We start from the raw sequence: 56115 nt of genomic DNA, 5'->3' as shown, positions 1-56115 counted from the left end.
TGTCCTCCTCCGGCTCCCAGATGTCGGCACGGCCGCCGCCGAAACCGAAGGTCTTGAAGCCCATGGTCTCCATCGCGACGTTGCCCGTCAGGATCATCAGGTCGGCCCAGGACAGCTGGTTGCCGTATTTCTGCTTGATCGGCCACAGCAGGCGCCGCGCCTTGTCGAGGTTGCCGTTGTCAGGCCAGGAGTTCAGGGGCGCGAACCGCTGGTTGCCGGTGGTCGATCCACCACGGCCGTCCGCGGTCCGGTAGGTGCCGGCGGAGTGCCAGGCCATGCGCACGAAGAACGGGCCATAGTGACCGTAGTCGGCGGGCCACCAATCCTGGCTGTCGGTCATCAGTTCGGCGAGGTCGGCCTTGACCGCTGCCAGGTCGAGTTTCTTGAACTCTTCGGCATAGTTGAAGTCGGGGCCCAGCGGGTTCAGCGTGTCGGGGTTCTGGTGCAGCATCTTGAGGCTGAGCTGGTTCGGCCACCAGTCGCGGTTGCTGCGCACCCGGTTGGATGAATTGAGGGTGACGCCGTGGATGACCGGGCATTTGCCCGCGCTGCTGTCGGTTCCGTCCATGATACTCTCCCGTATTGCGTGGCTGTGTCGAGGATGATGCAAGGTGATGGCGACCGTGTATCAGGTCCTGTCGATTGGTTTAAGTTGCATTTAGATATACTTTCGATAATTTGAAATTATGAACAATCTCACCCTCAAGCAGATGCGCTACTTCGAGGCGCTTGCGCGGCACGGCCATTTCGGACGGGCCGCCGAAGCTTCGGCGATTTCTCAACCGGCCCTGTCCGTTCAGATCCGCGAGATGGAGGCGGGCCTTGGCACCAAGCTGTTCGAGCGTGGCCCTCGGCATGTCCGGCTGACCGGCTTCGGAGAAGAGGTCCGCATCCGGATCCGCGACATCCTGCGCGCAGTCGACGAACTGGGTGATCTGGCACGGGGGTCGGGGGGCGGTTTGTCGGGGCGGCTGCGCCTCGGGGTCATCCCCACCGTCGCGCCCTATCTTCTGCCGCGCCTCGTGTCCGCGCTGGCCGGGGCGTATCCGGGTCTGGACCTCGATATCCGCGAGACGGTCACGCCCCGCCTGCTGGAGGAACTGGCCGATGGGCGCCTCGATACGGCGATCGTCGCCCTGCCGGTGTCGGAGCCGACGGTAACCGAGGTGACGCTGTTCGACGAATCCTTCGTCCTCGTCCGTCCGGAGTCCGAGGCCGATGCGCCGATGCCCGATCCCGATCAACTTGCCACGATGCGCCTGTTGCTGCTGGAGGAAGGGCATTGCTTCCGCGATCAGGCGCTGTCGTTCTGTTCCATGGGCGACAGCGGGTCCGTGGCCCGGACACGCCACGGATTGGATGGCTCTGCCTTGTCGACCCTCGTTCAGATGGTGGGCGCCGGTCTGGGCGTGACGCTAATCCCGGACATGGCCGTCTCGGTCGAGACGCGGTCCGCGCCGGTCGCCGTATGCCGGTTCCCCGATCCACAACCATCCCGGCGGGTCGGCATGATCTGGCGCAATTCCACACCGCTCGCGCCCCAGTTGCAGGAGATGGCGGATGTAATCCGGCGCGATGTGGGGGGGCGTCTTGCGACCGGGGCCGCCGCCTGACGGCCCGTCGGGGCCTTTCGTGGTTAACGGGCGGGCGCGATACTGCGCAGGGTCGCTGGTGCGCGGATCAGTTTCCGGGCGATTGCGGGCTTGCGGTTCCTCGGCCCTGATGGATGATTGTGCGTGTGCCCTGACACTGGTTCAGACTGGTCCCGATGGCACGAAACCGTTTTTCCACAGCCCGCGTTGCCGGTCCGGCGCGCCGAGAGAGGTGTTTCGATGACCGCTGTGCCGTGCTCCTTTCCGGCCTCTGCAAGGAGTGGCCCATGACCCGGCCCGGATTGACCGAATTCCTGCGTCAGAACTGGCCTGTCGTGGCGGTGCTGGTGCTGTCCCTCGTGGTAACGGTCTGGTTCAGCGCGCGGTTCATCCTAGACGTGATCTATTTCAACGACCCGGCGCACCGCGATGTGGCGCTGCAGGGGTGGATGACGCCGCGCTACATCACGCTGTCCTACGATCTGCCGCGCGGGGTCGTGTTGCAGGTTCTCGGCATGGACGAAGGCAGCGACAAGGGCCGCCATCTTGCGGATATCGCCGCCGAAAAGGGTGTTTCGCTGGAGGAACTGACCCGCCGTGTGCGGCAGGCGGCCGACGCCCACCGTGCGGGCGGTCGATGACCGAGGCGATCCTTGCCGCCGTGCCGCACTACGGCATCTTCCTCGTGTTTGCGGTGGTCTTTCTTGCCTGTCTGGCCGTACCGCTGCCATCGTCCCTTCTGGTCCTGACGGCGGGCAGCTTCGCCGCCTCCGGCGACCTTGCCTTGATACAGGTTCTGGCCGTGGCTTTCGGCGCCTTCGTTCTGGGCGATCAGGTGGCCTATCAACTGGGCCGCTGGGTCGGGGGCGATCTGCTGGCGCGGATGCGCCGCGTCCGCCGCATGGCCCCGTTGGTAGAGCGGAGTGAACGTCTGCTGCATCGGCGCGGGGCGATCGCGGTTCTGCTCAGCCATACGATCTTCAGCCCGACCTGCCCCTATGTCAGCTATCTGTGCGGGGCAGGGGGCCTTGCGCGGTTGACCTTTACCCTGTTCGGAACCATCGGCGCGGCGATTTGGGCGGTGGCCTATGTCGCGCTGGGGCATGTCTTTGCGGCGCAATTGGCGCAGGTCGCCACCATCGTCAGCAACGGTCTGGGCGTCATTCTTGCCATCTCGGTCGCTCTGGTCTGCGTCTGGTGGCTGCGCAGCCGGTGGCGGCACCGCAGCGCACCGCCCCTGTCATAGACGGGCCCCCGCCCATCACGGACAAGAGGCCCGAACTTCAAACGTGACCCGCCCGGGCAGAGCTAGATCGCAAGACGAAAGCGGCATCTGACGTCCAGCAGCTCCAATTCCGCTTCGGCAAGATCGAGACCGACCAGTTCCGTCAGCAGGTCATCTACCGGGTCCCCCAGCAGCGCGACGCTGCGGTCGAGGTTCGAGAATGTCCGGCCGAGCAGATCCCCCACCAGGCCGGGCAGGATTTCGGATGACGCGCCCAGGATCAGGTTTCGAATGTCTTCGCGCAGGGATGCGGTAAGGCCCGAGGTCGTGGGGCCGAATGTCTTGCCCTGCCTGTCCCTGAGGTCGGCATGGCTGAACGTCATGGTTCGGGTCACACGATCATAGCGAAAGCCATGTTCGTCCATGTCGTCCGATACGGCCCACAGCGTCATTCCAAGTGCCCGAGCTTCGACAGTCACCTGCAGAAGGTCGGCCTGAACGGGGGAAAACACCGCAACCGTCTGATCACGGTCCGTGCTGCAGGGGGCGCCTTGATCGGACAGGCGGGCCGACGCATTAGCGACATCGATCGTCAGATCGACTTCGACCAGACCCGCCAGTTCGACGCCATTCACATGGAGCCGAATTTGCGACGTGCGCGCGATTGCATCAGGATCGCCGGGCACGGCGCCCAGGACGATCTGCCTCGGATCGGAGACCTGCAGCAGGATCTCGGCCCCTGCCAGAGGCCCGAGATCCAGATCGACTTTCAGATCCACCACGCGCTTTGCAAGGAGTTCAGCCGATCCCAGAACGATATCCGCAACATTCAGGTCGACGTCCTGCACAGGCGATCCGATCGTCGTCTGTCGCAGGCCTTCGTCCAGATAGATCAGATCACCAAGGCGGATCGCCTCGTCCAGAAAGGGCGCAACCCGTCCCATGGCCGTTCCGATGATCGTTCCGGCGTCGATCTGCGCATCCAGCACGTCACCGTAGGTTGTCGATCCGGGTTGAAGAATATTCGCATTCACGGCGACGACATCCAGAAATGCCAACCCCTTCAGGCGCAGGCCATGCCCGGAACACAGGACATCCAGCCCGCCACCGAGGATGGGGCGCAACATGTCGCGGAACAGATCCAGGCTGAGCAGACAGTTGGACAGGGCAAAACTGACGCGCGGTTCCAGCACGGCCGTTGCCCGGCGTGCGATCGTCAGCTTTTCCTGATCGACGAACGCATCGAGGACGAAGAATTGCGGACGCGAAGTCGCCGTGACCTGTACGGCGTTCATCGCGTTCAGATGCCCCTGGTTGTCACCGGGTGAAAATCGATGGTCAGCATCCAGCTGACCAAAGACGATCCGGTCATCGGACAGCGGTATTTGGGCGAAGGGCCATGTTCCCTGAATGGCGTGGGTTGCACTTGCGGCCGCGCGAGAGGCTTCGGCAGTGTCAAATCGACGGATTGCCGTCAGGGCGGCATGATCCGCCCGGGATTGGACATGACGTTTTTGGGCATTCAGGCTGGTCAGATCAATTGCGACCCCGAGGGCGATTATGAACGCGGGCAGCATGATCGCGGTAAAGACGCTGAGCCCACCGCCTTCGTCGGACGCCCATTTTCGAAAGACCGCTGCTGGATCCGGCCCAATCACAGCAGCATCTCCGCGGACCCGGCCAAGCTGGAGATGGAGAATCCGGCCAATGCGCCAAGACGGTGCGGCAAGGTGCCGGACATGTCGTAACGGACCGCAACCGCGAAGGATTCGACACCAGTTCCCGACTGGCAGGTGATATCGATCACGCGCGATTGGGAAAGAAGGTGCAGTTCATTGATGAGATGGGGAAGGATATCTGCCTTCAGGGAATTGCAGACCGCGTCTTCCGCGAAGTTCCGGTCCACGTAGGTAAGGGACAGCCGCGTCATGTCGGACGCAAGTTGCTGCACATCGCTCAATGTCGAAAAATAAAGACATGTCGCTGCAATCAATACGCATGTCAGAAGAAACACTGGCAGGAGTATCACGAATTCGACCGTGATATTGCCGCTTTCGTTGGTGGTGAAGGTCTTGATCCGTGTCGGTATGTTCTTTCCGGTAATCATTTATTTCGCTCCAAAGTAATCTTCGATACCTTCCTGTCGCGGTGCATTTGATGATAAAGTGAAAGAAGGCATTTTGCCGACGGAATGCGGGCATATTGCGGAAGGCGTCTGTTTCGGAATGGGGCGCAGATCACCGGTTTCGGCCATCTTTTGATATCGATTTCCGGCACGGCGGCCTTAATCGCCGCCCATGCGGGCGCCTGCCTGCTGCGCCGGTCACGCGCTGTCGCAACGGGTTTCCCGGAAACGCATGGTCCCGAAGAAAACAGCAGCATCGGGGCCCGACCGATCCTGCCCTGACAGTCGGACATGTGGTCCGGGCCATTGTCGAACGTCGCTACAAGGGGGAGAGCTCCGGCAGTTGCGCTTCATCCTGCGAAGACGCCAAGGCCCCGCGCGCGCAACCGTTGATCATCACGCAAGCGAAACCCGAAGCGCGCGACCGAGTCGCTGGGCGGCGTCTATGGCCGCATCGCCGTGCAGTGGCCAAGCCTGGGTCAGGCCCTCGATGATCACCAGCAGGTCGGTCTCGGCCGCGGCAAGGCCGGTTGCCGCAGAGGCTTTGGTCGCGACCTCTGCCTTGTGGCGTTCAAGAAGCCGGTGCAAGGGATCGCTGCCGGGATCGGCCGCCACGGCGGCGTGAAACAGACAGCCGTGCGACGTCTCGGTCGCCATCCAGATGCCAACCCGCGCAAGGATGGTGTCGGTCGCCTCCTCGGCGTCATCAGGCAGGCCGTCGAAGACATGCGACAGATAGCGCTGATGCCGGTTCTCCAGCGCCGCCAGAACCATGTCGGCACGAGAGGGGGCGTATTTGTACAGCGTGCGCAGGCTGACGCCTGCGGCGTCCCTCAGGTCCTCGACCGAGGGTTCGGCGAAACCGCGGGCGGCGAAGGCACGTTCCAGCCCGGCGGAGATCTTGCTCATCATGTCTGCCATAGTTGACGATGTAGAGTGACCCCTCTACCCGTACAAGTAGAGCGAGCATTCTACACGGGAGCCTTCTTCGATGATCTTGCCTGAAATGATGAAAGCCATCGTCCTGACCGGGCACGGGGGGCTCGACAAGCTGGAATGGCGCGAGGATGTGCCGCTCCCCCGGCCGGCCGCCGGCGAGGTCGTGATCCGCGTCGGGGCCTCTTCGGTGAACAACACGGACGTAAACACCCGCACCGGCTGGTATTCCAAATCCGTGCGCGGCGACACCAACGCGGCGGCGGCCGAAGGGTATGGCGGCACCTCGGATGCCGATGGCGCATGGTCCGGGGCGCTGTCCTTCCCGCGCATTCAGGGTGCCGATTGCTGTGGCAGGATCGTCGCGGTCGGTGAGGGGGTGCACCCTGTTCGCATCGGCGAACGGGTTCTGGTGCGTCCCATGTATCGTCCTGGTGGGGCAGCGGAAGATACCCTCGTGACCTTCGGCTCCGAGCGGGATGGTGCCTTTGCAGAATACACGATCATCGAATCCGATCATGCCCTGAAGATCGACAGCGCGCTTTCGGATATCGACCTCGCGTCCTTTCCATGCGCGTTCTCGACCGCCGAGGGTATGATTCAGCGTGCCATGTTGGGCGCGGAGCGGGTGCTGATCACCGGTGCTTCGGGCGGCGTCGGGTCTGCTGCCGTGCAGCTTGCCAAACGTCGTGGTGCGCATGTCACCGCGGTCACCAGCCCCGCGAAGGCGGAGGCGCTGCGGGCGCTTGGGGTCGATGTTGCGATCGATCGCGACGAACCGGTCCCCGAGGATGCCTTTGACGTCGTGCTCGACCTCGTCGGCGGGCCGCGTTGGCCCGTGCTGCTGGATGCACTGGTGCCGAAGGGCCGCTACGTGACCTCGGGCGCAATCGCCGGGCCGATCGTGGAGCTGGACCTGCGCACCCTGTACCTTAAGGACCTGACACTGGTCGGAAGCACACGACAGGATCCGCAGGTCTTCGCCGACCTCGTGGGCTACATCGAAGCGGGTGAGATCCGTCCGGTCGTCGCCGAATGCTATCCGCTACACGAATTGCGCGCCGCTCAGGAAGCGTTTCTCGAAAAGTCTCATGTCGGCAAGATCGGGATCGCGATTCCCGACTGATGTCACCCGTAACCGCCCTTCCACGGCGGACCGGGGTCGACACCGTGGAAGGGACAGGACGAGCGGGCAGACATTTCTGGTGACCCCGGCAGGATTCGAACCTGCAACCTGCCCCTTAGGAGGGGGCTGCTCTATCCAGTTGAGCCACGGAGCCAGCCGGCGAAGTATATCGCGTGGTTCGCATGTGAACCAGCGGCAAAGTACCGTCCGATGCGGTCGTCTCCGCCGGGCGCGGCTGATGCGACTTGCCGGGGAGGCACGGTCTTGCAGGGGGCGGGGTTTCTTGGGTGCCGGTGCGGGGGTGAGCGTCCTATCGCCTCATCAGTCAATCTGGGGTGACGGGGCGGGCGACATCTTGCGTTCCCGGGGATATATGCGAACCTTCAAACCTGCTGATCATCGGATTATCATGCGCGACAAGAACAACCGCCCCCTGACCCTGCGTGACGTCTCCGAAGCATCGGGGGTCAGTGAGATGACCGTCAGCCGGGTTCTGCGCAACCGTGGCGACGTCAGCGCCCGAACGCGGGAACGCGTTCTCGAGGCGGCGCGGATGCTGGGCTATGTTCCCAACAAGATCGCGGGGGCCCTTGCCTCCAACCGCGTCAACCTTGTCGCGGTGATCGTGCCCAGCCTGTCGAACCTCGTGTTTCCGGAAATGCTGGCCGGTGTGTCCGAGGTTCTGGACGCCACCGATCTGCAACCTGTCGTTGGGGCCACGAACTACGACCCCGAGAAGGAAGAAAAGACCCTTTTCGAAATGCTGTCGTGGCGGCCGTCCGGCGTGATCATCGCCGGGCTGGAGCATACCGATGCCAGCCGTGCGATGCTGGCCAATTGCGGCGTTCCGGTTATCGAGGTCATGGATGTCGACGGAGAGCCCGTCGATGCCGCCGTCGGGATCAGCCACTGGCGCGCCGGGTATCAGGTCGGCACGGAAATCGCGGCACGCGGGTACCGCCGTGTCGGCGTTCTGGGCACCAAGATGGATGGCGACCATCGTGCGCGCAAACGCATCGAGGGGTTGGAGCGCGCCTTGTCCGAGGCGGGCATACCGATCGTCGAGCAGATGGCCTATTCCGGCTGGTCCGGGTTCGCCAAGGGGCGCGAGATGACGACCGACATGCTGGCCCGTGTCCCCGACGTCGACTTCCTGTTCTATACGAATGACCTGACCGGGGCAGGGGGCCTCCTCTATTGCCTGGAGCAGGGGCTGGACGTCGGGGGCGGGTTGGGTCTTGCCGGGTTCAATGCCTTCAGCCTGCTTGATGGTCTGCCGCGCAGTCTGGCCACGGTCGACAGCCGTCGACGCGAGGCGGGGCAGATGGCAGCACGGATCATTACCGGTGAACTGATGTTCGATGGGGACGACCGGCGCATCGAACTGGCCCCGACGTTCCTGCCGGGGGACACGATGCGCCCGCGACCGCAGGGCGCCGACGGTTAGGACAGCCCCCGACGGGCGGGCCGCTGAGCCTCAGCCTCCGGTCGGGGCGCGTCTCTCCGCTGAAGGGGGCGCAGGACCTTCTGCCACACGGCGCGGCCTTGTCAGTCCCGCGCGATGGAACGGGACCTGCACCGGGTCGACCTCGGCCGGATGTCCAGTTTGTTCCCGCAGACAGCCCTTGTTTCGACATGATGTCCCGCGAACCGTAGGACAATCCGAGCCAGAGATCAGATTTGATGAACAAGCCCGCCGCAAAAACCTTCAACTTTCAGCACACCCGCAAGGAGGGTGTGTTTCGCACGTGGTTTCGCGGCGAGCATACCAACTTCAATCCCGATTTCGAGAAGATGGCCGAACAGGACGCCGCGCTTGAATGGGTGACGCAGGGGTGGGCGCCCAAGGCACGCATTGTCACGCCCGACACGCGCATCACCGCCTTCGGGTCGTGTTTCGCGGCCAATATCTCCAACTGGCTGGCGGGGCGGAACTACAACATCCTGACGCGGGACCAGGGGTCGAACGCCTATGTCGTGAAGTGCGGCGAGGGGATGGTGAACAGCTACGTCATCCGGCAGCAGTTCGAATGGGCCTTCGAGGGCAAGAAGTTCGAACAGGACCTCTGGCACGGCTATTCCGCCGAAAGCTATGGCTACGACGAGGAGGTGCGACGTCAGACCCTCGACATCTTTTCCAACACCGACCTGTTCATCCTGACCTTCGGTTTGTCCGAGGTCTGGTACGACGAGGTGACGGGCGGCGTGTTCTGGCGGTCCATCCCGCAGGACGCCTACGATCCGTCGCGCCACAAGTTCCGCGTGACCACGGTCGAGGAAAACAAGGACAACATCCGCGCGATCTATGACCTGATCCGCAAGCATCGCCCCGATGCCAAGATCATCACGACCCTGTCGCCCGTGCCCCTGATTGCTACGTTCCGGCCCGTGTCCTGCATTTCCGCCAATTCCGTCAGCAAGGCGGTGCTGCGCGTCGCTTTGGACGAATTGATGCGAGAGTTGGGGGATGAGGGATACCTGCATTACTGGCCGTCCTACGAGATCGTGACGGACGTGTTCCATTCGCCCTTCAAGCAGGATCGCCGGCACCTGCCGCGCGCGGTCCTCGACTTCATCATGATGCTGTTCGAACAGGTCTGGTGCGAGAAACAGCCGACGGATGCCGAGATGTTGCGCCATTGGATTGCCGCGCTGTCGGCGGCGGGCCTCGTCTCCGACCGACTGGAGGCCGTGGTCCGCGACGACAGCCTTGCGGCGTTGAAGCGCGTCATGGCCAAGCGCAAGATCGCCCGCCACCCGGAGGCCGAGACCGCGATCCGGGCGCAACTGGACCGTCTGGAGGCTCTGTTGAGCGGATGAAAGCTGTTCCCGACAATTGCAAAACCATCCTGTCGATGCTGCCGCGCGGGGCGCGCGGGTGTGAAATCGGAGTGCACGAGGGGCGATGGACCCGAGCGATTGCCGAGATCTGCGACCCCGCGTCCCTGACGTTGATCGACCCGTGGACCGAAGATCCCGAACAGGCAGCCCGTCCGCATTCGTACCGCGCGCCACAGGAAGACCGCGATGCACAGGCCGCCAACGTGGCGAAGGATTTTGCGGATGCCACCATCCTGCGGCATCCGTCTGGCCGGGTCCTTCCGCATCTGTCGGCGGGTGTGTTCGACTGGATGTTTCTTGACGGCAACAAGCATTACGATGTCCTGCTCGGCGATCTGGAACAGGCCACACGCGTCGTTCGCCCCGGCGGCATCATCTGCGGGGGCGGCTGGTTCTGGGGCTCCGATCTCGGCTTTCCCGTGCGCGCGGCGGTCACGGATCTGATCGGTCGGCTGCCGGGGGCCGCCGTCACGCAAAAGGGTCAATTCTGGGCAATTCAGCTGCCGGAGGCGGTTTCTCTGGCGCCGCGTCCGACACAGGAACGGTTCCTCATCATTTCGACGATGAAGAACGAAGCCCCCTTCATTCTGGAATGGCTTGCCCATCATCGGGCCATCGGTTTCACGGATTTCCTGATCTACACGAACGACTGCGACGACACGACCGATCCCCTGCTGGACCGTTTGCAGGACCGCGGGCTGCTGACCCATCAGGTCAATACCGTGCTGAAACGCGGGCCCCACAAGTCGGCCCTGAAATGGGCCCGCGACCATGTTCTGCGCCACAAGGCGACCTGGACCCTGATCGCCGATGTCGACGAATTCATCAACATACGGTCAGGTGACGGCAGCATTCAGGACCTCGTCCGCGATCTGGGCCCCGACACCGATGTCGTCAGCTTTCCGTGGAAGGTTTTCGGCAACGGCGGGGTCGATACGTTCAGGGATGTCCCGCTGACACGGCAGTTCACCCGTTGCGAGCCGGTACCCCGGCGCGGCGGTCGGACCATGCGTGACGTCAAGACGATGTTCCGCAAGCCCGAAGCCATGTACCATCTGGGCCTGCATCGGCCCCGTGTGCGCGACGACTGGCAGGACCGCATCGTCTGGCGCAGCCCCACCGGAGAGGATATCTCCGCGGAAATGAACAAGGGTCAGCGTTGGACGATGCGGTGGGATGGATGCCAGGACGCGGCGTACATGCACCATTACCCCCTGCGCTCGCTCGAATCCTATATCCTCAAGAAGAACCGGGGCCGCGCCAATCACGTGGGCGAGGATCTGGGCGTCGAGTACTGGGACAAGTGGAACATGGATGGCGGTCGCGACGGCTCGCTCGTCGATGGCGTTCCGGGGTTCGCCGAGGCGCTGGCCGATCTGCGTGCGGATCGCCGGACACGACAGTTGCACAAACAGGGCGTCGCCTGGCACCGCGCCCAATTCGAAACCCTGTTGGAGGACCCGCGATACCGGGCCCTCTGGGATCGGCTGAAGGCACGCGACGGGCGTGGTATGACGGCCGCCTGAGAAGGAATACCAAAATGGCTGGAAAACGCGACGAAACCCGCCGGCGGATGCTGGAGGCTTTGCCCAAGAACGGAGTCGGGGCCGAAGTCGGCGTCTGGGAAGGCCGCTTCAGCGAGGTGATCCTGGAGGTCTGCTCGCCTACGGCTTTGCACCTGATCGATCCGTGGGAATACGATCCGCGCTTCAACAATACCGGTTTCGGTCGCAAGAAGAACGCAGAGCGCATGCCGCAGATGCACGAGATGGTTGCCGAGAAGTTCGCGGGCGACGCCCGCGTTCATCTGCATCGCGCCATGTCCGGGGATGCCTTGGCGTCGATGGAGGATGCCTCCCTCGACTGGATCTACATCGACGGCAACCACAATGAGCCTTTCGTCGGAAACGACCTTGCGCTTGCCACCAGAAAGGTGCGGCCCGGCGGGGTTATTGCGGGGGATGACTACCACTGGAGCGACGGTACGGGCACGCCCGTAAAGGATGCCGTGAAACGCTGCGTTGACGGCTTGGGGAATCGCGCGACCCTCGAAATCATGGGCCAGCAATTCTTAATAAAGCTGAAAGGCTAGGCGCGAATTGATGCCGTTTTTCGCATCAATTTCCATGAATGCATAATTTTTTTGCGTGATGCGGTGCTAGTTGGGTCATTATCATGCCCAATTCGCCTGTCAAAAGTTACCGACCAGCTGTAGCGCGAGACGTTGTTGAGTTTCGGCGAGCCTTGTTCGGGTTTCGTCTTTTTTTTGGGTAACGCGCAACGGTATCGGGTCAGATCACACGTGGTCTGGCCCGTTCCCAGGCTGCATGACCCGCCGTGCGACAAAGCTATGCACGGCTGCTTTTTCCCGGCCTCGTGGTGAGGTTGGAAAAAGTTGCACCCGGCAGGATCTCTCCTGCCGGGTGCATTTCTTCAGAACTCGTGACGGATCACTCGTCGTCCTGGCTCTCGGCGTCGATGCGGGCGAAAATGTCGGCGCCGTAGGCCGCGTTCGCATCCACGACGGTCGCGCCGTTCAGGCCGCGCAGGTCGTTGTTCGAATCGTAGTCGGCGTTGAAGTGGGTGAAGGCCTCGCCCACCGCACCGCTGCGGGTGGAGACGGTGACGCCGTCGAACTCGGCCGCGCCGATGGTGACCTGTTCGTTATTCGAATCGATGTCCTGATTGAAGTGCGCGGCGGCGGCGGCGGCACCGGCGCCAACCTGGGCGGATGCGGCACCGGTCAGGGCGGCGGAGGCGATCAGGGCGGAGATGAGGAGCGTTTTCATGGGTCTTGTCCTTTGTGTGCGGCGCCGCGCGGTCTGGCGGCTGGCCTTGTGGGTTCGATGCGGCGGGGCGGTGTGCCCTGCTGATGAACAGGAGATGTCACTTCGGGCGCTGCGCTTCAATGAATGAAGCCGTGATGCGTTCGGGATAAGCGCGCGTATATGCACACCACACCCGCCACCCCGCACCGCGCTCACATCCCCGCGACGCCACCTCACGCGGGCGTGAAAGCGGGCGATGATCTGTAACGAATGCCGTATGAGTGGGTCGGCATTGCTTCGCAAACCTGCAACTTGGCCCTGACCGCCCATGCGAGCGGTAAAACCGAAACGAGCGACCCCGGGCGGATCAGCTTCAGCATTCTGGCAGATTGACTGCCAAACCACCTTGCGACGTCTCTTTGTACTTGTCGGACATGTCGCGCCCGGTCTGCCGCATGGCTTCGATGCAATTGTCCAGGGGCATGAAATGCGTGCCGTCCCCGCGCAGCGACAGGGACGCCGCCGATACGGCCTTGATCGCACCCAGGCCGTTGCGTTCGATGCAGGGCACCTGCACGAGGCCACCGGCGGGGTCGCAGGTCATCCCGAGGTGGTGTTCCAAAGCGATCTCGGCCGCGTTCTCGACCTGCGCATTCGTGCCGCCGAGCGCCGCGCAGAAGCCGGCCGCGGCCATGGCCGAGGCGGACCCGACCTCGCCCTGACACCCGACCTCTGCGCCCGAGATCGAGGCGTTGTGCTTGATCAGACCACCGACCGCCGCCGCCGTCAGAAGGAACCGGCGGATGCCGTCGGACGTCGCCCCGACGCAATGATCGCGGTAATAGCGGATCACGGAGGGCACCACGCCAGCAGCCCCGTTCGTCGGCGACGTCACGACCTTGCCTCCGCCCGCGTTCTCTTCGTTCACGGCCATGGCATAGACCGACAACCAGTCGTTCACGACATGGGGCTGGGCGAGGTTCTTTCCGGACTCGGACAACAGTTGTTGGTGGATCGCCCGGGCGCGCCGACGCACGGACAGGCCGCCGGGCAGAATACCCTCCTGCAGCAGGCCGCGGTCGATACACCCGTCCATCGCCGCCCATATGCCGTCGATGCGTGCCCCGAGCTCTGCCTCGGGGGTCAGAGCGCATTCGTTGCGCCATTTCATCTCGGCGATCGTCAGGCCGGCGGCATCGCCCATCGACAGCATCTCTGCCGCCGTTCCGAAAGGATAGGGGAAGCCCTCCGCGGCCTTGGCGGCATGCAGGTCGGGCGGGGACGACAATTCGCGGGCAGTCACGACGAACCCGCCCCCGATCGAATAGTAGGTTTCCTCCATCCGCAGGTTTCCGGCCGCATCGAAGGCGCGCAGGACCATGCCGTTGGCATGGCCCGGCAGGATGGCGTCATAATCGAAGACCACGTCCTGTCGCGGGTCGAACGCCATCTCGGGCAGGTCGGCGACGTGGACCACGCGGTCTTTGGTCAGGCGGGTCAGGGCGGCCTCGGCGGCATCGATGTCGACGGTGGCCGGGTGGTACCCCAGCAGGCCGAGGCAGACGGCCCTGTCCGTGGCGTGCCCCTTGCCGGTGAAGGCCAGCGATCCATGCAATGTGGCGACAAGACGCGCGGGCGGTCCGGCGCCGGGCTCTGCCTCTGCGCCGCCGCGCAGCGCGTCGAGAAACCGTGCGGCCGCAATCATCGGGCCCATCGTATGGGAAGACGACGGCCCGATGCCCGGCTTGAAGATGTCGAAGATGCTCAGAAACATGGGCCGCCCTGTCCTATCGGTGGAGCGCGGCTTCGCGCGCCTGCGCATTCGCGGGGTAGTACTTCCAACGCTGATGCAGCCAGTGCCATTGCGACGGATGTTGCCTCACCCACGACCCGAGGCGCTGATTGAACTCCGTCATCATCGACAGCGGGTCCGTCGGGACGATCGGGGCCTCGATCACCACGCGCGCCGCGCCATCGACCCACGGCGCAAAGGCGGGAACCAGCGGCACGTCATAGCGCAGGGCCAGTTCGGCAGGCGACAGGGATGTGGCGGCGGGTTGGCCCAGAAAATCGATGAACGGCCCGTCACCGACATACTGGTCGGGCAACAGCGCGATGAAGCCGCCGGCCTTCAGGTGGCGCAGCATGATTCGCATGCCGGGGGCCCCCTTGGGGATGATCGGCGCACCGCCCCGTTCGATCCCGGCGCGGAAGATCGGTTCATAATAGGGGTTGTTGTTTGGCCGATAGAGAGCCCCGGTTTCCAGCCCCTCACGCTTGAGGACGTGGCGGATCGCCTCCCACTGGCCGAAATGGCCGGACACGATGATGGCGCCGCGTCCGGCGTCACGTGCCGCGCGCAACACCTGCAGGCCCGGTCCCTCGGCCGTGATATCGGCGCATTCGTCGGCCAGATCCCGGTTGAACCAGATGCCTGTCAGGGTCCGTCCGGCGTTGCGGGCGGCCTTTGCTGTCAGGGCCTTGCGCTGCCCCTGCGGCATCTCGGGCCAGATCAGCGCAAGGTTGCGCATGGCACGGTTGCGCAGGGGGGACAGCCGGACAATCCATTCCGCCGCCCGCCCGACAACCTGTCGGCGCACCGACAATGGAAAGACCGCGACCAGCGCCAGCAACCCGCGCAGCGCCGCCCCTTGCAGCCAGTAAAGCGTATTTCTCATGCAACTCGCGTGGCCCATGGCAATCGGTCTTGCAAGCCTCTTGGCGGTCCTTTGCCGACCTCGGACACGCATACTTTCCGAAAAAGCGACAATCGGCATATGGTCCGCGCGATCAAACCTGGACCATTTTGCCCATGCTTCGCATTCTGATTCCCGCCGTATTGGCGCTTGCCGCCTGTTCCACCCCACCTTCGCAGCCCGACACGGCCCTGTCCCTGGTTGCCGCAGAACCCGCGCTCTACCCCGGTGAGACGCCTCAGGTGCGCGCCCTGGTCAACAAGTGGGCGGATCACTACGACGTGCCGCGCAGCCTCGTGCACCGCGTCATTCAGCGGGAAAGCGACTACCGCGCCGCCGCGCGCAACGGGCCATACTACGGGATGATGCAGATCCTGCCTGCCACGGCCCGCAACATGGGCATGGAAGGCGCGCCGACGCAGCTTCTGCAGGCGGATCGTGGACTGGAATATTCGATCCGGTATCTGCGCGGGGCATGGATGGTGTCCGGTGGCGACGAATACGAAGCCATGATGTGGTACGCCAAGGGCTATTACTACGAAGCCAAGCGCCTTGGTCTGCTGATCGAGACGGGTCTGCGCGGTCAGCTCTGGCAGAAATACGATCAGGGCGAGGCCAAGATGCCACCTATCGACGAGGCGGGAAACCTCCTCCCCGCCGAGCCTGAAGAGCCCTGCGAACCGGCGCGCGGTCTGGGTCGCGTGCTTGGTGGGGATACCTGCGCCTGATACCGCCTTGCGCGCCGGCAAGGTCGCGTGGCGATATCGGACGTCTGGGGCCTATTGGCCCCAGATCGCGGTCAGGTCACCGCCCAGTTTCGAATAGGACAGCGGGCGCATCGGGTCCACCAGTCGGTCGGCACGTGCATCCTGTTGCAGGGTCAGCCACGGTTCGACCCAGGCAAGCTGAAAGGATTCGATCCCGTCGCCATCGAATACGGTCTGTGCCGCGCCGGAGCGTATCATCGTGCCCTGACCGCCATTCGCTATCTCATCGAGGGTGAAGTTCACCACCCGGCCAAGCGCGCCATCGCAGCGTTCGCGCAGATCGATGCCCTGCCGGTTGAGAACCGCAGCCGTCGTGACAAGGGGCGCGGTCGCGTGCAGCTGATAGTGCAGGGCACGTTTGCCGCGCGACATCTCCTGCGGGATGGCACCACCGGAGTCGGCCGTGCACATCACGTAGGTTGCCGACCATGTGGCCCATCCGCGGGCGACCGGATCATCCGCGAAATCGCCGACAGCCGCCGCCGCCGTCGCGGCCCAGAGACGCAGGTTTCCCTGTGCCGCGCCATCCGTGGCGGTTTCCCAGAACACCATCTGATCCTGCACCCGTCGGGACAGCCAGTCGGCGACTTCGGCCTTCGGGGCGGCGCGCGAGGCGTCCGGCCAGACCTGCTGTGCAATCAGCGCCAGACCGGCAAGGCGGGACCCGACGGTCAGGGCCGCCGTTTCCGTGCCCAGTTCGGCCAAAGCATCGGCGCGCGCCCATGCCCCCATCTGTGCCAGGATGCAATCTGCGCCTGCTTCGCGGGCGGCATCGTCCTCGCCCGGTTCCACGAGACGGGTCAGGGCGGTGATAAAGGAATCCAGCGGCTTCAGCGCGGCCAGGGCCTCTGCTTCGCGCTGCTCGTTGATCTGCGACCGCGTGGAATCGCTGCCGGCATAGCGGGACTGGAAGGCGAGGCCGAGGACGGGCTCGACCTCGGGCGTGCAGCCCGGCCCCATCGCGCGGGCCATCGCGGGTGACGCGGCAAGGCCGGTGACGGCAAGGCCAAGCGTCAGTGCCGTGGTTCGGAGCATTCTCATAGACCCGACCCCAGGCGCAGCATCCGCGCCAGTCCCGGCGCCCGCTCATCCCCGAGTTCGGTGGCGCGATCCAGCCACAGAAGCGCGGCTTCCGCATCGCGCAGCGCCCCGGGGCCCATGCCAAGCGTCACGCCCAGTTCGACCATCGCACCGGGGTGATCGGCGCGTGCCGCCCGGTTCAGCCAGTCGATGACCGGGATCAGGTCGGCCGCGACCTCGGCCTCGTCGCGCAGGAACAGCGCGTATTCATAGGCTGCGCCGGCTTCACCCGACCGGGCCGACCGGGCCAGCAGGGGGGCCACGTCCAGCCGCGCCGCGACAAGCGCCCGGACCGCATTCGGCGATTGGCGCCAGGCCTCCAGAACCGGGGTCGCCGGAACGCTGGGACTTTCGATCAGGGTTTGCAGGTGGGCGACCGCCGTCTCCGGGTCGTAGGTTTCCAGATCGGGGTTCGACGTCAGGCGGAACAACTCCAGCGCGGCGCCGGGTTCCCCGTCGGCCAGACCGCGGGCGGCGACGTCGGCGGGATCGGGCGCGCGGCCTTCGTTGTACAGGGCCATCTGACGGTTGCTGAGCCGCAGTCTGGACATCGGATGACCGCCCTCCATCGTCAGGCCGATCTTGCGCCAGTGATAGCTGAGCTGCATGTCGTCGCGGATCGCATAGGCATCGCCGATTTCCTCGACGTCCTTGGTGCTGCAATTCATCAGCGACACGGCCCGGTCGACATAGTCGTCGACCTTTTCATGCGGGATGAAGGGGATCGCGAACATCAATGCAAGAAAGTCGCCGCGGTCCTCGATGATGTCGGCGAACTGTGCATAGACCTCTTCGCCCGGACGACCGCTTGTCCGGTGCAGAAGCCGTATCGCGGCGCCTTCGCCCCGGTTGCCGGCCATGGTCAGCAGGGTCACGATTTCCTGCGCGATTTCGGGCGCGCGGGAATGATGCTCGGTCAGGGCGATGCCAAGGTCGAGCGCGGTGGTGACACCGTTGTTGAGATAGACGCGCCGGAACAGCTCCACCGCGAGATCGCGGGCCGCCGGATCGAGGGCAAGCTCGAACTCCAGCTCCGAGAAGGCCTCCATCGCCTGATCGGAGGCGTTCAGCCGCCCCGCCCAGAAACGGATCGCCGCATCCGGCAGGTTCGACGCCTCGACCCGCTGAACATGGGCGGCCAACATCGAGGACACGCCCGACAGGGCCTGCGTCTGGATGCGGGCAATGGCCTCCGGCTCCCGGTAGGGGCTCATGGCCAGAAGGTCCGTTGCCGAAATGGTCACCGGTGCGGCGTTCGACCCGTGATAGGCACGGGCCCAGGTGTCGGCCTCCTTAAGGCGGGGGGCGGCGTTCAGCTGGCAGCGGTACAAGCCGTCGAGCGCGTGCATCGACGAGGCCATTCCGTAGCGGGACACGGTTTCCATCAGCAGGCTGATGGCGCGGTCCGTGCGGCGCGTATCATCGCGGTAGCGGATCAGCATCCCGGCCAAGCGGGCCATCCCCTCGCCGTCACCGCGGGCAACCGCCTGTTCCAGAAGGGCCATGGCCTCGGCCTCTCCGGCCCAGCGGCCGCGCCGCACCAGAACCTCGTTCGCGAGGCGCGTGAACACGCTGCCCGGAGCTTCGGGCATTTCGGCGATCTCGCGCAGGTAGTCGAGGTAGAGGCCGTCCTCGTCGGCCTCCATCCCGTCGACGTTCACGATCAGGTCCAGATAGGGCGAGACGGAGCGCCGCCCGCCGACCTTGTCCTGGCTGTGGTTGAAGCCGATGATCTGGGTCAGAACCTCGGGGGTGACGGCACCGGCCGACAGCAGGGCTTCGCTTTCCTCGGCACTGGGGGTGCGGCCCAGATTGGCCGCGACCGTCAGGTAGTGGCGCAGCTCCTCGTTGTCCTTGGCGGCCGCCGGGGCATTGAGATGGTGTTCAACGATGCGCCATGCGGCGTCCGCGTCCCCCATGTCAGCGGCAAAGCGGCGCCATTCGAATGCCAGTGGCAGGTCGGCGGCGACGACCTCGCCGCGCTCGTATTCCTGTGCGATGCGTTCCGCACGGCTGCAGATGCCGCTGTCGAGGGCGCCCAAGACACCGCCGAAGGCCATCGTGATCGTCAGGTCGAGGGGGGCATCCCAGCTGTCGATCATCTGACCACGGATTTCCATCCGCGCGATCTCCAGCAGGGCCTGCGAGCTTCCGGCATAGGCCGTTTCGCGCAGCAGGTTCTGCGCGTAGGCAACATCGCGGTCCGCGCCGATCCCCTCGAGGTAGAACTTCGCAAGCGAGATGCGCTGGCTGTGTTCGAGCTGGTCGGCCATCTCGCGCAGATTGGGGACCAGACGCGCGGCGACGAGGTCCTCGGGGCGGCCGGCCGCAAGATGCAGATCGATCAGCGCGAGCATGCCATCGGCCTCGGTCCAACGCTCATCGACCTCGACGCGGCGTTCGATCAGGGCGGCAATGAATTCGAACAGGCCGTCGGGATCCTCGCGCAGAAGGTTGCGGATGTCGCGGCGCAGATAGTTGGCACGCGCGCCATCGGTCAGTTCCTCGTCCTGGCCTTCGACATCCAGCTCGTCCTCGCGGCCTTCTCCGACGTCGAAGCAGGTATCGCCGCGCTGGATGCTGGGCGGCTCGAAGCGCAGGACCGGCGCACCTTGGGCGAAGGTCGGGCTGTTGAGGGTCGTGGCGGCCAGAACGGTACAGGCCAGAAGGGAGAAGCGGGTTTTCATGTCGTTACCTCGCGATGTCGCAGGACAGAAGGCGCGGGAGCGAGCCGAAGCCCGTATCCGCCATGATTTCGACGCCGGTCGTTCCCTCGGGCCAGAGGCCGGACAGGGGCAGGTAGAACCGGCCATTCAGGATCTGACCGTCGAGGCGGTGGATCGACTTGACCCGCTGCGCCCCGTCGGGGGCCGCAAAGCGGAAGGCCACACTGCTGGCGGGGGTGCCCCCGGTATCGAGCATCAGCACGGTGTCCGCACCACCGGGAACCTGTCCGAGGCTGGCCGCGAGCCGGTTGTCCCCGCCACCGGGGCGCAGAGGAAGTTCGACGGTGCAGGCCCGGCTGGCAGCCGCGATCAGTTCGGCAAGGGGCTGATCGCCGCGAATGCCCAGTTCCGACCAGATCGGGAACTCCCAGACCAGAAGGCTGGGGCGGTTCGACTGGAACGACTGCGACGTCATGTAGGACGAGATCGCGGCATAGGGATCTTCGCCGTCAACATGCAGGGATTGGGTCGGGCGTCCCGTTGCCTGACTGATGAAGCCGGCGAAATTGGCATTCGCATGTCCGGACAATCCGGATCCGACCACGGCTGCCTCTTCTATCGGACCAAGGCTTGCGGCAGCGGCGCCGATTGCGGTCGATGTGACGAAGGTCGATGCCTGAACCGGCGGCAGGTCATAGGCGCAATAGCGTTGCAGCCGCGTCCGCATCGGCGAGGGCAGGGGCTGCGCACCGATCTGACGTGTCTCGAACGCCTGACGCGACCGGGGGGCGATACCGGCCCCGGCCAGCGTATCCTCGACGGCATTGGCAATCGCCTGAAGGCCCTCGGGCGTGGGGCGGGTGTCGAGGGCATGGAAGGGGGCGGTGCCCGATGTGGCAAGCTTGCGCATCGCGGACCGTGCGTCGACCGTCAGCACGCCGCGCTTGCGCAGCTGGCCGATGGCTTCACCGTATACCGTGGCGGCCAGATCGGGGTTGTATCCCGCGTATCCCGCCATCGCGGGCAGGCCCTCTGGCATGGCCAGTGCCTTGGTCGGGACCGGAACGACGACAAGGCGGGTGCCGCCTGCCTCCAGCATGGCCGAAAGGGCCGCGATGCTGTCGGCTACCGGATCGGCGATCCAGTGTTCCGAATGCAGGTCCGGATCGATGCGGTAGAAAGTGCCGTCCGTGCCTTCGACCATGTCGACGCCCGGCACCTCTATGCCGCTGCAGGCAAAGGTCGATGCGCGTGCCGCCCCGGACGCAAGGGTAAGCCCGGCGGCTGACACCGCGGCCATGACGGCCAGGCGTGCGGCTGTCCCGATAATGCTTTTCTGTTCCATGTCACTGCCTCTGCGATCTGTTTTTCGATCGTCTGTTGTGATTACTCGGTCGTTCGACCGTCGGCCTCCAAAGTCGAAAGAAGGGTATTTGCCGCTGCGATTATGCCCGGATGGTTGGACGATGCGGCGGCTTCGGTCAGAAGGGCGCGGGCGCGCCCCTCCTCCGCGAACGGGGAATCGCGGTTCTCGGCGCGGGCTTCCATAAGGCTGATCGCGATGCCCAGCTGGCCGCGTCCGTCACCGATCTGACGCATCTCGTCCAGAAGGCGGTCGCGGGTTCTGTCCGACAGGGCGCCAAAGAGCTTGCCGTCTCCGTTGAAGCGGTAGACGGCGTCCAGGGCGAGGGCATTGCCGGCCCAGGCCTGCGGATAGAGCGCGGAGATATACAGGTTGATGCGGTCGCGTGGCTCTGTCTCGGGGTCGAGGCGATCCATCGCCTCCAGCATCTCGTCCAGCAGATATCCGCGACCCGTCTGCACCGCCAGACCGGCATAATAGGCAAGGTCGGAGGCCGTGGAGGCCGGGTTGCCTTGCAGGATGCGCACGTAGCGGAGCGCGGCAAGACCGTCGCCGCGATCGGCCAGTTGTCGCAGCAGATCAGGATCGACGTCGACGCCGTCATGCATCGCGGTCCGTGCGTTGCGCAGCGTCGTCGACAGCCCCCGCATCGAACGGCGTCCTTCGGTGACCTGCACGGAAATGGCCTTGGTGTCGGCGGCGGGGGGGATGGTCATCGGCACGCGGTCCGCGCGGTCCTGCGCAAGGGCAGGTGCGGACAAGGCGATGGTGGCCATCAGGAACGCGCGGATCATCATGCTTCGTCCCCTTCACAGGTCAGGATGGCAGGGGCGATGGCCCCGGCCCCGGTCAGGAGCATCGGAGCATCCCCGGTCAGGTCGCCCGCGATCGCCGCGGAAGCATCCGTCAGATCACCATCGGCCAGACGCGGCATCTGCGCGGTCAGGTCGTTGGACACGAGCGACACACTGGCCGCCGTTGCCCCGACAAGGCCCGCGCCATTGCCCGACAGGCGGTTGGCCGTGATTTCGGTCATCGCGTCGTTGGCCTGCGCCGAAATCCAGATGCCGGCGCTGCGGTTCCCCGCGATCAGGTTGTTGCGGACCGTGGCGGCCATGCTCGCCCGGATCTCGATCCCTTTCTGACGGCTGTCGAGCAGGGTGTTGTCGGCAATGACGCCGCAGGTCGTTTCCTGCAGCTTGATGCCGCCACCATCGCGTCCCCAGACGACATTCGACGCCACCATTGCCGCGTGGCTGCGGCGGACGACGATGCCCGCGCGTTCACCGGACAACAGGATGTTGCCTGTCAGGCTGACGTTGTCGGACCGGTCGAGGACGCGGATGGCGTTGGTCGGCCCGGCGCCGTGGAAGATGTTGTCTGACACGGCGCTGCGCGGGCTGGCCGACATGCGGACCGCGGCGCTGCGCATGTCGGCAAAGCGGTTGCCGGTGACGCGGGCACCGTTCACGGCCGTCAGGCTGAGGCTGAGAACATCGGACATCCGGCTGTCGAGGATCTCGGTCACGCCGTCCATGGGCCGCAGGGGATGACCCAGCACCGAGACGCCGCTGTACTTGGCGGTATCCCCGAACCCGAGGCCTTCGATCGTCGCGTCGCGCATGGTCATGGAGCCGGTGCCCGCGACCACGATGAATGGACGATAGCTCTGGATCGTGGTGTTCAGCTCGCCAACCGTGCGCAGGGTGGCGCCATCGATCTCGACGCGTCCGAAGCTCATGATGAAGGCACCATCGGTGCGCGACATCTCGATCACGTCGCCGGGCGAGAGGCGCAGAACGGTGTCTTCCAGCAGGACGACCGGAATACGCAGGGGACCGGACGGATCCGTCTGCATTCCGGTGCGTGTCATTGCATCGCGCAGCGTTGCAAGGGTGACCAGACCGCCGGAGAAGGCGAGCGCCGTATCCCCGCGCGTGCCCTGGGCAAGGCGGACCCGTTCATCATCCTGGCGCTGTCGCCCCTGCGACAGCATGGTCAGGGCAAGACGCAGGTTGAATACCGATGGCTGCGCGGGGGGCAGGATCATCTGTTGGCGAAAGCCGGTGACCGATGCCGCGCGCGGCGCCAGACCGGCGGCGGCCCGGATCTCGTCGACCGAAACATCCCCGCCTTGCGACAGGGCGCGAGAGATACCGGCGATCCGTGCGGCGGTCGCGCGATCATAGGACGGGGGGGCCATCGGATCGACGACCTCGGCCGGTTCGGGTTCGGCGAGGCTTGGGGAAATCATGACGGGGGCGATCGGGCTGTCGAACGCAGGTGCGCTGACGACCGATCTGTTCACGGCGCGGGGCGCCGCCGGAGGGGCAACAGGTGCGGATTGCGCCGCAGGTTGCGTTGTTGTCGCCTGTGGCGCCGGGGTCGGCACGACGGGGGCCGGAGAGGTCGGCTCGGGCTGAGGGGCCCGGAAAACCGGTTGTTCCTCGAATGCCGGCGCAGACAGGAACGAGAACCCGTCCCCGGCCGCGCCCCCTGCGCCGGTCGCGGCGAGCGTGATGCCCGCCGCGACCCGCGCAGTCGCTGTTATCCGTCTGTATGCCGCACCGCGATTAGCCATAAGCAACCTTTGGAAGCTGATCGACGCTTGCCTCGCCGGGTTCGAGAACCGGGCGCAGCGAGGTCGAGGGGGTGGACGTGGCACCGAGCGTCACGAACAGAAGCTCGGCTGGTTTTTCCGAAAGGTTCCGCATCTCGATACGGCCGAGGTCGTCGGCGTAGATCCGGCCGCCGGCACCGACTTCCTTGATCCAGCCCATGCCCGTGGCGCGGACCTGGCCGCTGACCACGATGGCCTGATGGGTGCGGGGACCGCGATCCATCATCAGGGCCTGGCCGACACCGATCTCGGATGTGCCGAGCTTGAAGTTGTCGCCGGCCATTTCGGCACCCACGGCGCGGGTGACCTCGGATGCGGGGGCCTTGACCATCTTGGGCGACGCGGCATCGGCGTGGCGCAGCGCTTCGGAGCGGTCGGTCGCCTGAAGGCGGCTGACGACATCCTTGATGACCTGGCTTTCGTCGATATGCGCGACCAGGAGGGCGTCGGCCGTTTCGACGACGACCACATCCTGCAGGCCGACGATGCTGACGAGGCGGCTGTCGGCGCGGACCAGCGAATTGCGGCTGTTGAGCGCGATGACATCACCCTGAAGGACGTTGCCGTCGGCATCGGCCTTGCCGACGCTGTGCATCGCCTTCCAGGAACCGACGTCGTCCCAGCTTACGTCCAGCGGAGCAAGGGCGATGCGGTCGGTCTTCTCGAAGATCAGGCCTTCGGTCGGCTCGGAAGCCGCGAGGGAGAAGGATGCACCGGCAAGGTGCAGGGTGTTGGTGCTGCGCGAGGCGTTCTGGACCGCATCGCGGACATGGCGGGCGCTGGTCGGGTCGAGGCGCTGATATTCGGAGATGAGCGTCTGCGCCGAGAACATGGACAGGCCCGATGCCCAGTAGGCACCGCCCTGGTCGATCAGGCGCTGTGCGTCGTCGACGGCGGGCTTTTCGACGAACTGACCGACTTCGCGCAGCGGCGTGTCGCCTTTGCCCACGGGGCCATTGTCGATGATGTATCCGAAACCCGATTCGGCGTAGCGCGGCGGAATGCCGAAGGTCACGATGCGACCGTCCAGCGCGGCAGGCACACAGGCGGACATGGGCGTCGTCATGTCGCCTTCGATCACATGATCCGCGGGAATGACGACGAAGACGGTGTCGGGGTGCGCCTCGATCACGGCTTCACAGGCCGCCAGGACGGCCGGACCGGTGTTGCGGCCCATCGGCTCGCAGATGATGCGGGCCTTGACCTGGATGTCACGCAGCTGCGCACGGACCGTGCCCTCATGCATGGCGCCGGTCACGATGACCGGATCCGTATAGGCCGCGCCGCGGTGACGCTGAACGGCCGACTGGAAGAAGGTCAAGCTGTCAGGGCCTGCAAGCCGCTGAAATTGCTTGGGGGCCTGGCGGCGGGACAGCGGCCACAGACGAGTTCCGTTACCACCACAGATGATGAGGGGCGTAATACGTGTCATGATGTTCCAAACTCCGGCAGGAGGCCACTGAGCAGCGGCGTTGACAACCGCAAGCGACCCGCCGTGCCAATATCGGCATCGGTCAACGCGCCCGCGGGCGCACGCAACTCGACAGGAACATAAAGGTCTCCACGCATGGCCGCAGCGTTCGACGTATCATCCGCAATGACTTCGACGGGGATGTCCCGTCCGTCATTCATCTGAAGTGTCGCGCGATCTCCGGTCATAACCCTGGAAAGTCCCTCGATGCTCATGAGCGTACGTGCCCTGACGTCAGAGCTATTGTCGAAAATTGTCAGTATTTGGTCCGAAGGAAGGAGAGTTGCGCCCTCGTATGCGTTCGAAGAAAGGCTGACACCGCAGTCGCAGGGCATCTGGAAGTTCAGCACATCGCCGGCATTCGAGGTCAGCGCGAAGACGACTTCGCCCATGCCTGCCTCTTCGTTCAGGTAGGTCAGCTGACCGCCGACGGTGGCCCGCATCTGGCGACCCTGAACGTCGACGAACACCGGGTGCAGTTCCGTCCCGGTGGTCCAGCGATTGACCAGAACGGTGCCTGCCGCGATGACGATGGCCGCCGAAAGGGCCATGACACCGGCGGTGCGCAGGCGGTCCTTGATGGATGGCGGCACCGGCTTGCCGGCGGCCTTGTGCTTGGTCGGACCGCTATAGGTCATCAATCCGTCAAGGCTGGCCAGTTCGCCCGCGATCGTGCTGTTGAGCACGTAGCGCAGTTGCGGCAGGTGCGGCCCGGTCGGATCGGTGAAGGTCAGCGTGACCATCCCGTCCATCGTGACCTCGCGCACCATCAGTTCCGGCGACAGGGTCAGCGAGAAATCGGGAAAGTCGATTCGCAACCGTGCAAGGCCGCGGTATCCGATTTGCGGCGCAAGGCTTTCGGCGCGTGCCGAAAGATGCGTCATCGACAGACGCTCACCGATGAGCGTCTTGTCGTCGATCGTCAGGGTATAGCTGACGGCCAGCATCGGATGTTCATCCTGGTAGGCGAAATCACCGGGGATCGGAGACATGTCGTTCATAGCGCGGCCCTCATTCAATCGTGTTCACAAGCATGATCGCCATCACCAACCAGCAGATGGCGAGCGTATGCATGGCGAAGGATTCCATTCGTTTGATGCGTTCCCCGGCTGGCAGCACCTCGACGGCGCCGCTGCCCTGGCGTGTCCATTTCTGGCGGTCCAGCCGATAGAACACGAAGGTCTTGACCATCGCGCCGACGACCTGACCGAAGTACAGGACGGGCGGATGCGTGATCGGGAACCAGTGACCGCGGAACAGCGCAATATAGGCGCAGAACACGTAGCGGGTCATCAGAACCCAGGCGATATACAGCGGGATGACCGACGGTGTGCCCGCAACTGCGGTGACGGCAACCGAGATCGGGCCAACCAGCGTGGTGAACATCGACACGCGTTGATCGAGGATCGACCACCAGGTGAAGAACCCGCAACGGCGCGGCCCAAGGCGGATCGCGCGCCCGTTGGTGCGCATCATGTTCCCGAACCAGCGCACCATCAGCGTCTTGGCGCTGTCGAGGAAGGTATCGCGGGGCTGTTCCTCGTAGGACAGCGACTTGACGTCGGGCAGGTAGGCGGTCTCGTAGCCGTTCGACAGAAGCCAGTACCAGGTCGACTTGTCATCGCCGGTCAGGAAGTCGACGCGCTTGAGGCGCCAGTGGTTCAGGTAGTCGGATTCGACGCCCTCGATGAAGCCTTCGTTCGTGGCCAACGAGGCGCGGAACACGCTCATCCGACCGGTCAGGGTCAGAACGCGGTTCGCGAGGCCCATGGAGCACATCATCACCTGGCGTTGGTCGAAGCGCAGGTGGAACCAGTCCTTGTAGAGACCGGGCTTGTCGATCAACGCGCCTTCGTCCGTGGTCAGGGCGCCGACGTTTTCGTCGGTGAACACGGGGGCCGAGGCGGCCCAGATGTTTTCCGGCACGACCGTGTCGCCGTCGACGAACACCAGAACGTCGCGATGGGAGGGGGCAAAGGACTTGAGGATGCGCAGCGCCTTGGCCATCGCATCCCGCTTTCCCTTGGATTGAATGCGATCGATCACCAGCTTCACGCCGGTCATGTCGCAGGGCATCTGATCGAAGATGTCGCGGATCAGCCGCGCATCCTTGCCATCCACCACCGAGGCCACGATCGTGGCGCCGTCGCGGGCCGCCGCGGCAGCCCGGAAGATCGACCGGTAGACGGTCAGGGTGACGTCTATCTTCACCAGATAGGTCGTCACCATGAAGTAGCAGTGGGACGGCTGCGCGGCGGCGTCGAACTGACGCTGCCGCCGCGCTTTCCACCGAGGGTAGACGAGCCGCCGAAAGATGATGGCACGGGTAAAGTTGAGGAACGCCCAGCTGTAGCGCCAGGCCCCGAGGAAGCCGACGACCAGAATGGTCGTCTGCGCCCCGCCGGGATTGCCCAGGAAACCGGCGGGCACCATGCTTGCAAGCAGGATGACCACGCCGAAATAGGCAAGATGTGTCAACACCTTCATGAACATACCATCAGCCCCCACGGCTCGGGTCCCTGCTGTTACCAGCAGATCCCCTCATAGCCCTCGGACGTCACCAGATCGCGGCGCATCCGCGTCAGGTCGACCAAGGTACGCGTGCCCACTGCCTTTTCGAGCATCGGGGCGGCTTCGCGGTAGAAGTTGCCAACGAGAACGGTGCCCGAGGCTTCGATCAGGGCGTCCAGATCGCCGACCATGCGGTCCTTGAGGTCCGGGACACCGTCGTTGCCGCGCCCTGCGCCCGGCGTGCCGGCGTCGAAGGCTTCCTGAACGAAGGGGTCGTAGACCTTGACCTCGACGCCCTTCTTGATGAGGCGGGCGGCCAGGCTGACCAGCGGGCTTTCACGCAGGTCGTCGGTGCCCGGCTTGAACGAGATGCCGACGAAGCCGACCGTCTTGGCCCCCGATGCCAGAACCAGGTTCTCGGCGCGGGCGATCTGCTCCTCGTTGCTTTCGAGCACCGCATCCAGCAGCTTGTGCGACCCGCCGGTCTGCTCGGCCAGATGGCGCAGGGCGCGCACGTCCTTGGGCAGGCAGGATCCGCCGAAGGCGAAGCCGGGGCGCATGAAGTAGGGCGACATGGCCGCCTTGGTGTCGGAGCACAGGATCTCCATCACCGACTGACCGTCGATCCCGGAGGCCTTGGCGATGTTGCCGATCTCGTTGGCAAAGGTCACCTTGACCGCGCGCCACGTGTTCGACGTGTACTTGACCATCTCGGCGGTGCGGATGTCCGTCTTGTGGATGGTCCAGTTCAGATCCTTGTTGAGATCGTGCAGGATGTCGCCGGTGATCTTGTCCATGTGACCGAAGACGATCAGGCCGGGGTCGGCGTAGTCGGCGATGGCGGTGCTTTCGCGCAGGAACTCGGGGTAGTAGCCGACGCCGAAACCTTCACCGGCTTTCTTGCCGGACGTTTCTTCGAGAACGGGGATGCAGGCCGTCTCGGTGGAGCCGGGCACGATGGTCGAGCGGATGACGACCGAATGGTAGGCGTCCTTCTTGGCCAGCGCGGCACCGATGCCGGCGCAGACGTCCGTGACGTAGACAAGACCGACGGAGCCGTCGGGCGCCGAGGGCGTGCCGACGCAGACGAAAGTCAGTTCCGAGTTGCCGATAGCGTCGTCGTAATCCTTGGTGGCGCGCAGGCGGCCGGCCTGAACGACTTCGCGGACGAGGTCGTCGATGCCTTCTTCGACGATGGGCGAGCGGCCGGAGTTGATCTCGTCGATCTTGCCCTGATCGACGTCGACGGCGATGACGTTGTGGCCGTCACGGGCGAGGCATGCTGCCGCGACGACGCCGACGTATCCGATTCCGAAAATACTGATGTTAGCCATGGTGCCTGTCCTTCATGCTCTGGGCGATGTCTTCCGCATCGCTTGTAGGGCAAGACACTGCCCGCGCAGCATTCAGGCAAGGAAACGGTTCCAGAGAGTATTAACGAACCGTAAAAGGCGTGTTGCGGAGGATACAGGTGGACGGTTTCCGTCGGTGGTTGCCCCAATTGGAACGCCTTTCGCCCCTTTTCCGCCACATTTGGGCGGGGCTACCTTTTTTCAAAGATTCGTTGGGGATTTTGCGGTGTTTCGGACGTCCGAACGCGGCATGACCCGTAATTTCCCAGCCGGAAAAGGGGGTTGGCCCGTTTTTGCGGCGAACAGTTCGGCGACGCAACCCGTATTGTTCGCTCTTTGATGCAGTTGCAGCAATTTTCCATCCGGATGGCGGTCCTGATCCGTCATCCGGCGCGGCGACGCCGCGTCTTTTGACATGGCACCCCCCGCGAAAAGAGGGAAAACAAGCAAAACTATCTGTATCGATTGCCAGCGCCAGAAAAATCGATATTAATCGGTGCATGGATTTGGGTGTCATACAGGTTGGATCCACGGGATCTGGCAACGCGGCCTCCGCTACGCAGCGGACATACCTTTCCCTGCGTCGCCTGATCGTGACCGGCGCGGTGAAGCCGGGCGAAAAGCTCAAGATCGAAGGGTTGCGCACGCGCTTGCAGACCGGCGCATCCCCCATCCGCGAAGCCCTGAGCCTTCTGACTTCGGAGCATCTGGTAGAACGGATCGATCAGAGAGGCTTTCGCGCTGCTCCGACAAGTCGCGAGAACTTCGATGAGATCCTCGAGATGCGATGCGAGTTGGAGGGGATGGCCCTGCGCCGCAGCATCGCGTCCGCGACCGAGGACTGGGAAGAGGCGGTCGTCCTTGCGCATCACCGCATGGGGCGCGCCGCGGGCAAGGGCACCGACAACTTCGAGGATGAGCACAAGGCATTTCACATGACCCTGCTCGCCAATTGCGGTGCGCCGATCCTTCTGCGGTTCTGTTCACAGCTGTACGACCTCAATATCCGCTATCGGTATTTGGCAGGTCGGGCGCTCGACTATCAAAAGCGGGATGTCGGTCAGGAACATCGCGAAATCCTGGAACGGGCCGTCGCGCGGGATGCCGATGGCGCCGAGGCCGAGCTTCTGGGACACTACCGTCGGACGGGGGCCTTCCTTGCCGATCTGATGACGGCACAGACCGCCGCCGAATAGGCCGGCGTGGTCGTCCTTGCCGACCCGCAGCATGTCATTTGATGGGGCGGTCCCCGGAGGAGCGGGGACCGCGAACCGGCGCATCAGACGCTATGGCGCACCAGTGTCAGGTCGAAATCCACCCTCAGATACGGCTCGTCCACCGATCCGGACAGGGCGAAGCCGTCGGGAAAGCTGCCGGCAGGCATGTTCTGATAGCTCATCACCAGATCATCCCGCACGCCGAACACGGTGTCCTGATCGAGATAGGGGTCGTCGTCGGGGAACACCTCGGTCACCAGCGGGCGGAACCCCGGCGCCTCGGCAATGAAATGCAGGTGGGAGGGGCGCCATGGATGGCGACCGCAGGCGCGCAGGATGTCGCCCACCGGCCCATCGCTGGGCACGGTGTATTCGACGGGTTTGACGGTGGTGAAGGCGTACCGCCCATCGGCGCCGGTCTTTTGCAGGCCGTGAAAGGAATAGGTGTCCTGTGCGTCGTCCTGAGAGGCATAGAGGCCATTGGGTGCTGTCTGCCAGATATCCAGCGTCGCGCCCTCGATCGGATTGCCGTCCGTATCCTTGACGATCCCCGTGGCAACAAGGACGGGACCGGGAAAGTCCCGCTTCATGTCGCCGCCCACCGGCAGGTCGGGGGCGCCGGCCACGTGAAACGGCCCCAGCACCGACGACGACGTCGCCTCGGGCGAGGAGTGCAGCATATCCACCAGCGACGACAGGCCCAGCACATCCGAGGCGAGGACGAATTCATGGCGGTCCTCCGTCTCCACCGCAGCGCAGCCTTCGAGGAACGCGATGCCTGCGCGCCATTCTTCGTGCGTCAGGTTCACGTCACGGGCGAAGTCGTGCATGTGCCGCACGAGTGATGTCATCACTTCCTTCATGCGCGGGTCCATGTCCGGTCCCATGTAGCCGACGAAGACATCGGTGATGTTGTCTTTGGTGACGTTGCGCATCGGCCGCCTCCCTAGTTGATGATGGCAAGGCTGAGGATCGGGAACTCGATCAGCAGCAGCAGCACGATCAGCATCACGCCCGCAAACGGCAGCGCGCCGAGGAACACGTCCTTGAGCGAGATGCGGTCATCGTCGAGCGACGCCTTGATGACGAAACAGCTGATCCCCAGCGGCGGCGTCAGCAGGCCGATCTCGGCGCCGACGACGGTGATGATGCCGAACCACACGAGGCTCATGCCCATGGGCTCCACCAGTGGCAGGAACAGCGGGACGACGATCAGGATGATCGAGGCCGTGTCCAGAAGGGTGCCGAGGAACAGCATCATCGCCACGTAGATCAGCATGATCGTCCAGAAGCCCGCCTGATTGCCCGCCAGCATGTCGGCCAGCTCGTTCGGCAGGCCCGCAAGGCCCAGCATACGGCTGTAGATCGAGGCGGCCGTGATCAGGAACAGGATGGTCGCGGTGATGTGGCCCGTTTCCAGCAGCGCCTCCCAGAAGGCGCGCAGGGTCATCTTCTTGCGGATGGCGGCAATGATCAGACCGGCGAGCGCACCTGCGGCGCCCGCCTCGACCGGGGTCAGCCAGCCGGTGTAGATGCCGCCCAGAACGATCGTGATGAGGGAGATGGTGGGCAGGGTCTTGGCGGCGATCTCGCCCCATTCCATCGCCTCGTATTCGTCCGCCGGGCGGCCGCCGACGAAACCGGGGAACCAGCGCCCCATGACCCAGATCGCGCCGACATAGGCCACGGCCAGCATCAGGCCGGGAATGACGCCGGCCAGGAACATGTCGCCCACCGATTGCTCGGCCACGAAACTGTAGATGATCAGCATCGCGGATGGCGGGATGATCATGCCCAGAACCGATGATCCGGCAACGACCCCGACGGCGAAACGCGGATTGTAGTCGTATTTCATCATCGTCGGGACGGACACCTTGGAGAAAACGCTCGCCGAGGCGATCGACGATCCGGTGACGGCGGCAAAGCCCGCGTTGGCGCCCACGGTCGCCATGCCGATGCCACCCTTCACCTTGCGGAACCCCGACGACATCACGTCGTAGATATCGCTGCCAAGGCCCGCCTTGGACACGACGAGGCCCATAAAGGTGAACAGGGGCACGGTCGCGAAGGTATATTCCATGACCGAGTCGCCGACCGCGATCTTCAGCAGGTTCATGGCCAGGTCGAAATTGTCCCGCATCAGCCAGATCGACACGAAGGACACGGTGGCAAGGGCGATGGGGATATACACGCCGACATAGATCAGGGCGATGATCGCAAGGACAGACAGGCTGCCGATTTCAAGAGGGCTCATTGCGGTTTGTCCGATCCGGAGCGGCTGAACGCCTTCATCGCGAAGATGAGCGCGCAGAGGGTGGCGGAACAGAAGATGACCAGTTTGATGGGCCACCACGGTGCGGTGAAGATGCCGGGGACGCCGAAGAAATCCTGGCTTTCCCACATCTTGATGAATTCGGGCCAGACCGCGATGGCGATCAGGGCCATGATCATGAACGACAGGGCGTTGATCGCGCGGCGCATCGTGGTGGCCAGACTCGGCCTGCTGTGCCCCAGCATCAGGATCAGGCCATCGGACCGGGTCAGCCGCCCGACGCGGCAGACGTCGGGCAATTGCAGGAACACGATCAGCACCATCGAGAACTGGACGACTTCGTAGGCGCCGCGGAACGGGGCATTGAAGACCCCGCGCGCGACCACGTCCATGTTCACGATGGCCACGAGGCCGAGGACAACCATCGTTCCCGCGATATTCGCCCCCATCGCGATGCCGTTCACGACGCGGGCGAAGCCGCGGGTGGCGCCTCCATAGGATTTGGTCATGGAAGCTCCTCCCGAGACTTCGTCACTTCGGTCACCGATGGTCAGTTGGTCTGAGCCGACCAGTCGCGCACGCCGGTGTAGCCGGCGGCCTCGAGCTTGCCGAGATACGCGGCCAGCATCGCGGGCCCATCCTCGACCGTCGCGGCCCATTCGGATGCGATGTCCGGAAGCGATGCGGCCCAGGCGGCGCGTGCCTCGTCCGACATCTCGACGATGGTGCCACCGGCCGCGACGTATGCCTCTTCGCTGGCGGCGGCGCGGTCCATGGCGATGCCCGCGACGTGATCGCGATACAGAACGGCGACCTCCTGCAGAACGCCCTTCACTTCGTCGGGCAGGCCGTCCCAGTAATCCTGGTTCACGGTGATCGTCTTGGAGTTCACGGATCCCAGATCGGCCTTGAGCATGTAGGGCGCCACTTCGGCGATCTTGAACGTCGCCGCCGCCTCGGGCCAGAGCATCGCATCCTCGACCAGACCGGTCTGAAGCATGTTGTAGAAGTCGGTCAGACCCCCGCGCACGCCCGCCGCGCCGGGGATCCCTTCGAGATAGCGCAGGTTCATGCCGGCGCCCGCGATCTTGGCGCCTTCCATGTCGGACAGCGAATTGATCGGCTCTTTCCCGAACACCTGATAGCTGTCGAGAACGACGCCGGTGGCAAGGTAGACCTGGTTCTGTTCGGCGAACTCGGCCTGCATTGCCGGAAATTCCCGGGCGATTTCATCGACGGCCTGCGCCACGGCGCGCGCGTCGGCGGACACGAAGGGCGTCACCGCGGCGATTGCCTGACTGGGCAGCTTCGAGGAATGGAAGATGGTCGTCACGATGCCGATGTCGCCAAGGCCCAGCTCGAGGCCTTCCAGCACGCCGCGCGGCTTGACGATGGAGCCGCCATAGCTTTCCTGCCAGTCCATCACGTAGTTGCCGTTCTCGGCCAGGCGCTTGTCGACCTCGGGGATGAAGAAGTCCGTGAACTCCGCCACCCAGAGGGCGCGCGCGGGATAGCCGTCGATGACGGTGGCGCGGATGGTTTCCTGCGCGGTCACGGGCACGGCTGAAAGTGTGGCAGCCGTCATGCCGGCCGCAAGCGTCGCGATCCAGTGTTTCATGTAGTTCCTCCCTGTTGTCGGTTTCGGGCCGATGCCCTCGCACCGCTCCGTCGTCGCCTTCGGGGTGGCCTCCTGCTCCGCCCCGCCGGTGTGGTGGTCAGCCCTTCTCCCAAAGGACTGTCAGATCCGTTCCCGCTGCCTGGAATACCTTTGCGATGGGACAGTATTTCGCCGTCTCCTGTCCGACACGGATCAGATCCTCGGCGCTGGCGTCGCTGCGCGCGGTGACCGTCAGGGTGATGTCCGGAAAAGGAACGTCGATTTCTTCGGCAAGGGTCACGCCGCGCCGATCGAAGCTGACCTGCGCGGCGAAGGTGACCGCGCCCAGATCGATGCCCAGCTTGTCGGCGCACTTGTGACCGATGGTGTTGGTGCAGGCGATCAGGGAAGCGATGGCCGTCTCGGTGGGGCTGGGCCCGAGATTGGTGCCGTCCCGTTCCAACGGCTCATCGATGATGATGCTGGTATCACGAACGGCGACATCGGTGCGCGAATGGCTGACGGCCGTGGCTGTCGGCCGCATCGTCACCGTGGTCTTCATCCGGATCGCCATTCAGATCACCTCGCAGATGTCATCGAAGGCAAACCGTGGCAGGCGGGGAAAGATGGCCGTCTCGTCGGCATATCCGATGTTGCACAGGAAATTGGATTTCCAGCCGTTCCCGGAGAAGAATTCCTCGTCCACGACGGCATTCGAAAAGCCCGACATCGCCCCCACGTCCAGCCCGAGCGCGCGTGCCGCGATCATGAAATACGCACCCTGCAGCGTCGAATTGCGATAGGCCGTGTCGTGGGCATAGTCCGGCTTGCCATCGAACAGCGGCTTTCGATCCTCGTGCGGGAACAGAAAGTCGAGGCGGCGCCAATACTCCGGATCCCACGCGATGATCGCCGTGATCGGGGCGGACTTCATCTTGTCCACGTTCTTCGGTTTGAGCGACTTGGCCAGACGGTCCTTCGCGGCGTCGGATTTCACGAACACGAACCGCGCGGGGCAGGTGTTCATGCTGGTCGGTCCGGCGATCGTGATGTCGTAGATGGTGCGCAGCGTCTCGTCCGAGACGGGCCGGTCGGTCCAGGCATAGTGCGACCGCGCATCCCGCAGGATCAGATCGATCCCATCGTCGCCCAGGTGGTCGATACGGGCGCGCAGGTCACGGATGTCCTGCTGCGCCCGCAGGCGCGGGTCGGTTCCGTCCGCCATCACTCGGCCGCGCGGGCCATGTCGGCCTCGTCCACGATGGGGTTGGAGCAGATGCCGATGCCCTCGATCTCGATGTCGACGACCTCGCCGGGGATCAGCCACCGGGGATTGGGCTTTTTTGCGTGACCGACACCCGGCGGCGTTCCCATGGCGATCAGGTCGCCTGGTTCGAGGGTGGTGTATTCCGAGATGATGGCGATCGTCCGCGCCACGCCCCAGATCATGTTGCCAGTGTTCGACGATTGCAGGATCTCATTGCCCACGCGGCTTTCGATCTTCAGGCCCTTGGCGCCTTCGGGCACCTCGTCGGGGGTCACGACATAGGGGCCGATGGCGCCGGTGTTGTCGAAGTTCTTGCCCGGCGTCCATTGATGGGTCTTGCGCTGATAGTCCCGGACGGAGCCGTCGTTGAACACGGTATATCCGAAGACGTGGTTCAGCGCGTCTTCCTCGGCGATGTGTCGACCGCCGGTGCCGACGACGATCATCAGCTCCGCCTCATAGTCCAGCTTGTCGGAACAGGTCGGCCGCACAAGGGGGGCACCGGCCGGCATGATCGAGTTCTTTCCGCGCATGAAGAGGGCGGGATAATCGGGAATGTCGTAGCCGCCTTCCTTGATGTGCTCGACGTAGTTCAGGCCAAGGCAGATGATCGTGCCGGGGGCCGTGACAGGCAGGGCCGGCGTGATGGAGGACACCGGGATCCCGTCGCCCAGATCGGCAGCGCCGACCTCCGCCATCAGGTCGGGCGAGGCGATCAGCCCGCTCAGATCGTCGCCAACGGCGGGGAAACGTGCCGTCAGATCAAAGGCCTGATCCCCTTTCACTGCAAAGACCGCCTGCGCGGAACCCGCGCTCCCGATGAGAAACCGCATCCTCAACTCCCTGTTGCTTGATGTAATTCCTGCCGATAAAGTTTCGATGTGTCAAATAAAATCGATTTTAATCGGACGGAGGTTTCGATGCCACCATGGGATGCCTACAAGGCGGAGGCCGCTGCGCGAGGCTCACTTGCGTTTGAACTCTATGTCGTGATCTCGACGCCCGCTGCCGCGCCGGAGGTCATGAAGGAGACGCTGCCGGCGCATCTTGCGTACCAGGCCGAGATGGAGGCTGCGGGATCGCTCGTGTTTGCCGGACCGATGTCGGATGTGACCGGGCAGGACATGCAGGGGATGGGGCTGATCGTCTACCGCGCGGCGTCGTTCGAGACCGCCCGCGCGATCACGGATGCCGACCCGATGCACGCCAAGGGGGCCCGGACCTACGAGTTGCGCAAATGGATGATCAACGAGGGCAGCCTGACCGTCTCGGTGGGCCTGTCGGCACAAACGGCGCGCCTGTCCTGACCGGATTGCGCCCGACCGCTGCGCCGGTGGATCGGTTCGTCAGTCCGAGAAATATTCCCGGTGCGATTTGTGGATCGCGGTCACCGTCGGTGACAGCCGGTCTAGATGGCGGCGGATGACCGTTTCCACCGTCTGGAAATCGCCCCGGCGCAGACCGTCGACAAGCTCCAGATGGTCTGCATAAAGGACCTCCATGCTGCCCTTGTTGGTCAGGCTCAGGATGCACAGCCGGTCGACTTGCGCCTTGTTGGCGGCAATCACCTCGAAGGCGAAATCGGCCGCGGCGGATTGGCAGAGCAGCTTGTGGAATTCGTAATCCAGACGGTGAAAGGAATCCGGGTCGTCCGCGGTGATCACCTTGCGCTGTTCGGCAAGGTTGGCATCGACGCGATCGTCGAATTCGGTGTTCCACTGGGCACAGGCGCTGCGCAGCACCTCCACCTCGACCGCGGTGCGGATGAAACGCGCGTTCTGGATGCCTTCCAGCGAAAAGTGCCGCACGACCGTCGATCGCTGTGGCCGCACGATCAGAAGGCCCAGATTGGACAGGCGGGAGAAGGCGTCGCGCACCGGTTGCCGGGACAGGCCGAACCGTTTGGCGATTTCCACCTCCGACATCTTGGTGCCGGGCAAAAGGTCCAGATTGACGATTTCTTCGTACAGATGGTCATAGACGATATCCGCACTGGTCCTGCGTTCCGCGATTTCTTGTACGGCTACCATCCGAAAACTCCTTGCATACGTATCAGGTATACTAGAATACCCCCGCCAAATCTAGTGGCATGGCTTAAACTAGTCTGGACGACATGCGATCCAGCCCTGTTTTGTCAGCCCATACAACGAGCCTTGGGAGGGTGTAATGCCGGAAATTGGGGAGTGGGTCGAAACCGCACCGGGCGCGCGTCGGCGCGTCTTGTCGGATGCGCCGGGCCTGATGATGGTCGAATTTCAGTTCGAGGCAGGGGCTGTCGGCGCCCTGCACAACCATCCGCACATCCAGGGAACCTATGTCGCATCCGGCCGGTTCGAGTTCACGATCGGGTCCGAGACGACGGTGATCGGGCCGGGGGACAGCATGATCATCCCCACGATGGTCACCCACGGCTGTGTCGCGTTGGAGGCCGGTAGCCTGATCGACAGCTTCACCCCCCGGCGGGATGACTTCCTCTAGTCCTCGATCCCGTTGGCGACAGCCAGGCCCAGAACGATCGTCGCCGTCACGATGGCGATGGTCGCGATCCGGAAGATATCGATCCAGAGCGGCCCCCAGGCCGTCGCGGCGCCGGTCGTGCCCGTCGCCAGAAGCAGGCCGCCGACCGCTGTCAGGACAGACATGAACAGCTGCCCCGCCATCGTCAGGATATTGATGGCGTGAAACCCCGACCCCGCGGTGACATAGCGCGACTGATACATCGACGCGGCCATCAATTGCCCGGCGTCGAGAATGCCCATCAGGAAGTTGAACATCAAAAGCGCGGTCAGCCCGATGGTCCAGTCCCGTCCCCCGGGTGTCACGGCATCGAAATCAGGGACCAGCAGAAGCATCGGATAGAGCGTCAGCGCGCCGACGAAATAGATGCGATAGATCCTGCGTTCGCCCAGGGCATCCGCCGACCGACCCCACAGGAACACGCTGAAGATCGGGCCAAGCATACCGGCCACCACGTTCAGCATCAGAAGATTGGCAGGCATGTTGAGCGTGCCAAGCAGGTAGACGTTCAGGATCGGCCAATGCAGAACCCCGTTGATCAGGAGGAGCACCAGCGGGCGACGCAACAGGGGTGACGTGCGCAGGGTGTGCCAGAACCGGCCCCGCCCGGAAAAGCGCCGCACCTCGTCCGGGGGCGGGGCGGAGGGCATCCGGCTCAGCCAGAATGCGGAATTGAGCAGCAACAGGATCACGATGGCCAGAAGGACGCGATGTTCCTGCCGGTCCAGCTGATCGCCGACATAGAGAAACCCGAACAAGGCAAAGGCGAGGGCGGTGGCCTGCTTGCCGGTGCGCAGCCGCCCGAGGAACCGCCCCCGATCACCGCGTGCCGAAACCTCGGCCACGAGGTTGGTCCAGACGGCGTTCTGCAGAAACTCGTTCCCGATGACGAACAGAATGGCGATTCCGGTCAGGACGGGCAGGGTGATCCACGCCTGTGGCAGGATCGCCAACAGCAACAGGCAGGTCAGCTGAATTGCCCGCGCGACAAGCGTGACGGATCGCCGGGGATGGACGCGGATACGATCCAGCACGGGATAGCGCAGGACGATCACCAGCGGCAGCAACGACAGCATCAGCGACAGTTGCCCGTTGGAAAACCCCACGACCTGCACCGCGAACGCAACGAGGAATGGCCCGGTCACCATGTCCTTGGACAAGGTTCCCATCAGGGTGGATCGGATGACATGGCCCTGGGCCAATCGCTGTTCGGGCGATGACAGGGAGGGTCGGTTCGCTACCACCGGGGCACCTGACGCACGTAATCGGGGATGTATTTCTTCATCTCTTCGGTGTCGTCGCGATCCTGCATCATGATCGTGTCGTACAGGCTGGCCAGTTCGGTCAGGCTGTCCCGGTCGAGATCGACCCCGACGCCGGGCCCGGCTGGCACGTCGAGCTTGCCGTCGGCAAAGGCCGCGCGCCCGCCTTTCACCACGTCGTGACGCGACCACGGATAGTGGGTGTCGACGTCGAAGCGGAGGTTCGGGGTCGCGGCGGCAACGTGGCACATCGCGGCCATGCTGATCCCCAGATGCGAGTTGGAGTGCATCGCGACGCCCATCCCCGCAGCGCGGCACATTTCGCCCAGGTGTCGGCACCCGGTCGGTCCGCGCCAATAATGGGGATCGGACAGGATGATCTGGACGGCCCCGTTGCGGGCAACCTCGATCACGTCCTCGAACTCGACGGTAACGAGGTTCGAGGCGAGGGGCATGTCGGTCTGTCGTGCCAGTTCGGCCATCGCATCCATGCCGCGCACCGGATCCTCGAGGTATTCGAGAACACCATGCAGCCTGTCGATCACCCGCAAGGCGGTCGGAACGGTCCATGCTCCCATAGGGTCGATGCGCAATGGGTGGTCTGGAAAGGTTTCGCGCAGCTTCAGCAGGGTTTCGACCTCTGCGTCCGGTTCAAGCACGCCACCTTTCAGCTTGAGAGAGCGAAAGCCATGCGCATCGACCAGCATGCGTGCCTGTTCGACCATGGCATCGGGTGTCATGACCTCGCCCATGATATCCTCGCCGACCTGATCGGCGGGTTTTGCGAATTTGAAGAACAGATAGGCGCCAAAACCGATCTGCCCGCGAACGGCCCCGCCAAGCAGGTCCGAGACGGGGCGCCCGATGGCTTTGCCCTGAATGTCCAGCAAGGCCATTTCCCACGCGGAATAGGCGACATCGACCTTCTGGTGGTCGGCCAGCATCGTCGGGGCGTTGATTCCGCCCGCGTCCGGCAGCGCGGATTCGATCCGGCGGCGCAGGTCGTTCAGGTTCCAGACGTCGAGGCCGGCAAGGTGGGGCGCTGTCTGTTTGAGCGCATCAAGCGTGCGTGCGGCCCCGTAGGTTTCGGCCAGTCCCGTGATCCCGGTGTCGGTCGTCACCTCGATGATGGAGCGCAGAAAAACCTGCTGATGCACGCCCTTGGTGTTCAGCAAGGGCACATCCGGAACCGCAATCGGCGTGATTTCGACCTGTTCGACTCTCATGATTCGCCCTCCCCGGCGGAAGTCCGAAACCTGCCCTGTCGGAATTCCTGTTGACTATCATCAATACTAGGATACTAGATGTCCAGAGCAATTGGCGGTGTGAGGAGGGTCACGCCGTCATCTGAACAGATGGGTGGGCTGCGAGGGCGGCGCGATACCACGTTGGGGGGAAGACATGTCGGGAGTCACTCTGGACGGTGTGGTCAAGAAATATGGTGCCGTGCAGGTCGTGCATGACATCGATCTGACCGTTGCGCCGCAGGAATTCGTTGTTCTTGTCGGGCCTTCCGGCTGCGGAAAATCAACAACGCTGCGCATGATCGCGGGGTTGGAGGAAATCTCGGGCGGGACGGTCAGCATCGATGGCCGCGTCGTGAACCGTGTCGCACCCAAGGATCGCGATGTCGCGATGGTGTTTCAGAACTACGCGCTCTATCCCCACCTGACGGTTGCGGACAACATCGCCTTCGGCCTGAAGATCCGCAAGGAATCGAAGGAAGCGATTGCCTCCTCGGTCGATGAGGCTGCCAGCATCCTCGGGTTGAACGCCTATCTCGAACGGCGTCCGGCGGACCTGTCGGGCGGCCAGCGGCAGCGCGTCGCAATGGGCCGCGCCATCGTGCGGCGCCCCAAGGTCTTCCTGTTCGATGAACCTCTGTCCAACCTCGACGCCAAGCTGCGCACCCAGATGCGCGCCGAAATCAAGCGCCTGCACAAACGTCTTGGCGCGACCTCCATCTATGTGACCCACGACCAGGTCGAGGCGATGACGCTGGCCGACCGGATCGTCGTGATGAACGATGGCCGGATCGAACAGGTCGGCACCCCGATGGACCTGTTCCTGAACCCGGCCTCCACCTTCGTGGCCAGCTTCCTCGGGTCGCCCCCGATGAACATGGTCGACGCCACGATCGAGACCGCAGCGGATGGTGCCTATGCCGTCTTCGGTGGTCAGCGCCTGAAGCTGGATGCCCTGCCGGGGTTGCAGGGGGCCGCCGGACGTGAGGTGACATTGGGTCTGCGTCCCGAATACGTCACGCTGGACGCCAGCCATCCCAACCGCGTCAATGTCGATGTCGAACTGATCGAGACGCTGGGCTCCGAGGCGCTGATCCATGCGACGCTGAACGACAAGCCGTTCGTCATCAAGGCGGAGACCAAGGGTGCCATGTCCCACCTGAGCGGGGTCAACGGCTTTGCCATCGAACCCGGCATGATCAAGGTCTTCGACGCCGATACCGGCCGGGCCCTGTCAGGTCAGACCCGGGTATCGGCATGAGCGACATCACCACCGAAGGAAAGGCGGGCCGCCCGCCGGTCGAAGAACTGGTCGCGCAGGCGGTAGAGGCAGAGCGGTACAGCGAACCTTCGCGTCTTCAGAAGGTCGGCGATCACCTCAAGCGTGAATGGCAGCTCTACCTGCTGCTGGCGCCGATGGTCATCTGGCTGGTCCTGTTTCTCTACAAGCCGATGTACGGCCTGCAGATCGCGTTCAAGGATTATTCCATCTTCCGCGGTGTGGCGGGGTCGCCCTGGATCGGGTTCGAACACTTCGAGCGCCTGTTCGAGAGCGAGCAGTTCCTGCGCGCAATCAAGAACACCGTCCTGATCAGTTTCTGGTCGCTGGTGATCGGCTTCCCGATCCCGATCATGCTGGCGCTGATGTTCAACGAGGTGACGAACGCGCTTTACAAGCGGACGACACAGACCATCGCCTATCTGCCGCACTTCATCTCGTCGGTCATCATCGCGGGCATCGTGATCACATCGTTCTCGCCCTCGATGGGTATCGTGAACGCGATCATCAATTTCTTCGGGGGAGAGTCTATCTATTTCCTGACGAAACCGGAATGGTTCCGGCCGATCTTCGTCGGCACCGGCATCTGGCAGGAAGCGGGCTTCAGCTCCATCGTCTACCTTGCCGCCATCGCGGGTGTCTCTCCGACCTTGTACGAATCCGCGGTCGTGGACGGGGCCAGCCGCTGGCAGATGATGTGGAAGATCACCCTTCCGTCGATCCTGCCGACGATCATCATCATGCTGATCATCCGTATCGGCAACATCCTCGAAGTCGGGTTCGAGATGGTGATCCTGCTCTATCAGCCCGCCACCTACGAGACGGCGGATATCATCAACACCTTCATCTACCGGCAGGGCCTGCAGGCGGGGCAATACGACTTCGCCGCCGCAGCCGGCCTGTTCAACGCGGTCGTGGCCTTTGTCCTCGTGATTACCGCCAATGCAATCTCGCGCCGCTTTTCGCGCACGTCCTTGTGGTGATCTGATATGGCAAACATGAATCTCTACTCGCGCGGTGACCGCATGTTCGTCTGGGTCAACATGGCCCTGGTCGGTCTGTTCGCCCTGTCGACGCTCTATCCGTTCATCTACATCGCCGCCATTTCCCTGTCCTCGGGTTTCGAGGCGCGGGCGGGGAACGTCGTCCTGCTGCCGCTGGATGTGACGCTTGCCGCCTACAAGCGCGTGCTCAGCGAAAGCACGTTCTGGATCAGCTACGGCAACACCTTCATCTACACGATCGGCGGCACGATCACGTCGCTGCTGTTCATCATCCCCGGCGCCTATGCCCTGTCGCGTCCGCAGCTGAAGGGGCGGCGTTTCTGGAACCTGATGGTGGCCTTCACCATGTGGTTCAACGCGGGCCTTATCCCGTTCTTTCTGAACATGCGCGACCTTGGCCTGCTGGACAGCTACATCGGGATCATCATCGGCTTCGCGGTCAACGGCTTCAACATCATCCTGCTGCGCAATTTCTTCGAATCGATCCCCGCATCCTTCGAGGAGGCGGCGCGCATGGACGGGGCGAACGAATTCCAGGTTCTGTGGAAGGTGTTCGTGCCCCTGTCGAAGCCCGCGATCGCGACCGTCTCCCTGTTCTGCATGGTTTCTCGCTGGAACGGCTTCTTCTGGGCGATGGTCCTTTTGCAGGACGAGAACAAGATCCCGCTTCAGGTCTACCTGCGCCACACCATCGTGACCTTGTCGGACGACAATGAATTCGGTGCCACCCTGCTGTCGTCCCCCTATTCCGTCGAGACCGTGACGGCGGCGATCATCGTCTGTTCGATCATCCCGGTCCTGATCATCTACCCCTTCATCCAGAAGTACTTCGAGAAGGGCATCCTTCTTGGAGGGGTGAAAGAATAACAACGACGTCAATCGCATAAGGGAGGATACTATGCGACAGATCACAGCCATGACGGCCCTGATGATGGGCTCCATGCTCACCGCGCCGGCCTTTGCCGATGGTCACCTGCGGATCGTGGAGGAGCCGCTCGAACTGACCATCCAGATGAACCACGCCCGCTATCCCCGCTATGACAGCGAATGGCCGGTGGAGAAGATCGCCAGCGAGCTGACCGGCATCAGCCTCGTCGACAACACGGTCGGTGCGAACACCCGCACGTCCGAGAACAATGGCCGGACCGAAGCGCTCAACCTGATGCTGGCCACCGGCGAGATTCCGGACATCGTCGGTTCCAGCCGCCTCAAGGATTTCGTCAACCAGTATGGCCCTGAAGGCGCGTTCGTGCCGCTCAACGACCTGATCGCGGAACATGCGCCCAACATCTCCGCCTTCTTCGAGGAACGCCCGGAGCTGGCCGCAGCCATCGCCGCCGCCGACGGCGAGATGTACTACATCCCCTACCTGCCCGACGGCAAATACGGTCGCGCCTACTTTGTGCGGACCGACTGGCTGGAGGCACTGGGCCTCGAAGCGCCGGAAACGGTGGAAGAGCTGGAAGAGGTCTTGATCGCCTTCCGCGATGGCGATCCGAACGGCAACGGCATCGCCGATGAAATCCCGTTCTTCGCCCGCCAGTGGCCCGAACTGGTCCGCCTCGTGACCCTCTGGGATGGTCGCTCGACCGGCTCGGACACCTACCATGACTTCATGGTGCAGGACGGCGAGGTCGTGCATCCCTATGCCGGCGAAGGGTATCGCGACGGTATCGCGAACCTCGCACGCTGGTACGAGATGGGCCTGATCGACCCCGAGGTGTTCACCCGTGGCTCCTCCTCGCGCGAATACCTGCTGTCCGAGAACCTCGGCGGCATGACCCATGACTGGTTCGCCTCGACCGCCGGCTACAACGACTCGCTGGCCGAACGCGTGCCCGGGTTCGAGTTCAAGGCCATGCTGCCGCCTGCCTCCGTGTCCGGCGTCCGGATGGAGGAGCATCGCCGCATTCTGGTCAAGCCCGACGGCTGGGCCATTGGTGCGACGAACGAGCATCCCGTTGAGACGATCAAGTACTTCGACTTCTGGTTCACCGAGGAAGGCCGCCGTCTTGCCAACTTCGGTGTCGAGGGCGAGCAGTACACGATGGTCGACGGCAAGCCGACCTTCACCGAAGAGTTCCTGACCAACGGCAAGCCGGTGAACAACCAGCTGTATGAAGTCGGATCGCAGCTTCAGGCCCGCGGCTACTTCCAGGACTACGGCTACGAGGAGCAGTGGACCAACCCGATCGCGCTCGAGGGGATCGCCCTCTACGAGACGATGGACCTGCTTGTCCCCGACTTCCTCGGGGTGTCGTTCAATGCCGAGGAACAGCGCGTCTACGACCGCAACTGGCCGTCGATCCGCGACTACATGCTGGAGCGTCAGCAGGGCTGGATCCTGGGCAACGGCGACGTCACGGAGGACTGGGACGACTACGTCGCGACCCTCGAGTCCATGGGGTATCAGGACGTGCTGGATGCCATGAACAGCGCCTACGAGCGTCAATACGGCGGCTGATCCGCCAGATGACGGGGGGCGGATCGCCGCCCCCCTCCTTTCCATTCCCCGACAGACAGAGAGTTTGCGCATGCCCCCGGCAGCCACCCAAACCGCCTTGCCCGCCCTCGACCAGCCCCGTGCCGGTCGCCTGAACATCCAATACGGCCCGGATGGGGGGGCAGTGGTCGAGAACCCGCCTCGCTTCACCTGGTTGCCCGTGATCGAGGATGAGGCGCGCTATGCCGTTCGTGTGTCGACCGATCCGACCTATCCCAAGGGTGCAAGCTGGCTGTTCACGGATTTGCCGCTGAACTTCCTGACGCCGGACACGGTGTTCCCGGCCGGAGATTATGTCTGGTCCTATACCGTCTGGGCCGACGGTGCCCCGGCAACGGAGTGGAGCGAGGACCGCGCTTTTTCGATTGCCGAGGGCCTGCCCGAAACACCCTTGGACAGTCGCGCGACACGCTACGACAAGGCCGACATGGCGCACCCGCGCCTGTGGTTGTCCCCCGCGCGTCTTGCCGAGTTCAAGGCCGCCGTCAAAGCGGACCCGGACCATTGCACCTGGTCGACCTTCTACGAGAAATCCGTCCTGCCCTGGATGGACCGTCCCGTGATGGACGAGCCTGCGGGCTATCCGGGGCACAAGCGCGTGGCCTCGATCTGGCGGCAGACCTATATCGACACGCAGGAATTGATCTATGCGATCCGGCACCTCGCCGTCGGCGGGGCCGTGACGGACAACGCCGAGATGACGGCGCGGGCCAAGGACTGGCTGCTGGCTGCGGCCGACTGGAACCCGGCGGGCACCACTTCGCGCAGCTATACCGATGAATGGGCGTTCCGCGTGAACCTTGCGCTGGCCTGGGGTTACGACTGGCTGCACGGCGAGCTGACAGATGAAGAACGCGCCAAGGTCCGCGACGCCCTGCTGGCCCGGACGCGCGAAACGGCCGATCACATCATCAAGAACGCCAATATCCAGACCTTCCCCTTCGACAGCCACGCGGTGCGTGCCGTGTCGGCCGTTCTGATCCCGTCCTGCATTGCCCTGCTGGACGAGGTGCCCGAGGCGCGCGACTGGCTGGACTACTCGATCGAGTTCCTGTTCACCGTCTATTCCCCCTGGGGGGACGCACAGGGGGGCTGGGCCGAGGGGCCGCACTACTGGATGACAGGGATGGCCTACCTGATCGACGCGGCGAACCTGCTGCGGTCGTTCACGGGCATCGACATCTACCAGCGCCCGTTCTTTCAGGCGACCGGGGATTTCCCCCTGTTCACCAAGGCGCCCGACACCCGCCGCGCGACCTTTGGCGACGACAGCACCATGGGCGATCTGCCCAGCCTCAAGATCGGCTACAACCTGCGACAGTTCGCGGGCGTGACCGGCAACGGCGCCTACCAGTGGTATTACGACGAGATCAAACGCAACGATCCCGGCACCGAGATGGCGTTCTACAACTGGGGCTGGTGGGACTTCAATTTCGACGAGATGGTCTATCGCACCGATTATCCGATCGTCGAGGCCATCGACCCGCCCAGCGGCACGCGCTGGTTCAAGGGTGTCGGCTGGGTCGCCATCCAGGAGGCGATGGCCGATCCGGATAACCACATCCAGTTCGTGATGAAGGCATCCCCCTACGGATCGATCAGCCACAGCCATGGCGATCAGGGCGCCTTCTGCCTTGCCGCCTTCGGCGAGGATCTGGCAATCCAGTCGGGGCACTACGTCGCCTTCAATTCGTCCATGCATCAGAAGTGGCGGCGCCAGACCCGCTCCAAGAACGCTGTCCTGATCAATGGTCAGGGGCAATATGCCGACAAGGACAAGGCCCGCGCCATGCGGTCCACCGGCATCATCAAGTCGGTGACCGAGGCCGAGGATCACGTGCATATCGCGTCGGATTCGACGGCCGCCTATGCGTCCGTCAACCCGGCGATCACCTCGGTCACGCGGGACGTCTACTTCGTACAGAACAGCTATTTCGTGATCGTCGATGGCATCGATGCGTCCGAACCGGTCGATGTCGACTGGCTGCTGCATGCGAATGCCCCGATGACCCTTGGGGAAAGCACCTTCCGGTACACCGGCGATCGTGCGGGTTTCTACGGCAAGGTGCTGTGGTCCGAGGCCGGCGGCCCCGACATGACGCAGGAAACCGGCTTTCCGGGCGTTGATGCGGTTGACTACGAGGGCCTGCCGGTATCGACGTGCCTGCACGCCCGGTTCCCGACGGCGATCCGCCACCGCATCGCAACATTGCTGGTGCCCTATCCTCTCGACGCGCCCCGCCGCGTTTTCAGTTTCCTGGATGACCAGGGATACGACTGCGACCTCTATTTTACCGACGCTGAAGAGCGGACGTTCAAGGTGGTCGTGCCAAAAACCTTCGACGTGGGCCGCTAAGGCCCCTGCACAGCCCTGAACACAGACGAGTAAGGCAAATAACATGACCATGAACGGCAAGACGGCAATCATCACGGGCGGCGGACGCGACATCGGGCGGGCCTGCGCCATGGCCCTTGCGGCCGAGGGTGCGAACGTCGCGATCAACTATCATTCCAGCAGCGAAGGCGCCGACAGCGCCGTTGCCGAGATCAAGGCGGCCGGCGGCAACGCCATCGCGCTTCAGGGCGACCTGACCAAAGCCGAAGGGGCCAAGGCCCTTGTCGATGCGACGGTCGAGGCGTTCGGCAAGGTCGACGTGCTGGTCAACAACACGGGCGGCCTCGTGGGGCGCAAGACCATCGCCGAGATGGACCTCGACCACTGGAACTATGTCATGGACCTGAACCTGACGAGCATGTTCCACATGATCAAGGCCTGCCTGCCCCACATGGGTGAGGGCAGCGCGATCGTGAACATGGCGTCATTGGCCGGTCGTGACGGCGGCGGGCCCGGTGCGGTGGTCTATGCCGCCTCCAAGGGGGCCGCGATCACCATGACGCGTGGTCTGGCCAAGGAACTGGGGCCGAACATTCGGGTCAATGCGATCAACCCCGGCATGATCGACACCGATTTCCACAACATCTTCACCAAGGATGCGGTGCGCGCCAACGTGGCCAACGCCACCCCGCTCAAGCGTGAAGGCCGCCCCGAGGAGGTCGCCGACCTCGTCGTCTTCCTGACCGGTCCGAAGTCGAGCTTCATCTCGGGCGCCTGCTACGACATCAACGGCGGCGTTGCCTTCAGCTGACGTCCGGCGCCAGCTTCGACAGGAAAGGCCCCCGTCCTTGGACGGGGGCCTTTCAGTTTCGGGGCCCGTCCTCTCAGGGACGGGCAGCATGGGCCAAGTCGTGTCCTAGCCTTGCAGCAGGACCTTGCCGCTGCGCCCGGGGGTCTGCGCCGCCGTGAGCGCTTCGCCGACCTTGCCCAGAGGGTGGATCCCATCCGCATCAAGCGTCAGCTCACCCGTCGCCGCGAGGGTCACCAGTTCGGTAATCAGACGCGTGCGATCCTCGGGAGCCATTTCCGCGCTGACGCGGGAGCCCCAGAACCCGCGGACGGTGATGTGCTTCATGATCAATGCGCCGGACGACAGGGGCATGGGGGCGCCGGTCGCGGTTCCGAACACCACCAACTCGCCGTCCGTGCCAAGCAGATCGACGAGATCCCCCGCGATGTCCCCTCCGACCGAATCGATGGCCGAGGCGGCGCCCCCCTCACCGATCAGCTTTTGCGCGGCGTCCTTCCATCCCGCGTCAGAGGTCGACAGGACGTTGTCCATGCCGAGGGCCTGCAGTTCTGCGACCGCGTCTTCCCGGCGTACGAGGTTCAGCAAATTGAGCCCGCGTGATTTGGCCAGCACGGCCATGATCTTGCCGACGGCGCCGTTTGCCGCTGTCTGAATGATCCAGTCACCCTTTCTGGCGCGGAGCGTTTCCAGAAGGGAAATCGCGCTGAACGGCATCGCGATGATCTGGGCGCCGACCGTGTCGCTGATCATGTCGGGCAGGGGCAGCAGGCCGGCGGCCGGCGCCGTGAAATACTCGGCCCAAGTGCCATGGACTCCGGCGATTGCAACGCGTTTCCCCACGAGCGTCTGGTCGACATCTTCGCCGACCGCTTCGACCCGCCCGATCGCCTCGGACCCGCCGATGGCGCCGGGCAGATCCGGTTTGTAGCCATAGTTGCCCCGGATGGTCCAAAGGTCGTGGTTGTGTATCGGGGACAGCATCATCCGGACGAGGACCTGCCCGGCGGTCGGCACGGGTGTCTCCACCTCGGTCAGGGCGACGACGTCGCCGGGGTCACCGAAGGTATCATGTGTGGCGGCTTTCATGGCAGGTCTCCTGATTGTTCAAGGGCACCGGATCGCCGCGGGCGGCCGCGCCGCATGGGGCGGCGAACGCCTGTTCTCGTGCCGTGGCACCCCGAGAGGGGGTGCGGACTGGGCGAGAGGAGGGAGATTTGCGGGCATCCGGTCATCGGCCGCACCTATGACCCGGATGCGAACACGTCCACCGTCACCGGGTGAAGTCATCTTAACGTGAACTGTCCGAGGTGCGGGCAGGCGCGCCGCCCGCCGGCCGAAGGGCGGCCGAGAAACCGGTCGCCCTTCGGTATCCTACTGGAACGTGCCCGGCATCAGGGTCTTGGGTAGCCAGAGTGCGATCTCCGGGAATGCGATGATCAGCAGCAGGATGATCAGCATGGGGGCAAGAATGATGACCACGTCGCGCATGACCTGAACCACGTTCAGCCCCCCGATGGCCGCCGATATCAGCAGGCATAACCCGTAGGGTGGCGTCACGAGGCCGAAGGCGAGGGCGACGATGCCGATGATGGCGAAGGCGATGGGGTCGATGCCCGCATTCTGCGCCACCGGCATCAACACGGTGCCCAGAATGATGATCGTCGGGATCGCGTCGATGAACAGGCCGAAGAACAGGAACAGCGCCGCGATGACGATGGCCGTGCCGAAGGGCCCGAACTCCAGCGCCGTCATCGTGCCGACGATCAGGCGTGGCACGTTGTAGAACGACAGCATCCAGCCGAAGGCGCTGGCCGTGCCGATGGCGAACAGGCTGATCGCCGCGAACCGACCCGTATCATAGAAGATGTTGCCGAGGTCCCGCACCTTGACCGTGCGATAGACGAACATGCCGAGGATCAGGGAATAGCCCGCCGCGATGATGGCGCTTTCGGTCGGGGTGACGATGCCGCCCACGATGCCACCGATCACCAGGATCGGGGTCAGCATGGCAAGGGCGGCCCCCTTGAATGCCTTCCACGTCTCCGACAGCGACGGCGTTCCGGCGACGGGGTAACCATACACCTTCGCATAGGCATAGACCGTGCCCATCAGCGCAAGGCCGATCATTAGGCCGGGGATTGCCCCGCCAAGGAACAGCGCGCCGACCGACACCTGCATCACGCCGCCCCAGACGACCATCAGGATCGACGGCGGGATGATCACGCCCATGACGGACGAACAGGCGGTGATCGCGACGGCGAAGCGCGTGTCATATCCTTCGCGCACCATCGCGGGGATCAGGATCTTGCCGCAGCCTGCCGCATCGGCGGTCGATGAGCCCGAGATACCGGCAAAGAGCATCGACACCGCCACGTTCACATGCCCCAGACCACCGGGCAGCCAGCCGGTAAGCACGCGGGCCAATTCGATGAGCCGGTCCGTCACCTTGCCCGAGTTCATCAGGTTCGCCGCCAGCAGGAAGAACGGCACGGCGAGCAGGATGAACGAATTGTAGGACTGGAACATCCGGTCCAGAACGATGAACGGCGTCAGGCGCAGTTCCAGCATCACGACCGGGATGGTGGCAATGCCGAGGGCAAAGGCCACGGGCACGCGGATCGCCACAAGAAAGATGAAGCCACCGACGAGCAGCGCGCAGGCAAGGCCTGTTCCGACAATCATTAGAGAGTTCCCCGTGTCATGCGGTAGGTCGAGATCACCTCCCACAGGCGGTAAGTTGCGAAGACGGTCCAGACGGCGCCCGCGATCGGTACGGTGATATGCGTCACCATCAGGTTCGCACGCATCATCACCGACCTCTGGTTTCCGCCGAATTCGGCGTATTCGATGCCATAGATGGCGAACAACGCGGAAAAGGCGATGATCAGGATCAGAACCACGCCCTGTTGCAGCAGGCGGCCCAGGGGGCGCGTGGCGTCCGGAATGACACGCACGTCGAAGTGGGTGCCGTCCCAAACAGCGACCATGGAGCCGATCATCACCACCCAGATGAAGATGAACGTCGAGAGTTCTTCGGTCCACAGGAAAGTCGGGATGATCCCGGTATAGCGCGACAGGACCTGCATCGCGACGGGGATGGCTAGGGCCCCCATAAGTACGCCCAGCAGCACGCGCAGCAGATTGCAGAATTGGTCAAGGATGCGACCGATCATGGGGGAACCCGTATTCAAGAGAAGAAAGTGTCCGGAGGCGACAGGCGCCCCCGGACGGTCGTGACGGCGGTCCCGTTTCCGGGACCAGCCGGGGAGGGTTCACATCCCGCGGACCGCTTCCAGCAGCTCGGTCGCGCCCAGTTCGGCGGCGTAGGCATCCTGTACGGGGATGACCATTTCGAGCATCGTGTCGCGGTCCTCGAATTCGTTCAGGGTCACTTGGCCGGCATCGACCATTTCCTGAAGTTTCTCGCCGTCCTGACGGCTTTCCAGTTCACGGCCATAGGCACCGGCCTCGGCACCCGCTTCCATGATCGCGGCCTGAACATCGGCATCGAGGCTGTCGAAGGTCTTGGCGGACATCACGATCGGGCGCACGGTGATCGTGTGCTGCGTCAGCGTGATGTAGGGGGCGACCTCGTAGAACTTGAGGTTCTGGATCGAGGCGGCTTCGTTCTCGAAACCTCCGATGACGCCGGTCTGGATGGCGTTGTAGACCTCGTTGTAGGCGATGGCCGAGGGGGCAGCGCCGACGGCGGCAAAGGTCTGGGCCTGGATCGGGGCGCCCATGACGCGCATCCGGTGACCGGCCAGCTCTTCCATGTTGGCGATCGGCTCCTTGGAGACGAGGTTGCGCACGCCGCCACCGGTATAGCCGACGATCACGATACCGGCCTTCTCGCGGAGTTCCTCCTCCAGCGGGGCAAGGGCATCGGAGGACAGGACGGCGTTCCAGTGGTCCAGATCACGGAACAGGAACGGCATGTCCATCAACGGGATGGATTCCGCGAACACGGCCATGTTGGAGGGGGCGATGATCGTGTAATCGACCGCAACGCCCTGATTGAGGTAGGTGACGTAGTCGCTCTCGACGCCCAGCTCCCCGTTCAGGCGCAGATCGAATTCGATGCCGTCGGTTTTTTCCTGGACGAGTTCCTCGAACTTGCGCAGCGTCTTGGTGAAGGCATGCTCCTCATCGAACATGCTGGCCCCGCGCAACGTGGTTTGCGCCGACGCCGCACCGGCCAATCCGGCCACGGCAACAGCACCCGCGAGCATGACGCCCGTCAGTGTAAATTTGGTCATCTTTTTTCTCCCTTTGGTGCGGCCCTCGGCGCAGTCGACTGCGCCCACCCTTAACCGGTCACCTAGTATCCCAGATTGAAATGGATCAGCGCGCAAAAGGCAAACAAAATCTTGAAGTTTTTCTATCTCAAATGCTTGGAGCGGTTTTGCATGTTTCGAACAGCCTCGCTTGCGGCCCCCCTCGGGGCGGGCCGGGCATGGGCGAATCCGGCGACGTTTCGCATCGGAATGTCGGGCTCTCGGGATGACATCCTTCCCTGATCCTGCGCGATCCGGGAACAAGCCGCCCCCGATCGGGGTTTTCCTGTCATCGCAGCACAAGGGCCCATCATGTCAACGACCTCGCATAGACCGCATCGCGGCCATCTTGCCGATACGCCGACCGAAGTGCCGCCGCGCGGCTGGAAGGATATCGCCCGCCGGGTCGTGGCGGAAACGTCCGACGACCGTGTGCTTCTGGTGGCCGCGGGGGTGACGTTCTATCTGCTTCTGGCGCTGGCCCCGACGCTGGCTGCGTTCGTGTCGCTTTACGGCCTGTTCTTCGACACGGGCTCCATCCAGGAACACATGGCGGTCCTGCAGGGCATCGTTCCGGATGGCGGCATGACGATCCTGCAGGATCAGATCGACAGGCTGGTCAGCACGGATCAGGGGACGCTCGGCTTTGCCTTCGTCCTGTCGCTTGCCGTCGCCCTGTGGAGTGCGACATCCGGCATGAAGTCCCTGTTCGAGGCGATGAACGTCGCCTACGACGAAAACGAAAAGCGGGGTTTCGTCGGCCTGACGCTGCAGGCCTTTGCCATGACGGTCGTGACGATGGCGGGTGCCATTGCCCTGATCACGACCGATATCGTGCTGAGCGCCGTTCTGGGCGCATCGGGCGGGGTGATCGCGACGATCGTGACCGCTGCGCTGGGGCTTCTGGCGCTGGTTCTGTTCATGGCCGCCCTCTATCGTTACGGCCCCTCGCGCGAGGCGCCTGAATGGGCATGGATCACGCCGGGCGCGATCCTGGCCGCGATCTGCATCGTGCTCGTCTCGGTGGCCTTTTCCTTCTACGTCTCGAATTTCGGCACCTACAACGAAACCTACGGGTCGCTTGGCGCGGTGGTCGGTTTCCTGACCTGGCTGTGGCTGACGTTGACGGTTCTGATCCTCGGGGCCGAGTTGAACTCCGAGATGGAACATCAGACCGCGCGCGACACGACGACGGGCCAAGATGAACCGATGGGCCAGCGGGGGGCCGTCATGGCGGACAAGGTGGCGCGCCCGTCGACCGATGCCCATTAGACCAGGTCCAGCAGCAGCTTGACGGCAAGGGCGCCAAGGAACAGCAGGATCACGCGGTCGAACATCGCCGCGCTGAACCGCTGACCGATCCATTCGCCAACCGGGACGGCGGCCGTCAGCGGGATCAACGCGAACAGCCCCAGCAATGCCGTGTCCACCGTCATGATCCCGTAATGGATCTGCACCGGAAGCTGGATGACGCAGGTCGCGGCGAAAAAGGCCGATACCGTCACGATGAACTGGGGCCGGGGCAGGGCCATCGAAGACAGGAACGTCACCGCCACCGGGGCCGAGATTCCCACGGCCCCCTGCAGGATGCCGCCCGTGCCACCGGCCAGCCATACCCAGCGGTCGGCGATGGCCTGTGACAACCGCAGGTCGGGCCGCGTCAGCCGCAGCGCGATGAAAGCCACGATCAGGCAGACCATCACCGCCTCGACCACCGCCACGGGCAGCCACGCCAGCGCCAATGTGCCCACGCCTGCCCCGAGGGCCCCGCTGATCGCGAGGCGGCGAACGAACGCCGGATGGACGGCATGGGCGCGGAACTTGCGTACCTGGTTCAGGTTCGTGACGAGGTTCGGCAGGACCATCACCGCGACCGCGACCCGCACATCATAGAGCGACGCAAGCACCGGCACGGAGATCACGGGCAGGCCTGCCCCCGTCGCCCCCTTGAGGATGCCGCCCAGCGACAGCGCCACGGCCACCGCCAACAGCGCCCATGGATCCGTCAGCGACAGCGCCCCCATCGCGGGTCAGGCCCGCGCCCGGGCAGCGGCGCCCGCGCGCAGCAGCAGGGCCAGGCCGGCAAAGGCGGCAACGCCGATCAGATCCGTGGCCCAGGATTGATACAGCAGCGTCAGCCCCACCACCGCGAAGGTGCCCCGCAGCGCCATTGGCAGTTTCGCGAACAGGTAGCCGACGACAGCCACCGAGAAACAGAATACGCTGAGCAATCCGGTCACGACCGCCACGGCGATTTCAGGCGCCGTCCCGTCCATCAGGAGGGCAGGACCGAAGAAGAACATGAACGGCAGGATGTAGCTGGTGATGCCATAGGCGAAGGCCGTCCAGCTTGTCTTGTTGATATCGGAGTCCGCGATTCCCGCGGCCACGTAGGATGCCAGGGCAACGGGCGGCGTGATGGTCGAGATGCAGCCATAGAAGAAGACGAACAGATGCGCCGTCATCAGGGGAACGCCCATGCTGACGAGGGCCGGGGCAACCACCGTTGCAAGGATCAGATAGGCCGCGGTCGTCGGCAGGCCCATGCCGAGGATGATCGAGGTGATCATCGTCAGCAACAGGGCGATCACCGGCTCACCCCCCGAAACGGTCACGATCAGGCCGGAGATCTTCGAGCCCAGCCCCGTCATCGCGAGAACGCCCGCGATCAGGCCCGCGCCCGCACAGGCCACGGCGATGGACATGACGGATTTGGTCCCCTGTTCTAGGGCGTCCAGCGTCTTGGCCATGAAACCACGCAGGTTGCGCAATTCCAGCAGGACGCACCCGGCCAGCAGAACACCGAGGGCGGTAAACGATGCCTTGAACGGAGAGTATCCCGAAACCATCATTCCGACCAGCAGGACGAAGGGCACGATGAACCGCAGGCCCGGAAGCAGGACGGACATCAGCGGTGCCTCGTCCGTCGGGGCCGGAACCGGGGCAATCCCCATGCGCAGACCCTGCAGATGCACCATGAAGAAGATCGAGGTGAAGAACAGCAGTGCCGGGATCAGCGCCGCGGCCATGATCGAGGAATAGGGAACACCGATGATCTCGGCCATGATGAAGGCCGCGGCCCCCATGACGGGCGGCATGATCTGCCCTCCGGTCGACACCACCGCCTCGATCGCGCCCGCCTGATGCGGCTTGTAGCCTTCTCGCTTCATCATCGGGATCGTCATCGTGCCGGTGACGGCAACATTGCCCGCCGCCGAGCCGGAGATCATGCCTAGCAGCGTCGAAAAGACCACCGCCGTCTTGGCGGACGCGGCACGCGCGCCACGGGTCAACCTACTGGAGATCTGGAAGAAGAAATCCCCGGCGCCGAAGGTATTCAGGAAGGCGCCGAAGATCGAGAACATGATGATGAACGTGGCCGAGACGCCAA

The 56115-nt window shown here is 64.0% G+C and carries 53 protein-coding genes and 1 tRNA gene (2 of these 54 cut by a window edge); 20 read left to right on the top strand and 34 right to left on the bottom strand.

The features are described from left to right. Positions 1-568, bottom strand: partial view of a catalase/peroxidase HPI gene (gene katG / locus V6N07_RS09475; RefSeq protein ID WP_371155904.1) — the beginning only. The gene continues 1643 nt to the left of window position 1, outside the view; 568 of the gene's 2211 nt are visible here — the first part of the coding sequence; its start codon is at positions 566-568; the stop codon falls past the left edge of the window. 118 nt (positions 569-686) lie between these two features. Between katG and V6N07_RS09470 the strand changes: the two genes are divergently transcribed. The 3 genes from V6N07_RS09470 (at position 687) to V6N07_RS09460 (ending at position 2838) form a co-directional block, all read left to right on the top strand. Continuing rightward, positions 687-1613 carry a hydrogen peroxide-inducible genes activator gene (locus V6N07_RS09470; protein ID WP_371155903.1) on the top strand — a complete coding sequence of 309 codons (927 nt, stop codon included), beginning with the start codon at positions 687-689 and terminating at the stop codon, positions 1611-1613. 266 nt (positions 1614-1879) lie between these two features. Next, a complete protein-coding gene (locus V6N07_RS09465) occupies positions 1880-2233 on the top strand; it encodes a hypothetical protein (RefSeq protein ID WP_371155901.1) in 354 nt (117 codons plus the stop codon). Beyond that, on the top strand, positions 2230-2838 hold the full coding sequence (locus V6N07_RS09460; protein WP_371155899.1) for a DedA family protein: 609 nt from the start codon (positions 2230-2232) through the stop codon (positions 2836-2838). The genes V6N07_RS09465 and V6N07_RS09460 overlap by 4 nt, the downstream gene beginning before the upstream one ends. Positions 2839-2900: 62 nt before the next feature. Here V6N07_RS09460 and V6N07_RS09455 read toward each other — a convergent pair whose 3' ends face one another. The 3 genes from V6N07_RS09455 to V6N07_RS09445 all read right to left on the bottom strand — a co-directional run bounded on the left by V6N07_RS09455 (position 2901) and on the right by V6N07_RS09445 (position 5854). Further along, positions 2901-4475 (bottom strand): pilus assembly protein TadG-related protein, encoded by a 1575-nt coding sequence (locus V6N07_RS09455; protein ID WP_371155897.1) that lies wholly within the window; start codon positions 4473-4475, stop codon positions 2901-2903. Next, positions 4472-4924, bottom strand: coding sequence for a TadE/TadG family type IV pilus assembly protein (locus V6N07_RS09450; protein ID WP_371155895.1), 453 nt, complete (start codon positions 4922-4924; stop codon positions 4472-4474). The genes V6N07_RS09455 and V6N07_RS09450 overlap by 4 nt, the downstream gene beginning before the upstream one ends. Positions 4925-5338: 414 nt before the next feature. Next, positions 5339-5854, bottom strand: coding sequence for a TetR/AcrR family transcriptional regulator (locus tag V6N07_RS09445; RefSeq protein WP_371155893.1), 516 nt, complete (start codon positions 5852-5854; stop codon positions 5339-5341). Positions 5855-5933: 79 nt separating this feature from the next. On the opposite strand from V6N07_RS09445, the gene V6N07_RS09440 reads away from it, so the two are divergent. Further along, a complete protein-coding gene (locus tag V6N07_RS09440) occupies positions 5934-7004 on the top strand; it encodes an alcohol dehydrogenase family protein (protein WP_371155892.1) in 1071 nt (356 codons plus the stop codon). A 77-nt stretch (positions 7005-7081) separates the two neighbouring features. On the opposite strand, the gene V6N07_RS09435 is transcribed toward V6N07_RS09440, so the two are convergent. Beyond that, positions 7082-7158 (bottom strand) — tRNA-Arg (locus V6N07_RS09435). A 255-nt stretch (positions 7159-7413) separates the two neighbouring features. On the opposite strand from V6N07_RS09435, the gene V6N07_RS09430 reads away from it, so the two are divergent. The 4 genes from V6N07_RS09430 to V6N07_RS09415 all read left to right on the top strand — a co-directional run bounded on the left by V6N07_RS09430 (position 7414) and on the right by V6N07_RS09415 (position 11937). Further along, on the top strand, positions 7414-8451 hold the full coding sequence (locus V6N07_RS09430) for a LacI family DNA-binding transcriptional regulator (RefSeq protein WP_371155890.1): 1038 nt from the start codon (positions 7414-7416) through the stop codon (positions 8449-8451). 236 nt (positions 8452-8687) lie between these two features. Continuing rightward, complete coding sequence (locus V6N07_RS09425) at positions 8688-9824, top strand: GSCFA domain-containing protein (RefSeq protein ID WP_371155888.1); 1137 nt, start codon at positions 8688-8690, stop codon at positions 9822-9824. After that, positions 9821-11371, top strand: coding sequence for a glycosyltransferase family 2 protein (locus tag V6N07_RS09420; protein ID WP_371155886.1), 1551 nt, complete (start codon positions 9821-9823; stop codon positions 11369-11371). The genes V6N07_RS09425 and V6N07_RS09420 overlap by 4 nt, the downstream gene beginning before the upstream one ends. 14 nt (positions 11372-11385) lie before the next feature. Then, positions 11386-11937: a class I SAM-dependent methyltransferase gene (locus V6N07_RS09415; RefSeq protein WP_371155885.1), complete on the top strand. Its 552-nt coding sequence runs from the start codon at positions 11386-11388 to the stop codon at positions 11935-11937. Between the two features lie 358 nt (positions 11938-12295). On the opposite strand, the gene V6N07_RS09410 is transcribed toward V6N07_RS09415, so the two are convergent. From V6N07_RS09410 to V6N07_RS09400, 3 genes are all read right to left on the bottom strand, one after another. After that, a complete protein-coding gene (locus V6N07_RS09410; protein ID WP_371155883.1) occupies positions 12296-12634 on the bottom strand; it encodes a hypothetical protein in 339 nt (112 codons plus the stop codon). Between the two features lie 352 nt (positions 12635-12986). Beyond that, positions 12987-14387, bottom strand: coding sequence for an L-serine ammonia-lyase (locus V6N07_RS09405; protein ID WP_371155881.1), 1401 nt, complete (start codon positions 14385-14387; stop codon positions 12987-12989). Positions 14388-14400: 13 nt separating this feature from the next. Continuing rightward, entirely contained in the window at positions 14401-15291 is an 891-nt protein-coding gene (locus V6N07_RS09400; RefSeq protein ID WP_371155880.1) for a lysophospholipid acyltransferase family protein, read from the bottom strand. 134 nt (positions 15292-15425) lie between these two features. Here V6N07_RS09400 and V6N07_RS09395 point away from each other — a divergent pair, with 134 nt between their 5' ends. Continuing rightward, a complete protein-coding gene (locus tag V6N07_RS09395; RefSeq protein WP_371155879.1) occupies positions 15426-16037 on the top strand; it encodes a transglycosylase SLT domain-containing protein in 612 nt (203 codons plus the stop codon). A gap of 51 nt (positions 16038-16088) precedes the next feature. On the opposite strand, the gene V6N07_RS09390 is transcribed toward V6N07_RS09395, so the two are convergent. Genes V6N07_RS09390 through V6N07_RS09370 form a run of 5 tightly spaced genes read right to left on the bottom strand, consistent with a single transcriptional unit; the run spans position 16089 to position 23439 of the window. Continuing rightward, on the bottom strand, positions 16089-17111 hold the full coding sequence (locus V6N07_RS09390; protein WP_371155878.1) for an alginate lyase family protein: 1023 nt from the start codon (positions 17109-17111) through the stop codon (positions 16089-16091). Between the two features lie 2 nt (positions 17112-17113). Continuing rightward, positions 17114-19843, bottom strand: coding sequence for a hypothetical protein (locus V6N07_RS09385; RefSeq protein WP_371155876.1), 2730 nt, complete (start codon positions 19841-19843; stop codon positions 17114-17116). 4 nt (positions 19844-19847) lie between these two features. Next, the gene (locus V6N07_RS09380) at positions 19848-21167 is read right to left on the bottom strand and encodes a hypothetical protein (protein ID WP_371155875.1); all 1320 of its coding nucleotides are present in this window, start codon (positions 21165-21167) and stop codon (positions 19848-19850) included. Between the two features lie 41 nt (positions 21168-21208). Then, the gene (locus tag V6N07_RS09375) at positions 21209-21982 is read right to left on the bottom strand and encodes a hypothetical protein (protein ID WP_371155874.1); all 774 of its coding nucleotides are present in this window, start codon (positions 21980-21982) and stop codon (positions 21209-21211) included. Further along, positions 21979-23439 carry a right-handed parallel beta-helix repeat-containing protein gene (locus V6N07_RS09370; RefSeq protein ID WP_371155872.1) on the bottom strand — a complete coding sequence of 487 codons (1461 nt, stop codon included), beginning with the start codon at positions 23437-23439 and terminating at the stop codon, positions 21979-21981. The genes V6N07_RS09375 and V6N07_RS09370 overlap by 4 nt, the downstream gene beginning before the upstream one ends. On the opposite strand from V6N07_RS09370, the gene V6N07_RS09365 reads away from it, so the two are divergent. Further along, complete coding sequence (locus V6N07_RS09365; protein WP_371155870.1) at positions 23438-23608, top strand: hypothetical protein; 171 nt, start codon at positions 23438-23440, stop codon at positions 23606-23608. The two genes, V6N07_RS09370 and V6N07_RS09365, sit on opposite strands and share 2 nt — an antisense overlap. A 150-nt stretch (positions 23609-23758) precedes the next feature. Here the strand turns inward: V6N07_RS09365 and V6N07_RS09360 are convergent, their stop codons facing one another. The 5 genes from V6N07_RS09360 to V6N07_RS09340 all read right to left on the bottom strand — a co-directional run bounded on the left by V6N07_RS09360 (position 23759) and on the right by V6N07_RS09340 (position 29556). After that, positions 23759-25237 (bottom strand): mannose-1-phosphate guanylyltransferase, encoded by a 1479-nt coding sequence (locus V6N07_RS09360; RefSeq protein ID WP_371155869.1) that lies wholly within the window; start codon positions 25235-25237, stop codon positions 23759-23761. Further along, positions 25234-26277 carry a hypothetical protein gene (locus tag V6N07_RS09355; RefSeq protein WP_371155867.1) on the bottom strand — a complete coding sequence of 348 codons (1044 nt, stop codon included), beginning with the start codon at positions 26275-26277 and terminating at the stop codon, positions 25234-25236. Before V6N07_RS09355 ends, V6N07_RS09360 begins: the two co-directional genes overlap by 4 nt. Positions 26278-26287: 10 nt before the next feature. After that, positions 26288-27763: a glycosyltransferase gene (locus V6N07_RS09350; protein WP_371155865.1), complete on the bottom strand. Its 1476-nt coding sequence runs from the start codon at positions 27761-27763 to the stop codon at positions 26288-26290. A 38-nt stretch (positions 27764-27801) separates the two neighbouring features. Further along, on the bottom strand, positions 27802-29121 hold the full coding sequence (locus V6N07_RS09345) for a nucleotide sugar dehydrogenase (protein ID WP_371155863.1): 1320 nt from the start codon (positions 29119-29121) through the stop codon (positions 27802-27804). A 219-nt stretch (positions 29122-29340) separates the two neighbouring features. Then, entirely contained in the window at positions 29341-29556 is a 216-nt protein-coding gene (locus tag V6N07_RS09340; RefSeq protein WP_371155861.1) for a hypothetical protein, read from the bottom strand. A gap of 83 nt (positions 29557-29639) precedes the next feature. On the opposite strand from V6N07_RS09340, the gene V6N07_RS09335 reads away from it, so the two are divergent. Further along, positions 29640-30335: a GntR family transcriptional regulator gene (locus tag V6N07_RS09335; RefSeq protein WP_371155859.1), complete on the top strand. Its 696-nt coding sequence runs from the start codon at positions 29640-29642 to the stop codon at positions 30333-30335. An 83-nt stretch (positions 30336-30418) separates the two neighbouring features. Here the strand turns inward: V6N07_RS09335 and V6N07_RS09330 are convergent, their stop codons facing one another. The 7 genes from V6N07_RS09330 to V6N07_RS09300 form a co-directional block, all read right to left on the bottom strand. Further along, entirely contained in the window at positions 30419-31291 is an 873-nt protein-coding gene (locus V6N07_RS09330; RefSeq protein ID WP_371155857.1) for a dioxygenase, read from the bottom strand. A gap of 11 nt (positions 31292-31302) precedes the next feature. Further along, positions 31303-32610, bottom strand: coding sequence for a TRAP transporter large permease (locus V6N07_RS09325; protein ID WP_371155855.1), 1308 nt, complete (start codon positions 32608-32610; stop codon positions 31303-31305). Then, positions 32607-33137 carry a TRAP transporter small permease subunit gene (locus tag V6N07_RS09320; protein WP_371155853.1) on the bottom strand — a complete coding sequence of 177 codons (531 nt, stop codon included), beginning with the start codon at positions 33135-33137 and terminating at the stop codon, positions 32607-32609. The genes V6N07_RS09325 and V6N07_RS09320 overlap by 4 nt, the downstream gene beginning before the upstream one ends. A gap of 41 nt (positions 33138-33178) precedes the next feature. After that, positions 33179-34246 carry a C4-dicarboxylate TRAP transporter substrate-binding protein gene (locus V6N07_RS09315; RefSeq protein ID WP_371155852.1) on the bottom strand — a complete coding sequence of 356 codons (1068 nt, stop codon included), beginning with the start codon at positions 34244-34246 and terminating at the stop codon, positions 33179-33181. Between the two features lie 97 nt (positions 34247-34343). Next, a complete protein-coding gene (locus V6N07_RS09310; RefSeq protein WP_371155850.1) occupies positions 34344-34799 on the bottom strand; it encodes an OsmC family protein in 456 nt (151 codons plus the stop codon). Continuing rightward, complete coding sequence (locus tag V6N07_RS09305) at positions 34800-35450, bottom strand: malonic semialdehyde reductase (protein ID WP_371155849.1); 651 nt, start codon at positions 35448-35450, stop codon at positions 34800-34802. After that, positions 35450-36325, bottom strand: coding sequence for a fumarylacetoacetate hydrolase family protein (locus V6N07_RS09300; protein WP_371155847.1), 876 nt, complete (start codon positions 36323-36325; stop codon positions 35450-35452). The genes V6N07_RS09305 and V6N07_RS09300 overlap by 1 nt, the downstream gene beginning before the upstream one ends. 87 nt (positions 36326-36412) lie before the next feature. Between V6N07_RS09300 and V6N07_RS09295 the strand changes: the two genes are divergently transcribed. Further along, positions 36413-36799, top strand: a complete 387-nt coding sequence (locus tag V6N07_RS09295; protein ID WP_371155845.1) for a YciI family protein — start codon at positions 36413-36415, stop codon at positions 36797-36799. Positions 36800-36838: 39 nt separating this feature from the next. Here the strand turns inward: V6N07_RS09295 and V6N07_RS09290 are convergent, their stop codons facing one another. After that, positions 36839-37522 (bottom strand): GntR family transcriptional regulator, encoded by a 684-nt coding sequence (locus V6N07_RS09290; RefSeq protein ID WP_371155843.1) that lies wholly within the window; start codon positions 37520-37522, stop codon positions 36839-36841. 136 nt (positions 37523-37658) lie between these two features. Here V6N07_RS09290 and V6N07_RS09285 point away from each other — a divergent pair, with 136 nt between their 5' ends. Next, a complete protein-coding gene (locus tag V6N07_RS09285) occupies positions 37659-37970 on the top strand; it encodes a cupin domain-containing protein (protein WP_371155842.1) in 312 nt (103 codons plus the stop codon). Here V6N07_RS09285 and V6N07_RS09280 read toward each other — a convergent pair. Together V6N07_RS09280 and V6N07_RS09275 are read right to left on the bottom strand one after the other, a co-directional pair. Further along, the gene (locus tag V6N07_RS09280; protein WP_371155841.1) at positions 37967-39253 is read right to left on the bottom strand and encodes a hypothetical protein; all 1287 of its coding nucleotides are present in this window, start codon (positions 39251-39253) and stop codon (positions 37967-37969) included. The two genes, V6N07_RS09285 and V6N07_RS09280, sit on opposite strands and share 4 nt — an antisense overlap. Then, on the bottom strand, positions 39247-40497 hold the full coding sequence (locus V6N07_RS09275) for an enolase C-terminal domain-like protein (RefSeq protein WP_371155839.1): 1251 nt from the start codon (positions 40495-40497) through the stop codon (positions 39247-39249). Before V6N07_RS09275 ends, V6N07_RS09280 begins: the two co-directional genes overlap by 7 nt. Positions 40498-40672: 175 nt before the next feature. Between V6N07_RS09275 and V6N07_RS09270 the strand changes: the two genes are divergently transcribed. From V6N07_RS09270 to V6N07_RS09245, 6 genes are all read left to right on the top strand, one after another. Next, positions 40673-41776 (top strand): ABC transporter ATP-binding protein, encoded by a 1104-nt coding sequence (locus tag V6N07_RS09270; RefSeq protein WP_371155837.1) that lies wholly within the window; start codon positions 40673-40675, stop codon positions 41774-41776. Beyond that, complete coding sequence (locus tag V6N07_RS09265; protein ID WP_371155835.1) at positions 41773-42777, top strand: ABC transporter permease; 1005 nt, start codon at positions 41773-41775, stop codon at positions 42775-42777. Before V6N07_RS09270 ends, V6N07_RS09265 begins: the two co-directional genes overlap by 4 nt. Before the next feature lie 15 nt (positions 42778-42792). Continuing rightward, positions 42793-43665: a carbohydrate ABC transporter permease gene (locus tag V6N07_RS09260; protein ID WP_371155834.1), complete on the top strand. Its 873-nt coding sequence runs from the start codon at positions 42793-42795 to the stop codon at positions 43663-43665. A 31-nt stretch (positions 43666-43696) separates the two neighbouring features. Then, complete coding sequence (locus tag V6N07_RS09255; protein WP_371155832.1) at positions 43697-45262, top strand: extracellular solute-binding protein; 1566 nt, start codon at positions 43697-43699, stop codon at positions 45260-45262. A gap of 70 nt (positions 45263-45332) precedes the next feature. Continuing rightward, the gene (locus V6N07_RS09250; RefSeq protein ID WP_371155831.1) at positions 45333-47657 is read left to right on the top strand and encodes a DUF4962 domain-containing protein; all 2325 of its coding nucleotides are present in this window, start codon (positions 45333-45335) and stop codon (positions 47655-47657) included. A gap of 43 nt (positions 47658-47700) precedes the next feature. After that, positions 47701-48447 carry an SDR family NAD(P)-dependent oxidoreductase gene (locus tag V6N07_RS09245; protein WP_371155830.1) on the top strand — a complete coding sequence of 249 codons (747 nt, stop codon included), beginning with the start codon at positions 47701-47703 and terminating at the stop codon, positions 48445-48447. Between the two features lie 105 nt (positions 48448-48552). Here V6N07_RS09245 and V6N07_RS09240 read toward each other — a convergent pair whose 3' ends face one another. The 4 genes from V6N07_RS09240 to V6N07_RS09225 all read right to left on the bottom strand — a co-directional run bounded on the left by V6N07_RS09240 (position 48553) and on the right by V6N07_RS09225 (position 52706). Beyond that, complete coding sequence (locus tag V6N07_RS09240; RefSeq protein ID WP_371155828.1) at positions 48553-49533, bottom strand: zinc-binding dehydrogenase; 981 nt, start codon at positions 49531-49533, stop codon at positions 48553-48555. A 285-nt stretch (positions 49534-49818) separates the two neighbouring features. Continuing rightward, complete coding sequence (locus V6N07_RS09235; RefSeq protein ID WP_371155826.1) at positions 49819-51129, bottom strand: TRAP transporter large permease; 1311 nt, start codon at positions 51127-51129, stop codon at positions 49819-49821. Beyond that, on the bottom strand, positions 51129-51620 hold the full coding sequence (locus tag V6N07_RS09230; protein ID WP_371155824.1) for a TRAP transporter small permease: 492 nt from the start codon (positions 51618-51620) through the stop codon (positions 51129-51131). The genes V6N07_RS09235 and V6N07_RS09230 overlap by 1 nt, the downstream gene beginning before the upstream one ends. 99 nt (positions 51621-51719) lie before the next feature. Further along, on the bottom strand, positions 51720-52706 hold the full coding sequence (locus V6N07_RS09225; protein WP_371155822.1) for a TRAP transporter substrate-binding protein: 987 nt from the start codon (positions 52704-52706) through the stop codon (positions 51720-51722). A gap of 330 nt (positions 52707-53036) precedes the next feature. On the opposite strand from V6N07_RS09225, the gene V6N07_RS09220 reads away from it, so the two are divergent. Further along, positions 53037-53996 carry a YihY/virulence factor BrkB family protein gene (locus tag V6N07_RS09220; protein ID WP_371155821.1) on the top strand — a complete coding sequence of 320 codons (960 nt, stop codon included), beginning with the start codon at positions 53037-53039 and terminating at the stop codon, positions 53994-53996. Here V6N07_RS09220 and V6N07_RS09215 read toward each other — a convergent pair. Both V6N07_RS09215 and V6N07_RS09210 read right to left on the bottom strand, forming a co-directional pair. Then, positions 53993-54748: a sulfite exporter TauE/SafE family protein gene (locus tag V6N07_RS09215; RefSeq protein ID WP_371155819.1), complete on the bottom strand. Its 756-nt coding sequence runs from the start codon at positions 54746-54748 to the stop codon at positions 53993-53995. The genes V6N07_RS09220 and V6N07_RS09215 overlap by 4 nt on opposite strands. Positions 54749-54754: 6 nt before the next feature. Further along, positions 54755-56115 carry the 3' portion of a TRAP transporter permease gene (locus V6N07_RS09210; protein ID WP_371155818.1) on the bottom strand. Its footprint extends 526 nt past the window's final position, so the window shows 1361 of its 1887 coding nt (coding positions 527-1887); the start codon falls outside the window, past its right edge; it ends in the stop codon at positions 54755-54757.

It is taken from the genome of Jannaschia sp. 2305UL9-9, assembly GCF_041403465.1.
Lineage (GTDB): Bacteria > Pseudomonadota > Alphaproteobacteria > Rhodobacterales > Rhodobacteraceae > Jannaschia.
Note: the sequence above shows the minus strand (reverse complement) of the source record. Positions and strands in the feature narration are given on the sequence as shown.

What these genes read in the sequence shown, in the direction of transcription:
- V6N07_RS09470 (WP_371155903.1), top strand. Translation starts at nt 687, where the DNA reads ATGAACAATCTCACCCTCAAGCAGATGCGCTACTTCGAGGCGCTTGCG.
- V6N07_RS09465 (WP_371155901.1), top strand. Translation starts at nt 1,880, where the DNA reads ATGACCCGGCCCGGATTGACCGAATTCCTGCGTCAGAACTGGCCTGTC.
- V6N07_RS09460 (WP_371155899.1), top strand. Translation starts at nt 2,230, where the DNA reads ATGACCGAGGCGATCCTTGCCGCCGTGCCGCACTACGGCATCTTCCTC.
- V6N07_RS09450 (WP_371155895.1), bottom strand. Translation starts at nt 4,924, where the DNA reads ATGATTACCGGAAAGAACATACCGACACGGATCAAGACCTTCACCACC.
- V6N07_RS09445 (WP_371155893.1), bottom strand. Translation starts at nt 5,854, where the DNA reads ATGATGAGCAAGATCTCCGCCGGGCTGGAACGTGCCTTCGCCGCCCGC.
- V6N07_RS09440 (WP_371155892.1), top strand. Translation starts at nt 5,934, where the DNA reads ATGATCTTGCCTGAAATGATGAAAGCCATCGTCCTGACCGGGCACGGG.
- V6N07_RS09430 (WP_371155890.1), top strand. Translation starts at nt 7,414, where the DNA reads ATGCGCGACAAGAACAACCGCCCCCTGACCCTGCGTGACGTCTCCGAA.
- V6N07_RS09425 (WP_371155888.1), top strand. Translation starts at nt 8,688, where the DNA reads ATGAACAAGCCCGCCGCAAAAACCTTCAACTTTCAGCACACCCGCAAG.
- V6N07_RS09420 (WP_371155886.1), top strand. Translation starts at nt 9,821, where the DNA reads ATGAAAGCTGTTCCCGACAATTGCAAAACCATCCTGTCGATGCTGCCG.
- V6N07_RS09415 (WP_371155885.1), top strand. Translation starts at nt 11,386, where the DNA reads ATGGCTGGAAAACGCGACGAAACCCGCCGGCGGATGCTGGAGGCTTTG.
- V6N07_RS09410 (WP_371155883.1), bottom strand. Translation starts at nt 12,634, where the DNA reads ATGAAAACGCTCCTCATCTCCGCCCTGATCGCCTCCGCCGCCCTGACC.
- V6N07_RS09405 (WP_371155881.1), bottom strand. Translation starts at nt 14,387, where the DNA reads ATGTTTCTGAGCATCTTCGACATCTTCAAGCCGGGCATCGGGCCGTCG.
- V6N07_RS09400 (WP_371155880.1), bottom strand. Translation starts at nt 15,291, where the DNA reads ATGAGAAATACGCTTTACTGGCTGCAAGGGGCGGCGCTGCGCGGGTTG.
- V6N07_RS09395 (WP_371155879.1), top strand. Translation starts at nt 15,426, where the DNA reads ATGCTTCGCATTCTGATTCCCGCCGTATTGGCGCTTGCCGCCTGTTCC.
- V6N07_RS09390 (WP_371155878.1), bottom strand. Translation starts at nt 17,111, where the DNA reads ATGCTCCGAACCACGGCACTGACGCTTGGCCTTGCCGTCACCGGCCTT.
- V6N07_RS09385 (WP_371155876.1), bottom strand. Translation starts at nt 19,843, where the DNA reads ATGAAAACCCGCTTCTCCCTTCTGGCCTGTACCGTTCTGGCCGCCACG.
- V6N07_RS09380 (WP_371155875.1), bottom strand. Translation starts at nt 21,167, where the DNA reads ATGGAACAGAAAAGCATTATCGGGACAGCCGCACGCCTGGCCGTCATG.
- V6N07_RS09375 (WP_371155874.1), bottom strand. Translation starts at nt 21,982, where the DNA reads ATGATGATCCGCGCGTTCCTGATGGCCACCATCGCCTTGTCCGCACCT.
- V6N07_RS09365 (WP_371155870.1), top strand. Translation starts at nt 23,438, where the DNA reads ATGACGGGGGCGATCGGGCTGTCGAACGCAGGTGCGCTGACGACCGAT.
- V6N07_RS09370 (WP_371155872.1), bottom strand. Translation starts at nt 23,439, where the DNA reads ATGATTTCCCCAAGCCTCGCCGAACCCGAACCGGCCGAGGTCGTCGAT.
- V6N07_RS09360 (WP_371155869.1), bottom strand. Translation starts at nt 25,237, where the DNA reads ATGACACGTATTACGCCCCTCATCATCTGTGGTGGTAACGGAACTCGT.
- V6N07_RS09355 (WP_371155867.1), bottom strand. Translation starts at nt 26,277, where the DNA reads ATGAACGACATGTCTCCGATCCCCGGTGATTTCGCCTACCAGGATGAA.
- V6N07_RS09350 (WP_371155865.1), bottom strand. Translation starts at nt 27,763, where the DNA reads ATGAAGGTGTTGACACATCTTGCCTATTTCGGCGTGGTCATCCTGCTT.
- V6N07_RS09345 (WP_371155863.1), bottom strand. Translation starts at nt 29,121, where the DNA reads ATGGCTAACATCAGTATTTTCGGAATCGGATACGTCGGCGTCGTCGCG.
- V6N07_RS09340 (WP_371155861.1), bottom strand. Translation starts at nt 29,556, where the DNA reads ATGTCAAAAGACGCGGCGTCGCCGCGCCGGATGACGGATCAGGACCGC.
- V6N07_RS09335 (WP_371155859.1), top strand. Translation starts at nt 29,640, where the DNA reads ATGGATTTGGGTGTCATACAGGTTGGATCCACGGGATCTGGCAACGCG.
- V6N07_RS09330 (WP_371155857.1), bottom strand. Translation starts at nt 31,291, where the DNA reads ATGCGCAACGTCACCAAAGACAACATCACCGATGTCTTCGTCGGCTAC.
- V6N07_RS09325 (WP_371155855.1), bottom strand. Translation starts at nt 32,610, where the DNA reads ATGAGCCCTCTTGAAATCGGCAGCCTGTCTGTCCTTGCGATCATCGCC.
- V6N07_RS09320 (WP_371155853.1), bottom strand. Translation starts at nt 33,137, where the DNA reads ATGACCAAATCCTATGGAGGCGCCACCCGCGGCTTCGCCCGCGTCGTG.
- V6N07_RS09315 (WP_371155852.1), bottom strand. Translation starts at nt 34,246, where the DNA reads ATGAAACACTGGATCGCGACGCTTGCGGCCGGCATGACGGCTGCCACA.
- V6N07_RS09310 (WP_371155850.1), bottom strand. Translation starts at nt 34,799, where the DNA reads ATGGCGATCCGGATGAAGACCACGGTGACGATGCGGCCGACAGCCACG.
- V6N07_RS09305 (WP_371155849.1), bottom strand. Translation starts at nt 35,450, where the DNA reads ATGGCGGACGGAACCGACCCGCGCCTGCGGGCGCAGCAGGACATCCGT.
- V6N07_RS09300 (WP_371155847.1), bottom strand. Translation starts at nt 36,325, where the DNA reads ATGCGGTTTCTCATCGGGAGCGCGGGTTCCGCGCAGGCGGTCTTTGCA.
- V6N07_RS09295 (WP_371155845.1), top strand. Translation starts at nt 36,413, where the DNA reads ATGCCACCATGGGATGCCTACAAGGCGGAGGCCGCTGCGCGAGGCTCA.
- V6N07_RS09290 (WP_371155843.1), bottom strand. Translation starts at nt 37,522, where the DNA reads ATGGTAGCCGTACAAGAAATCGCGGAACGCAGGACCAGTGCGGATATC.
- V6N07_RS09285 (WP_371155842.1), top strand. Translation starts at nt 37,659, where the DNA reads ATGCCGGAAATTGGGGAGTGGGTCGAAACCGCACCGGGCGCGCGTCGG.
- V6N07_RS09275 (WP_371155839.1), bottom strand. Translation starts at nt 40,497, where the DNA reads ATGAGAGTCGAACAGGTCGAAATCACGCCGATTGCGGTTCCGGATGTG.
- V6N07_RS09270 (WP_371155837.1), top strand. Translation starts at nt 40,673, where the DNA reads ATGTCGGGAGTCACTCTGGACGGTGTGGTCAAGAAATATGGTGCCGTG.
- V6N07_RS09265 (WP_371155835.1), top strand. Translation starts at nt 41,773, where the DNA reads ATGAGCGACATCACCACCGAAGGAAAGGCGGGCCGCCCGCCGGTCGAA.
- V6N07_RS09260 (WP_371155834.1), top strand. Translation starts at nt 42,793, where the DNA reads ATGAATCTCTACTCGCGCGGTGACCGCATGTTCGTCTGGGTCAACATG.
- V6N07_RS09255 (WP_371155832.1), top strand. Translation starts at nt 43,697, where the DNA reads ATGCGACAGATCACAGCCATGACGGCCCTGATGATGGGCTCCATGCTC.
- V6N07_RS09250 (WP_371155831.1), top strand. Translation starts at nt 45,333, where the DNA reads ATGCCCCCGGCAGCCACCCAAACCGCCTTGCCCGCCCTCGACCAGCCC.
- V6N07_RS09245 (WP_371155830.1), top strand. Translation starts at nt 47,701, where the DNA reads ATGACCATGAACGGCAAGACGGCAATCATCACGGGCGGCGGACGCGAC.
- V6N07_RS09240 (WP_371155828.1), bottom strand. Translation starts at nt 49,533, where the DNA reads ATGAAAGCCGCCACACATGATACCTTCGGTGACCCCGGCGACGTCGTC.
- V6N07_RS09235 (WP_371155826.1), bottom strand. Translation starts at nt 51,129, where the DNA reads ATGATTGTCGGAACAGGCCTTGCCTGCGCGCTGCTCGTCGGTGGCTTC.
- V6N07_RS09230 (WP_371155824.1), bottom strand. Translation starts at nt 51,620, where the DNA reads ATGATCGGTCGCATCCTTGACCAATTCTGCAATCTGCTGCGCGTGCTG.
- V6N07_RS09225 (WP_371155822.1), bottom strand. Translation starts at nt 52,706, where the DNA reads ATGACCAAATTTACACTGACGGGCGTCATGCTCGCGGGTGCTGTTGCC.
- V6N07_RS09220 (WP_371155821.1), top strand. Translation starts at nt 53,037, where the DNA reads ATGTCAACGACCTCGCATAGACCGCATCGCGGCCATCTTGCCGATACG.
- V6N07_RS09215 (WP_371155819.1), bottom strand. Translation starts at nt 54,748, where the DNA reads ATGGGGGCGCTGTCGCTGACGGATCCATGGGCGCTGTTGGCGGTGGCC.